A 57,671-nucleotide genomic window follows, 5' to 3' on the forward strand; every position below is an offset into this window, starting at 1 on the left:
ACCCCACGTTGCAGAAGGCTGCCAGGCGGTGGTGATGCAGCCATTCTCAGCCCACCCGTCGTAACGGCCATTGCCAGCCTCACCCTGCTCCAGCACATCAGGATAAAAATTTAATTTACCCAATGCCCTCTTTCCATATTTCGTATCATTCAGCAGCGCAGTCTTCGTGCTTTCCAAAATATGTTGGGTATAGCTTGCCGATGCCTCACCATCGCGTGGCGCCATGACCTTGATCGCAATGGTCAGGCTGAGTAATAGAACAACGGTAGAAACCAACATGATCAGCAAGCCGCTCCCCGCCTGTTGCTTGCGCCCAGGCACGGCAGGGTGAGTAGCGAAGGGGATGGATATCCCTTGGCTCAGATTAAGGTCGGACGGGTAACGTTGTAGCACGATGTACCTTGATCTCACTCCCCGCAGGCAAGATATCGCGAACTTGTCCAGTGGCGGGGTCGGCGGTTTGACCGGGGCGAAGTTGCCAACTCTTTTTACTGCGGCTATCAGGAACACTCACTGAGCCGGTTGTGTTGAGTGTGTTGGTGCGCCAGTAGCCTTGTTGATCCATACTTTTCTGATTCAACCACACTGTCGTTGCCGCTGCGCCGTTAGCGCTGTGGCGTTGCACATAGCCTGAGAACTGAATCGGCCCTGCAGCCGGTGGGCGCGGCAAGTCTGGTCGCTCATTGTCATTGCTTGCAGCCGGCTCAATCGGCAGCCCTGCGTCTAATGTTTGTCGCTCGGCGGGAGTAAAGAAAATCCGGCCAAGCCGTCCGGTTGCGGCGCCATCGCGACTGGGTGCGCCGGTGACGCTTGCGCGAACTGCGCTGGGCGTAGCCGAGGTTTGTGCCATGCTACTCGTCGGCCAGGTAGACGAGAGCGTGAGATAGAGTATCGAACCAAGCAGCCAGCGCATGTACATTCCTAGGGAGAATTAGGCGTCTGAGGAGAAGGGGTTAGCCAGTTAAACATAGCGGCAGTACAGCGCAAGTGCAACCCGTGTCTTAGTTCATTGCTCCGAAAACGCTGATGAGTCAATTCGCACGCCTCCCAGACCAGCCGCTCCGGTAAACGCTCATTCAGCGCGGCCACTAGACTGAGGAAGCTTTCTTCGTGCGCCAAGGTTCCTAACATTTCAATCGGATGGCGGGTGATATGACTGTTCTCCAACATCGCCACTTCGGGTCCCGCATAGAGTTGTCGTTGCAAAATGCGGTAGCTAAACGCGGCATATCGAATTTGGCTGATCACTGCCTCAATGTCATCAGCGACCGGCGCCCGTTTGAACGGAACAAAAGCGCCGCTCTGTTCGAGCGCTTGATAGCGTTGCCAGCTCTGATGGATTTGACGCTCTTCTTCTTGCACTTTCTCAAGCTGTTGGTCTGCCGCCTGACGGGCCTGGCGAGCTTGTTGTAACTGACGGTCGCTCTCTTGCAATATTTCACGGCTACCGAGCAAGACCCCCACAAACAAAAGCAGGGTGAGCGCGAGCATCGATACAGGCCAGCGCAAGCGACGCCAATCTGCAGGCATTAGCGGCCGCCATTGGCCAATTCGAAGGTAGGGGCTGAAGATCATTGCGCCGCCCCCGTTAACGTCGTGCTCGCGCCATTGGGGCGCAATGACCAGCGCAACGTCAATATAAATTCATTACTCGGCAAGGCTTCATTCGCAGACCCCACGCGGCCCGCCACAACACCAGCCGGATTTTCATCATAGACAAAGCGTTTGACAGCCAACTGGCAACGACAACCCTGTGCCAAACTATCGGCAAAGGCCTGTACCAAGCGATTGGTTGCCTGCTTGCTCAGTGCCTGCCCTTGCGTCAATACCGTGCCTTCAAGCTGCACGACCTGTTGCAACACTGCCGTAGCGGACTCAGCTTCGGGCGTCTCCGGATTCGGCATGGGCATGTCGCCTGTGCCCTCTCCCAAGAGCTGGCTATTAGCCTCTTGGGCGGTGACTGGCGGCAGCCAACTGATTTTTTTCAAATTAATTTGTTCGTGGCGATCTAGGGCTTGGCTCAGGGTTTGAAACAGCATCTCAATAGAAATGCCGCGTGCTTGGAGCTGATTGAAGAGATCCACTCGCTGCTGCATCGCCTCAGCCGGCAAAGGCAGACTCGGAAAAGCTGCTTTGATTTTTTCATAACGCTGCAGGGCAAGCTGCTGCTGTTGCTGATTGTCGGTAATTTGCGCTTGATTCGACAACCAGTGCGGTAATTGCCACGCCGCCCACAGCAGCGCCAATACCACGCCGCAGCCTGCGCCAATGTAGATCTGCCGGGCTAAGCGCTTAAGGTACCAACGTTGCGTTAATCTTGGCGGATAGTAGCGCTGGCTCGCCCGTTCCAGCCAGCGCCGCTGAAACAGTGTTGCTAAAGTGAGCAGACCGTGCTGCCCCGCACTGGGGGGGAAAGGTTGCGAACCAAAATCGGTGAGGGGTTGCCAGGTAGGTATCAGTGGGTTGCCATTTGGCCAACGTCCCGGCTCTGCTGCCGCAGATTGTGCAGGCCCTGCCATCAGGATTTTCACGCCAATATCGTTCGGGTTCAATTGATCACGCTCGACAAAGCGGCCAATTTGTAGATACTGCAACGTCTTTTGGATTTCCTCAATAACCCAAGGCAGAGCTGCCGCACGATCAATTTGCGCCAAAAACTCAGCCTCATTCTGCGCCGCCAGCTCGCCGGCCATTGATGATGCCCCCGACTCCTGCAGAGGATCAAAGGCCGCATTCGGCCAGACAGCCAAGCGTGCAAAACAAGGCACCCCTGCTTGCACATAGACAAGGCGTAACCCAGCGGGGTGAACCCCAACCAGCAACACCTTTTGTTCCTCAAACATCGACGCTAAGGCTGCATAGAGATGGGTAGTGGTGCGCACCCCCGTCACCACCGCCTGTCGCTCTTCGAAAGCTTTAAATAAGGTTAGCAGGGCACTCGGTAAAACCAACCCACTTAAGATCACCGCATTGGCTGGATAGCCCCGAAAGGCATAAATCCAGCGGGATGGCTCGGTCAACCACGCAGCGCGCAGAGGCGTATCGCGAAATCGTTGCACGAGCTTACGTTGCAAAAGTTGGTCAAGATCTCGCCCATGCAACGGGGGCATGGTCTCAACATGAAACTCTTCTTCTGGAAAATCAGCCAGAATTTGATAATGACTCGTCGCATGCTGCGTCAGGAAAGACTCTAGACCTTCAGGTAGTAAGCCCTCTACCAACCATGGCCACGCTGCTATAAATTCTGCAGGTTTGTGGGCACGACGCGGAATGCGATAAGCAATGACATAATCGGTGCTTACATAGAGCATGACATGCTTGATGCGCCCCATAGGAGCTTGGGTGTCGCTAGAGGGCAAAGAAGAAATCATTGTCATGGGATTATCGAATCTTACTCATTACGTCGTAGAGCGGGCCCAGCACCGCAAAAATCAACCACCCCATCAAGGCACCCAAAATAACGGTTAATACAGGTTCGATGAGGGTTTGTAATTTGCTGACCGCATCCTGAACTTCACGATTGTAATAGTAGGCCACATTGTCAAGCGCTTGATCTAATTCTCCAGACTGCTCGCCTACGCGCAGCATCCGCAATACCATGCTGGGAAAGACTTGAGTTAGGGTGAAAGATTCCGTGATATTTTTACCTTCTGCAATATGCTGGCGTGCCAACTCAATGCCGTCTTGAACAACACGATTACCAGCTGCACCCGCACAAATCTCCAGCGCACGTAATACCGTAATCCCCGAGGCATATAACATTGCAAATAGCCCCGCAAAACGCGCCAAGATGATTTTTTGCAAAACCGGCCCGACTAAGGGTAAACGCAGTTTCAAGCGATCGATACGGCGGCGCATTTCCCCTTGCATATTGAGCACGATGATCACCAACATCACTAAGCTTGCCAGTGCCGCCAAGAGCCACCCCCAATGATTCACCATGAGGCCGGAAATGGTCAGTAATAGCTCCGTTTGAGGCGGTAGCTTACCGGCCATATTCCGCAAGAAACCGGCTAACTGTGGCACCAAGTAAATCATCATGAAAGCGAATACCCCCATCACCACCAAACCGACAAAACTGGGATAAAGCACCGCACGCTTAATTTGTGCGGCTAACTCATCTTGCCAGCGTAAGGCTTCGAGCAAGCGCGCAAAAATTTCATCCAATTTACCGGATTGTTCCCCCGAGCGGATCAAGGCAATGAAGACGTCATCAAACACCAAGGGATGCTCAGCCAGCGCAGTCGATAGGGTCTGCCCGCCACGAATCGATTCAACGACGGTGGTGACCACTTCCCGCATATGTGTTTGCTCGGCACTGGCCGCTAAATCTTCCAGAGCATCCAGGACCGGGACGCCAGCACGGACGAGCTGACTCATGTGGAAACAAAAATCGATGAGCTCTCGCCGCTTGACACGCCGCTGCCAACGGCTGAATACCCCTCGCTGGCTGTGCGCCAGTTTGCCTTGAATGAGTTCAAGCCCCATCTGCTTGATACGCGATTCCAAATCGAGCAGATTCGCCGCTTCCATGCGTCCTTGAGTCACGCCACCCTCTGAATTGACTGCACGATAGGTCCAGGTCGCCATCGTCACTCACTCACTTATAGACTGGTTAAATCCACCACCCGAGCGGCTTCTTCGAGGGCGGTGGTACCATCCAGAACGCGTCGTATCGCATCTTCGGCCAGCATGTGCATCCCTTGTTGTCGGGCCATGCGCGTTAGTTCCCGCAAGGTGGCGTGGCGGGCAATCAATTCATCTAAGGCGTCATTCATACGAATGATTTCCATCAACGCCACCCGTCCTTGGTAACCCTGCCACTCGCAGTGTTCACAGCCTACCGCCTCGTAGAGTGTCGGCACAGGCTGGGTCGCATCAACCCCAAGTAATGCGAGCTGTGCGGAAGAAGGCTGGTAGGGTTGGCGGCAGTGTACGCATAACTTGCGCACCAAACGCTGTGCCAAGACACCGATAATATTGCCCGCCAAAATATCCGGTTTTAGCCCTAAATCAAGCAAGCGTGGAATCGCGCCCAGCGCGGAGTTGGTATGCAAGGTTGTATACACTTGATGCCCAGTCATGGCTGCGCGTAGAGCCATCTCAGCGGTTTCGCCATCGCGGATTTCGCCCACCAAAATAATGTCAGGGTCTTGCCGCATCATGGAGCGAATACCTGAGGCAAAGTCCATTTTGACTCCCTCGGCCAAGTTGGTTTGGCGAATCATATTCAAGGGGTATTCGACCGGGTCTTCTAAGGTCATGATGTTGACCTGTTCACTATTCAGCGCATTCAGTACCGAATAGAGCGTGGTCGTTTTCCCGCTACCGGTTGGTCCGGTGACTAAAATGATGCCCTCGGGCCGCGCCATCATCAACTGCAGCGTGTCGAGTTGCGCGGGGGGTAGCCCCAATTGATCTAGTGGCACCAGACCACGCTGACGATCCAAGATCCGTAATACGATGTTCTCGCCATGGGTTGTAGGCTGCGCTGCAACCCGAAAATCAATTTGTCGCCCTTGCAGAAAGATCGAAATCCGCCCATCTTGCGGCGCACGATTTTCTGCAATGTTCATGTCTGAGAGTACTTTGAGGCGCACCACCATGGCCGGCCAATACTTATGGTGTAACGCCCGAATCTGGCGCAAGACCCCATCAATGCGATAGCGGATACGGACAAATCCCGCCTCGGGCTCAAAATGAATGTCACTGGCGCGGCGCTGTACCGCGTCTGAGAGCAACGCATCAATCAAGCGGACGATTGGCTGACTATATTCATCCCCTGTGGCGACTAAGCTCTGGTAATCAATTTCGCCAGTTTCGATTTCATTCAGAATGCCATCAATCGACAACTCGTAGCCATAATATTGGTCGATTGCCCGCGCCACATCCCCTTCGGCGGCAATACGAATATCTAGCTTGGCCTCTCCGCGCAATAAGGCACTGAGCTGATCGAGCACCACCACATTATTCGGGTTGGCCATCGCGACGGTGAGGAGGCGCGTGTGGGCATCCCAGCTCACGGGATACAGGGTGTGACGCTTGGCAAACTCATGCGGAATCAGTTTTAAGGCATTGCGGTCGGCAACGATCTTGGTCAGCTCAATGGTTTCCTGACCCAAGTTCTCTGACAAAGCCTCACGCAAAATAGCATCTGACACAAACCCCAGCTCAACCAATACCTTGCCCAAGGGTTTGCCTTGTCGCTGTTGTTCCAACAGCGCAATACGCAGCTGATCATCGCTGATCAAACCGCGTTCACGCAAAATATCGCCTAAGCGGCGCGGTTTAGTGGTGGAGGAAGGCGCTGTTGTCATCACCGTTATTGACCGCTTTTTTCTACCGTCGGCGCGTTATCAAGCGGGCCACCCAGGCTTTGTAAACGTTGGGTTGCAACTGCGGTATCAAATTGAGCTGGGCGTGTTTTTGCTAACATCAGCGCCTTGCTGTAATACTGCCGTGCCAGTTGCCGCTGCCGAATCTGGTCCAAACTCACCGCGAGATTGAAACAATAGTCAGGGTGCGTGCCATCTTGCGTGTGCGCTTTGAAAAAAGCCTCTTGCGCATCATGCCAACGACCTTGACGCCCCAATTGCAAGCCCAAGGTAAAGTTAGCCGCAGCGCCGTCAGCCCCGCTGGTTGACGCCAGAAGCTTAAGCTGACTTTCATCATTGGCGCCCGCCGGGCGGAGCAAGCTGGTCAGGCTTTGCGCATAAGGATTACGGGGGTCGAGCTGCAACACACGCTGCACATACTGTGCCGCCAACTCAGGCTGTTTTTGCTGAATCGCCACTGCTGCCAAGCCATTCAAGGCATCGACATTGCGGCCATCAACTTGCAAAGCTTGCTGATAAGCACTTTCTGCCAGCGCCCACTGTCCGGCCTGCAAGGCCTGATAACCACGCTCTAGCGGGTTGTCTGCAGGTAGGGCACGCTGAATTTGCAGGCGCGATGCTGCAGCCGGTGGGGCGGCAGAGGCGGGGGCGACAAGGGGCGAAGCAGGGACAGGCGCCACGGGCGCTGACTCTGCTTGAGGCTTCACCACGGTTCTCTCGGCCGTGACGTTGGGCGCAGCCACGCTGGATTTAACTGCCCCTATCCGACTCGTTTTTGCTACTACGGCAGGTGGCGGCGTCTCTTGCGCCATCGGCGACGTTGCTGCTGGGGTAACAGAATTCAGGGTAGAGGATGGGGCAACAGGCTCAACCATCGCAGCAGACGGGGTTCCCAGCATCGCTACACCCGCGCCACCTGGCGCGGGGGGTTGTGTAAGCTGCCCAAATTGCCACCACAGCCCCGCAGCAACGGCCCCAGTGAGAACGAGTAGCGCGGCGTACCAACCGCCACGACGGCGACTATCAGCCTGTCGATTGGGATCCACGCGAGCAAAGCGCTGAGCAGCCTGACGCCGATCTGCCATTGGGTCAACCGCGGGCGTGCTGGCGCGTGGTGACTGAGATGGCGGCGTAAGGGACGGTCTAGGGGGCTGCGGTGTCGCGGCCACCGGCGTAGCCGTTAGCGGCGCGGCAACGCTTGAGGCATCCTTTTCTGCGCCGGCAATAGGTGCGGCGGCGCTTTTCGGTGCGAGCGGCTCTTCGGCCGTGCTGGCTGTCGCAACCTGAGTAGCGGCGGGCGTGAGCGGATCAAGCGGCCAATCCAAATCAGTTAAAGCTGGCGCGCTCGCGGGCTCTGTGGCCAGTGCGGCGCGGGAGTCTATGTCTGGCACGGTTGATACCGCTAAGGACGAACCTGCCTCAGCCTCAGGGCTTAATGCTGGAGTCAAGGTGTCTGGCGTTAGCGCTGGAAAATCTAAACTCCCAGCGGCTGGCGCTGTAACTGCCGGCGCTGACGGTACCTGCGCCACGGGCGGCTGCGCCGCTTTATGTTCGGCTTTTTTGAGGGCTTGCAGCAATAAACTCATCGCATTAATCCTGCGTTAGGGCCGCTGCTTAGCGGGGGTCAGTACTGCTACGCCGAGGGCGGGTGAAAAAGTCTGCCTCCGGTTGCAGTGACTGCAGGCTGGCGTAATCACCTTCTAAACTGGCCTGGCGAATGACGATTGGCCGCAGGAAAATCACCAATTCACTTTTTACCGCCGTGTTACTGCGGTATTTGAATAAATTACCCACATAGGGAATGCTGCCTAAGCCGGGGACGCTGTCATCCTGATCATTAATCGAATCCTGCATAAGGCCCCCCATCACCGCAATATCGCCATCAGAAACGCGAATCACAGACTCCATTTCCCGCGTCTCTATCTCAGGAATACGGCTGACCACACCAGCTTGTGCGAGGGGTGGGCTGGGGTCATTCACATACCCGGTAATCCTTGAAATGGTTGGACGGACATTAATGCTGACCTGCCCACTCGCTTCAATCTGTGGGGTAACGCTCATGAGAAACCCTACCGGCACAGTATTGGGCGTCGAGGTATAAACGACCAGTGGCGCTGTGGTTGCCGTACCGGGCGTGACGTTAACACTGGTGGTGAAATACACCTTGTTATTGACCACTTTGAGCATTGCCGTCTGATTATTGAGAACACTGATTTTCGGGCTGGAGAGCACGCGGACGTTCCCAAACGATTCGAGCAAAGAAATTGCCCCCGCGATGTTGCCAAAAAAGCGCGCATCGGTATTGGTGTAACGCAAGGCAAACAAGCCGGGGGTCGGCAAACCTGCGCCATAAATGCCCCCACTCACCCCGGCAGTGGTGCTGCCACCAAAAATTAACCCACCCGGACCCGAATTGGGTTGTAAGCCACTGGCGAAATTATTTGAGCCCTGCGGCTGCATGGTCAACGCCAGCCCCGTGCCATCAGTACGCAACCGTTGCCAGTTAATGCCTTGTTGATACTGATCAGATAGCTGCACCTCAACCACGGTTGCCTCGATCAACACTTGCCGTTTAGCCGCGAGCATGACCTGATCTAAAAACTCTTGAACCTTTTCATGCTGCCGACTGGTCGCCCGCACCGAAATGACCCCGGTTTCGGGGTGCGCGATAACGGCAGCGGCCTCACGAAAGGTCACGCGGCGGACGGTGGTCGTCTGGTTATCACTGCGTGCCGCCGGGTTGGGGCTGCCTGCCAAGTTGGTGGGGGGGGTGCGTGGGGCAACCCGCGCCGCGCCTGCTGCTGCCCCCGTACCCGTGGTGGCTTCTTGGCGTGCCGTTTCTGTGGTGGTTTCAGAAGACCCTTCCGGCAAAATTTTGTCCGTTTCTCGCAGTAACTCACGCACGTTGGTTACCAGGGTATCCCAGAAGTTATTGGTGGTACTGGTGGTGACTTGGGTGGTCGAATTATTACTACTCGCGCCGCCAGACACTGTCGTGCTGGCACCGGTTGAAGCGGGGGTCCCCCCGGATGAAGAAACTTGCGTGGCGATGGTTGAGGTTGAACGGGATTCGCGGGTGATATTGACGTAATCAATGCGGTAGTGCTTGAGATAAGGGGTATCGGGCAAGATGGTAAGTTGCTTACCTTCTATCTCATAGCGCATATCAATCTGTTTACTGATACGGTTTAATAATTGCGGCAGCGTTTGATCAATGGCGTTCAAGGTGACCGTGCCGGTGATTCCTGGGTGAATATCGATGTTCAGCTTCGCGTCTCGCGCCAGGGCAAATAACAAATCAGCCGCCTCAACGTTATTCACCACCACGCTGTAGGTCTCGACCTTGAGCGGGCTGCTCGGTTTTGGTGGCAAGGGGGCGCTATTGACCATCGCCGGAATCGCCGCGTTCGCTTCGCTCAATTTCGGGGCTTGAATCACATGCTGGTCAGTATTGACGGTCCGCAGCGGGCGCTTCTGCGGCGGGCTGCAACCCTGCAAGCCTGCAAGCAGCAGGCAGGCAGCACTTGAGCTTGCGAACATGGTCACAAGACGAGGTGCTAGTGCTATACAAGTCAACAACTTGGAGATATCCATCGCTGCCTTTATCGAAAAAGTGGCCTTTCTGCCACCTATTTCCCTCATTCTGATTGCCACGCAGGCAGTGTTGCTGGAGAGGCGCAGAGCAACCTGCTGCACCACTATTATCTGCGACCAACTGGGCACGACCTGACCCCGGCACGCAGACAATCCATCCCTTCACACCGCAAACCATTAATGACATTGGTTGAGCTTAATTCAGGCTGGCTGGCCTGCAAACAGGGATAAACCGCATTCACCCAGAACTGGCGGGTTTTGTTGCGGGTTTGCCATAGTTTATCGGCGGGAATCCGCGATTTCTTGATGAATCCCAGTCCGGGTGCGAATTTGGATCAGCGCAGGCCGAATTTCCGGGGGTAAGCGGCGGATTGCCTGCTGGGCCTCTTCGCGCGAACTAAACGGACCAAACAGTAAGCCCAAGCGCCCTGCTGTTGCTAAATCCAGAGCGGGAGATTGCCAATACGCCAAGACTCCCACGCCAGCATTGGCCCGTGCGAGTTGCTGCTGAATGCGCACAAGCTCTGCTTCCACCGCGTGTTGGCGGTCTGCGCGAAATAACCCAATTTGTACCGCATAGCCCGCCGGGTTGAGCGATGGGTCGCTGGCAGCTGAACCGGCCGTGGCAGCTCCAAGCCAAGTAGCCCCCGCCGCTAAGGCAGTCCGCAACACCGGTCCGAGTTGCGCAGTAACGGCAGTATCGAGATGGGCAGCAGCAGGCGCTGGCGCGACGGGGGGTGGCGTAATGCCCGTCTTGCTGGTGCCAACCTCTGGCATGTCAGTCTTGGTGGGGATAGCGGGTGCAGTGGGTACAGCTGGTGCCGCATTCACTGGCAGCTTGGCTGTGGGCACCGTTGGCGGGGTGAGCATCGCCGGCTGCTGCGTTCGTAGCCACCAGCCCAAACTCAGTCCCATCACCAATAGCAACGCTCCCGCACAGAAGAGTGGCCAATGGCGGAATGGCTGGCTGGCCCCAGTCATCTTGAGCCAGCCGCGCCGCTGGTAACCAGAATCTTTAACCGCCAGGCGCACCTGCTTGTCGGTAACTTGAAATTGGTTTTCGGCAAAAGCCGCCAACAACGCTTTATCCGCCAAAATATTGACCCGGCGAGTCAATCCCAATGAGTAACGGGCGAGATATTTTTCCGCAGCAGGTGTGAATAACCGCGGCCCGGTGTAGCCCGCAGACTGCAAGCGAAAGGCAATATATTCGCCTACCGTGTCACGCCGTAAGGGCTGTAAATGAAATTGCTGGGTAATACGCTCAAGCAATTGACGCATGCTCGGTAAACTGAGATTTTCATCGAGCTCTTGCTGACCAAACAAAATAATTTGTAGCAGACGGTGGCGATTAGATTCCAGATTGGATAGCAGACGGATCTCTTCCAACGTTTCTAGTGGCATCGCATGCGCTTCATCTACCAAGATAACCACCCGCCGGCCTTCGCTGTAACGCTCGATTAATACTGCCTGTAGCGTACGAAGCAGCGCAGCAGGCCGCTGCGCACCGACCTCCAGGCCTAGCTCTTGCGCAATGACGGCCAGAATCTCGTCACGCCCCAATGAGGGATTGGCTAAATAGACCACGGTCGTTTGGGTCGCCAGCCGCTCTAATAACATCCGACAGAGCATTGTTTTACCACTCCCCACTTCGCCGGTGACCTTGATGATGCCTTCTTCATGCAAGGCGGCATATTCCAGTGCCGCGAGAATGGCCCCGCGTTCCGCCCCACTGAAAAAGAAATCGGTGTGCGGGGTAATTCGAAAAGGGTGTTCACGTAAACCAAAGTGGTCTAAATACATCCGTCTCTCTCGCTAAATTGATGCCGCTGGGACTGTTGCTGGTGACGCCGCTTGTGTGGGTGGCGTTTCAATCATGCTTAAAAACAGTGGCTCAAGGGGCGCTGCTGGGTCTAATTGGGCCTGACTGCGTAAGGCGGCAAGCGAACCCGCATAACGTAACTGCCCACCATGCAGCACGATCAGCGAATCCGCCAATTGATCAAGTTCATGTAAATGATGGGTCGTAAAGAGCAAACTGGTGCCGGCGGCCCGTTGTGCTTGTAACACGGAACGTAACTCGGCCCGCGCCAATGGATCAAGACCACTCATCGGCTCATCCAAGAGCCAAATGGGGCGCTGCGCCAACCGCAAGGCCAATAACGCCAGCTTTTGTTGCATACCTTTTGAATAATGGCGTTGGGCTTGCCCTAAACAAGCAGGGGCCAACCCCATTTGCGCCGCTTGCGCATGACAGCGCGACTGCAACTGACGATCCCAGCTCACCCCATATAAACCGAGTTGGGTTTTCAAAAAATCGAGGCCGGTGAGATAGGTCGGGGTTAAATGGCGCTCGGGTAAAAAAGCCAATTGCTGGCGGGCCTTGGGTTGACGCGCCGAGATCCCGGCTAGTCGAATGTGGCCCTGATAGTGGGTCACAAAATTGAGAATACACCGCAGCAGGCTGGTTTTACCTGCGCCATTCAGCCCGACAATGGCGGTGCTGGTGCCCGGCATCACCGCTAAGTTAATGCCATTCAGGATCATGAAGGGCGATTGACCACGCCAGCGCGCCCAGGGGCTTAACGGCACAGTCAAGGACAGATTGTCGATCTCAAGCAAGGGCATCATGGCCACAGTCTACGTGATTTGCGCCGCAATGCCTAACCGCTAGCCACGAATACGCAGGATTAGTCGCGCTGGCGTTGCATCCTTACTGCAGCGCGCATGAGGCCCAGTTGCCGATCAAAGTTTCTGCAATTGCCACATAAACCAAGGTGGATGCGCAGGGCCAATCGTTCGCCTAATCCGAGCGCGCGATCTTGTTTTTCGCACAGTAGCCGTGCTGCCTGTCTGCAGGAATACCCTAATTTCATGCTGCAACCGCTCCAAACCAATTTAATTCCAAGCACTCTTTAAGACGCATCCGAGCGCGATAGAGCATTACCCAGCAGTTAGACGTAGAAATCGCCAATTCCTTACAAATTTCATCGGTTTCTAGTTCCAGCCATTCGCGCATCATAAAAATACGGGCTGTATTGGCGGGCAATTTATCGAGACATAGCTCCAGCACGCGAAAAAAATCTGTTCGCTCAAGTGTCGCCGCCGGTTCCCCCCAGTGGCTTTGCGGGCTCACCCAGTGCCCCTGTTGGTCAAACAAGGCCTCTAGCGCTTCATCTGCTGAACTGTCTTCGCTGGTTTCTACCTGAACTTCCCGCTGCTGTTTGCGCAGTTGGTCAATGATTTTGTGCTTCAAGATGCCAGTAACCCAGGTTTTCAATGACGAATTTCCGGCAAATGCCGATGGTTTTTCAAGCGCTGCCAGCAGCGTTTCGCTGACCACATCTTCCGCCCAGGTGGCATTTCGGAGTTGCGACAAGGCAAAGCGGTAAAGACTGGGGCGCAGAGCTGCTAAGGCCTCTTCGAAGTTAGGTGGGGCCGCTGTTGCGTTATCACTGAGCATATTTCCTCCGAGGATTTTGTCGCGCATTGCCGCAAAGGGAAAAGTTGGCGTTAAAATTTGTTGCATTCTACCTTTATTAAGAGAAACCACCATGACAAGCGCCCCTACCTCTCAGGCAATTAACCCAACCACCAAAGCGGAAGTGCTGGCACGTGCCCTGCCCTACATCAAACGCTTTCATGGCAAAACGATCGTGATCAAATATGGCGGCAATGCCATGACTGACCCCGCCTTGCAAGCCAGCTTCGCCAGCGACGTTGTACTCCTCAAGTTGGTTGGCATGAACCCCGTGGTTGTGCATGGCGGTGGCCCGCAGATTGATGAGGCGCTTAACAAGATTGGTAAAAAAGGAACCTTTATTCAAGGAATGCGCGTGACGGATGCCGAAACCATGGAGGTGGTGGAATGGGTACTGGGGGGCGAGGTCCAGCAAGATATCGTTGGGCTGATCAACTTTGCCGGTGGCAAAGCAGTGGGCTTGACCGGGCGTGACGGGGGGCTCATCCGCGCGCACAAGCTAAAAATGGCGGATCGTGACGATCCCAGTAAATGGCACGATGTGGGACAAGTGGGCGAAATCGAGTCGATCGACCCCGCTGTTGTCCGGGCGCTGCAGGATGATCAATTCATCCCAGTGATTTCACCGATTGGCTTTGGCGCTGACAATGAAAGTTACAACATCAACGCCGATCTGGTGGCAGGTAAGCTCGCCGAAGTATTAAAGGCTGAAAAACTGGTACTGCTCACGAACACCCCCGGCGTTCTGGACAAGCAGGGCCAACTGCTCTCTGGGCTCACCGCAAAACGCATCGATGAATTATTTGCAGACGGGACAATTTCCGGGGGGATGTTGCCGAAAATCTCCTCGGCCCTGGATGCGGCCAAAAATGGCGTGAATTCGGTCCATATTATTGATGGCCGCGTACCTCACTGCCTGCTGCTGGAAATCCTCACTGATGAAGGCGTTGGCACCATGATCAAATCGCACTAAGTCTGCGCGGCGTGGTCAATTCTCTTTCCAGCCAACACGGCTTACCGCCAAGCGTTGCGGTTTACTGCGTTGGTGGCGCAGTACGTGATCGCTTGCTCGGGTTACCGATTCAAGATCGCGATTGGGTTGTGGTGGGGGCTACACCAGCCATGATGTTAGCGGCGGGCTACTTGCCAGTCGGCCAGGATTTTCCTGTATTCCTACACCCCCGTACCAAACAAGAGTATGCCCTGGCTCGGACAGAACGTAAAACCGCGCAGGGCTATCATGGTTTTCAGTTTTATTGCGCGCCAGATGTCACGCTAGAGCAAGACCTGGCACGGCGTGATCTCACCATTAACGCCATGGCGGAAGATGCCTCAGGCGCGCTGATCGACCCCTACGGCGGGCAGGCAGATTTGGCCGCCAAATGCTTACGTCATGTGGGGCCAGCATTTACAGAAGATCCGGTGCGCTTATTGCGACTAGCCCGTTTCGCGGCGCGTTTGCCAGAGTTTTCTGTTGCCCCGACCACCGCCGACCTGCTCGCTGCTTTGGTGACCAGTGGCGAATTGGATGCGTTGATCCCAGAGCGGGTCTGGCAGGAATTGAGCCAGGGCCTGATGACTGCGGCCCCTGCCCGCATGCTGCAGGTCTTGCGGCAATGTGGCGCTCTGGCGCGCATCTTGCCAGAAGTGGATGCGCTTTATGGGGTTCCCCAGCGGGCTGATTACCATCCTGAAATTGATACAGGTCTGCATGTCGAGCTAGTACTCAATCTAGCCGCCCAGTTGGATAGCCCCTTGAGTGTGCGGTTTGCCGCCCTCACCCACGATTTAGGTAAAGCGGGGACACCCGCTCACGTATTGCCGCGCCACCTCGGGCACGAAAGCCGCAGTGTCGCCCTGATTGGGCCTCTATGTGAACGCTTGCGCGTACCGAATGACTGTCGTGAACTCGCGCTGTTGGTGGCCCAAGAGCACGGGCATATTCACGGTAGTCTGACGTTGAGTGCGCCTGCGATTGTCAGGCTACTGGAGCGCTGCGACGCTTGGCGGCGACCACAACGCTTTGCCGATTGTTTGTTGGCCTGTGAAGCGGATTACCGAGGCCGCGCGGGTTGGGGACAGAAAACCTATCCAGCTGCAGCACACCTTCAGGCAGCACTGGCCGCAACTCAAACGGTAAAGAGTGGGGAGATTGCTCAAACACTCAAAGCGACTGGGGCTGAACTGCCACAAGCGACCGCCAGCGCGGCTATGCCTACCCGTATCAAGCAAGCCATTTTTGCTGCACGGGTCGCCGCAATCGAGCCGCTATTATTAACGGCCCAGTCCTAGTTATTCTTCATCCAGAATCTGGACTGTTGGCGCAGTGCGCCATTCGCAAAAAGCCTGGTATAAAAAAGCCACGCACAATAGGGCGAGACTCAGCAGCCACCAGCGTAGCCCCCAGCCGTAAGCCGTAATATCAACCCACTGCGGTTTGAAACTGATTGGCACCTGACGTAGAAACAAAAAGCTGAGCCCGAGTAGCAAGGCAATCACCGCAGCGATTAAGCCCCGTCGAGTCTGTTTATTGAGTGCGCAAGTCAGCGCATAAAAATACACCGGGTTAGCAAGCCAAGCCACAATACCGTAACGCAACCCGAGCCAGCCAATGATAAGCAAACCTGGGCCGCGTGCATACAACTCAGGCAATTCATGTTGGATTAAAAAGCTTGTTTGAGTGAGCCCAAGAATCCAACATACTGCACTTAAAACGACAAGAAAAGTACCCATATGCGCTTTCTGCCAGTGACGCTTTTACCAATAATTATGTCCAGTGTATTTACCGGGAGTTCGATAATAGAGGGTAGCTGATTATTTGACTATATGTATAAGCCAATTCGTTATATGTATGCACCCATGCTATATCGGCATAACCAGTCTTGGCTAGTCCTCAAGTAGCGCTAGATCAAAAGTGCGGCTTTATTGCATCAATCTGCTTATAAAGTAATGATTTAGCAGGCTGCTTGCAAGCCCACCAGAACCCCCGATTCCATCCAAGCGAGTAGATACTGACCCAAGAGCGCGGGGTCTGCATCAGGGGTCGTCTGTTGCCATTGTTGACAAACTTCTGCGAAAGACAGGCAGGGCGTGGCGGCAAGCAGCGTGAGCAGTGCCGATTCCTGTGGGTCTAAAGAACGAAAATGAGGCTGCCAACCCTGACGCCAGATCACGACCGTTTGCGGGGCGGGTAGGCGCTCGGTAGTCGGCGTTGGGAGAGGCGGAATGGGCGCACTGGCGGTCACTAACGCCTCGTCATGCGGCGCTTCTAAATGCGCCTCTAAGGCCCGCCACAGAGAAAGAGTGTTGTATTCAAAGCGGCAAATACGCAAGCGTGGTGCGAGTTGCCACCCGGTTTTAGTCCAATCTATCGTGGGATCAGCCAAGATACCCGGCGCCAATATAGCGGTATCAGGCGCATCAAAAACATCACGTAAAGCCCAATCTAACTGCGCCAATTCAACGACTTCTGGCTCATGCCATGTGAACCCCGTCGTTTGCTGCTGCAACCAAGTGGGCAATGAAGCTCCATAGTCCCGCAAGGTCGGCGCCTGGGGCGGGCAAGCGGCAAGATAGGCCAGCGCCATGATATTGAAGTCTACCTCTCCTAGCCAGGCGTAGACGCGCGAATAAGTATCTGCCAAGGTTTCTTGCAAGCGGGCGCGGTAAGCGTGATGGTAAATCTGTAAACGCCGTTGACGATCAATCCCAGCCGCAGACGTTATCCCAATCCAGTCCAAGGCAGTCGTCATTGCTGGTTCAGCCAGAATCGCTGCCTGACATACCGAAAGGGCTTGCTGCCAATCGAGTGGGCTGATTGCAGCAGCGGCAGGGCGGGTGTTATCTGCTGCCATTATGCGGTCTGGGTTTGGGCTGAGCTTGTGATGTTAGCTGCATATGGCGGCTGTCTACTCGCGCTAACGACACCGGTGTCTGCCGCCGCGCCCGCCGTTTGGGTGATTGCGCGCGCCTGCGCTAACTCGTTGAGGAGATCTGGCAGCGGTGGAATCGCGTCATCCCGTTCCAACAAGGTCGGGATACTTTTTCCGGCTGCCTGCCAAGCGCTGACGCAGCGTGCGTATAACGCCCACACCGGTGCCGAAACAGGATGGTCGTGCGTGTCAATCAGATGATCGCCGTGGTCTGTGTAGCCAGCCAAATGGATTTGGCGAATCGCCTGCACCGGCACTTGCTGCAGGTAGTCCCATGCTGACCAACCATGGTTCACGCTACTCACATAGACATTATTGATATCGAGCAATAATTCACAGCCGGTTCGTTGCTGGAGCGTGCGAATAAAGTCGATTTCACTCAGGGTATTGCAGGCAAACTCAAAATAGGTAGAAGGGTTCTCTAAGACCAGTGGTCGTTTCAAACGGTCTTGGACTTGTTGCACTTTGCTGACGATATGTGTCAGCGAATCCTCGGTGTACGGTAAGGGCAACAGATCATGTAAATTGTGGCCGTGCGCCCCAGTCCAGCAGAGATGGTCCGACACCCACAGGGGTTCAACCCGTTCAATCAGGGTTTCCAATGCCGTCAGATAGGCGTCATCCAGCGGCGCGGGGGCGCCAATCGACAGTGAGACGCCATGCATCACGATGGGGTAATCGGCACGAATCTGATCCAGCATCGCCATTGGCTTACCCCCTGCCAATAGATAATTTTCAGAAATAATTTCGAAAAAATCGAGGTCAGGCTGGGATTCCAAAATCGCGTGATAATGATTCGGGCGTAAACCGAGTCCAAACTGAGGTTGTGTTGCGCGCACGAGCAGGTCTTTCTAGCTTACCAACAAACGATGGGCATGCAACGCCAGCCTAAGCCAGGCGCTGCAGTGCCAAGGATATGGCGATTAAATGTCGCCGATAGTACCGCCCTTTGCCAAGCATTCGCCTGCCGCTGCAGCCTTGAAGCCATGCCCTTTACAGCCATTTTGCCCTTTGCAGCTGTGTTCAGCTGTTTTGCAATCGCTATTACCTTTACAGTCATGAATGTTGTAGCAGTGAACTTTGTCATTTGCTGCAATCGCCTTACCACTGCTACCCTTAGGGGCAGGAGCAGCGTTAGCAGCGGCAGCCAATACAAACGCCGCTGCTGTCGCGGCGAAAAGTTGTGAGGTCATATTTTTTTGCATGGGATTTCTCCAAGAGTTGTAAAATGAGCGGGCGACCATAGAAACGTTCACCACCTCCTGTAGTCGCCGTCATGTCGTTATCCTTACACCCCACCTGAAAAAATATGAGTGATCTAAAACGCTTCCATGTTGGCCCGCGCCTCTCCGAAACCGCCATTTTCAACCGAGTGATTTATTTAGCGGGGCAAATCGCCGAAGACACCACGCAAGATATTGAAGGCCAAACGCGCGAAGTCTTGGGCCATATCGACCGCTTACTCGCTGAAGCGGGCAGTGACAAGACGCGCTTGCTGCAAGTGCAGTGCTACCTCAGCGATATGCAATATTTCGCTGGGTTTAACCGCGTGTGGGATGCCTGGGTCCCGGCGGGGAACACGCCACCCCGAGCGACGGTGGAAGCGAGGCTCGCCAATCCTCAGTGCCTGGTTGAAATCGTGGTGGTCGCGGCGCAACAATAAGACTTCTAGACCTTTAAGCTGAACGGCGTGAAGTTGGTATGGCGGTCGTAGTAGTCTTCCTGCTCAGCACGCTTGAGGAACGCGACCACCCGATAGGTCACTGGGGTCATCAGCACTTCCCAGCTGGTTTTCAAGACATATTGCGCCACCGCCACCGCAAATAATTGCTCATTGGGCCAGATGCCATAAAACGCAATCACATAAAACAAACTCGAATCAACCAACTCGCCCACCAACGTAGAGCCGATCGTCCGCATCCATAACTGTTTTCCTTGGGTTAATAATTTCATCTTGGCTAAGACAAAACTATTGGCAAAACTGCCGCAACAAAACGCAATGATTGAGCCTAATACTATGCGCGGGGTGTTGCCGAACACCCCTTCCAAATGGGCTTGATAGGTTTGCATAAAGGCATTGTTGGCGGGCGGTAACTGCAACACGATCCAAGACATGAGGCTGGCAAACAGCAGCGCACCAAAGCCCGCCCAAACAGCGCGACGATCGTATTTGTACCCATAAACCTCGGTCAGAATGTCGCCAAAGATATAGGAGATTGGGAAAAACAACACCCCAGCGCTAAAGGTCACCGCCCCCACAATCGGCAACGTGAGCTGCGCCGCTTTCGCGGCCCCAATCAAATTGGAGCAGAGCAGCACACACACAAACGCGGCCATGATGAAGTCGTAGTATTTATAAGCGCGAGACATGGCGACCATCCGTTAACAGAGAATCGCTATTGTAGCGATCTCTGTACCGCGTGCGCAGGGTGGGCTTAGATTTAAGCGTGACGTATGTCCGTGCATCATTCCAACGGCGGCCTTGAATGCGACCATCTGTTTATTCACATTGGTCTCACAGGCCAGCGAACTCAGCGCGGCAACGTGCTGCAACCCATCAGGAACTCATCCACAGCGCGGGCGCATTGCCGCCCTTCACGAATCGCCCAAACAACTAAGGATTGCCCGCGGCGCATGTCGCCGGCGGCAAAGACGTTAGGTACATTGGTAGCATAGGCAAGTTTGCCTTCGGGGCCGTTGTCGGTTGCAGCACGAGCATTGCCACGGGCATCGGTATCAACGCCAAAGGCGCCCAATACACTGCCGACCGGCGCCACAAAGCCCATCGCGAGCAACACTAAATCAGCCGGCCAATGCTGTTCAGAATCAGGGACTTCGCTCATGGTCATTTGCCCTGTTTGTGGGTCTTTTTGCCATTCCACCCGGGCGGTGACCACGGCAGTAACGCGGCCATTCTTGCCCTCGAACCGTTTGGTCGTAATTGCCCAATCCCGCTGACAGCCTTCTTCGTGCGAGGAAGAGGTGCGCAACTTCAAGGGCCAGTAGGGCCAGGTTAAGGCTTTATTCTCTTGCGCAGGGGGCTGTGGCATTAATTCAAATTGGGTCACCGACTGCGCCCCCTGTCGGTTGGATGTGCCGACACAATCAGAGCCAGTATCGCCTCCACCGATGACGATGACGTGCTTGCCAGTCGCCAGCAATTGTGCGGGCAAGCTATCGCCTGCATTGACTCGGTTTTGCTGCGGTAAAAACTCCATCGCAAAATGTATCCCCGACAACTCACGGCCTGGTGTGTTCAAATCACGAGGCTGCTCAGCCCCGCCCGCCAAGATGATCGCATCGAATTCAGCCTGCAATTCAGTAACCGATATCTGCTGCTTGGCTAAATTGGTCACGGTTGTTTGTGTAGGCCAATCGCCTACCAGGGTGCTGGTTTTGAAAACAACCCCTTCTTGCTCCAGTTGCTGCACACGACGGTCAATGTGATTTTTTTCCATCTTGAAATCGGGAATACCGTAGCGCAGCAAGCCACCGATTCGGTCATTTTTTTCAAATACAGTTACAGCATGGCCCGCCCGCGCAAGCTGTTGGGCAGCTGCTAACCCGGCAGGCCCAGACCCAATGATCGCAACTTTTTTACCGGTTTTTTGGGCAGCAGGTTGTGGTTGTACCCAACCGTTTTCCCAGGCCTTATCGATAATTGCATGTTCAATCGATTTAATGCCCACCGGGTCACGGTTGATCCCTAGCGTGCAGGCTGCCTCACAAGGCGCAGGACAAATGCGCCCCGTAAATTCAGGAAAATTATTGGTACTGTGCAACACCGCCAAGGCATTACGCCAATCTTGTTGATACACCAGATCATTAAAATCAGGAATGATGTTGTTGACCGGGCAACCATTGTTGCAAAAAGGAATACCGCAATCCATGCAGCGCGCCCCTTGTTGGCTCGCTTGCTTATCGCTCAGGCGCAATACAAATTCACGATAGTGTTTGAGCCGAGCTGGCGGGGCCTCATACGCTTCCGCTTGACGCTCAATCTCCATGAAACCAGTAATTTTTCCCATCTTGACTCCTTCTGTACTTGCGCTGCTCAGGCACACCCGTACTGATTATTCAAATTAGGCCATCATGCCATTGCGGGTTCTTGGCGCTCTTTGGCCATCGCGTTTAGTTCTTTCAAGGCGCGCCGGTATTCTGCGGGCATGACCTTGACGAAACGACTCCGAGCAACAACCCAGTTATCCAACACATGCCGTGCAATCGCACTGCCGGTGTAGCGGAAGTGATTTTCAACCAAGCGTTTTAGTAAGGCTTCATCGGCTTCACTGGGCCCGTTCACGTTAACCCGGTGCCAAGTAGCGCGATCAACCCGCGCCTGTTGCTCGCTCTGAGTTAACACGGGCTCCAACTCAACCATGGCTAAATTACAGAGACGGCTAAACTGCCCATCTGCATCGTAAACATAGGCGACCCCACCTGACATACCAGCAGCAAAGTTACGGCCAGTTTTACCCAGCACAATCACCGTGCCGCCCGTCATATATTCGCAACCATGGTCGCCAACCCCTTCAACAATCGCGACAGCGCCTGAGTTACGCACGCAGAAACGCTCGCCTGCTACGCCACTCAAATAGGCCTCACCACTGATCGCCCCATACATGACCGTATTGCCAACAATAATGTTTTCATCAGAGCGGCCACGGAAGTCAGCGGTAGGCCGCACAATCAAACGCCCGCCAGACAAGCCTTTACCAACGTAGTCATTGCCCTGACCAACTAAATCTAGGGTAATTCCATGGGCCAGGAAAGCCCCGAAACTCTGCCCTGCGGTGCCATTGAGTTGTATGTGAATGGTATCGTCGGGTAACCCAGCATGGCCATAAGTGCGCGCGACGGCGCCCGAAAGCATTGCACCAACACTTCGATTGACATTACTGATAGGGCTAATGAAGGAAACCCGCTCGGCTTTCTCCAGCGCGGCTCTCGCTTGCTCAATAAGGCGATGATCCAGGGCTTTCTCAAGCGCATGATCTTGCGTTTCGGCATGTGAGCGGGCAACCTCTGCGGGCATCGGGGGTTGATAAAAAATTCGCCCAAAATCGAGACCACTGGCTTTCCAGTGTGCGATGGCTTTTTTCTTATCGAGTAAATCGGTACGGCCAATCAATTCTTCAAAACGACGGACCCCCAACTGCGCCATGATCTCACGGACCTCTTCGGCAATAAAGAAGAAGAAGTTGACGACATGCTCGGGCTTCCCGCTGAATAATTTGCGTAGCTCGGGGTCTTGTGTTGCTACCCCAACTGGGCAAGTGTTGAGATGACATTTACGCATCATGATGCAGCCTTCTACCACCAGTGGTGCCGTTGCAAAACCAAATTCATCGGCGCCTAACAACGCGGCAATCACGACATCTCGTCCGGTTTTCATCTGGCCATCGGCTTGCACGCGAATCCGCCCACGTAGCCGATTTAATACCAGCGTTTGCTGGGTTTCTGCCAAACCGAGTTCCCAAGGTGTGCCTGCGTGCTTAATTGAAGACACTGGCGAGGCTCCTGTGCCACCATCATGGCCGGCAATCACCACATGGTCGGCCTTGCACTTGGCAACCCCGGCAGCAATCGTTCCAACCCCCACCTCTGACACCAATTTGACCGAAATACTGGCAGTTGGATTCACATTCTTGAGGTCATGAATGAGTTGAGCCAGGTCCTCAATCGAATAAATATCATGGTGGGGCGGCGGTGAAATCAGGCCAACGCCCGGAACTGAAAAACGCAATTTAGCGATATATTCACTGACCTTATGACCGGGTAATTGACCGCCCTCTCCCGGCTTCGCGCCTTGCGCCATTTTGATCTGAATCTGATCAGCGGAGATCAAATACTCGGCGGTCACGCCAAAGCGCCCTGACGCCACTTGTTTAATCCGCGAACGCAAGGAATCTCCCTCAGCCAGTGGCAAATCGATCTCTACGCGATTATCGCCAATGAGTGATTTGAGTGTTTCCCCCGCTTTGATCGGGATTCCTTTTAATTCATTCTGGTAGCGCTTTTCGTCTTCACCACCTTCGCCCGTATTTGACTTTCCGCCCAGACGATTCATTGCAATCGCTAGGGTTGCATGGGCTTCGGTTGAAATCGAACCAAGTGACATCGCCCCCGTTGCAAAGCGCTTAACAATCTCTTTCGCAGGCTCAACCTGATCAATATCGATCGCCTCAGTGGGGTTGAGTTTAAATTCAAACAAACCCCGTAATGTCATGTGACGCTTGCTTTGATCATTGATAATCTGGGCGTACTCTTTGTAGTTCTGAAAACTGTTCGCCCGCGTTGAGTGCTGCAGTTTGGCGATCGCATCCGGTGTCCACATATGCTCTTCACCGCGCACGCGCCAGGCATATTCGCCCCCCACATCCAGCATGGTTGCCAGCGTTGGATCACTGCCATAGGCGGCCTGATGGAGGCGGATCGCTTCCTCGGCAACCTCAAACAAGCCGATACCCTCTACTTTTGAGGCGGTTCCCGTAAAGTATTTATCGACTAATTCACGGTTTAGACCAATCACTTCAAAAATTTGGGCTCCACAATAAGACATGTAGGTCGAAATACCCATTTTTGACATGACCTTGTTCAAGCCTTTGCCAATGGCTTTGATGTAGTGTTTCAACGCAAGCTCTGTCGCTGTGGCAATATCGCTCGTTTCCTGTCGGCGCGCTTGCTCAACCAGTGTCTCCATGGCCAAATAAGGATGGACTGCTTCAGCTCCATACCCCGCCAGCAGCGCGAAGTGGTGTACTTCACGCGCGGAACCGGTTTCGACGACCAACCCAGTGCTGGTGCGCAACCCACGCTGAACCAGGTGTAGGTGAATTGCACTGGTGGCAAGCAAAGCAGGAATCGCCACCTGTGCCGCATTCGCAGCACGGTCAGAAATAATCAAAATATTGAAGCCGGATTTCACCGCGTCTTCCGCTTCTGCACAGAGCGAGGCCAGGCGCGCTTCTATCCCTTCTTTGCCCCATGCAATCGGGTAGCAGATTGTCAACTCATGGCTTTTGAATTTGTTTGCGGTGTACTCGCTGATATGCCGCAACTTCGCCATATCCTTAAAATCGAGAATCGGCTGCGCGACTTCCAAGCGCATGGGCGGATTAATATTGTTTAAGTCAAGTAAATTCGGTTTGGGGCCAATAAAGGACACCAATGACATCACCATTTGTTCGCGAATCGGGTCAATGGGGGGATTTGTGACCTGTGCAAATAATTGTTTGAAGTAATGGTAAAGCGGTTTGAGTTTATTCGACATCACCGCCAACGGCGAATCATTGCCCATTGAACCAATCGCCTCTTCCCCATGCTGCGCCATCGGGGTTAACAGTAGGCGTACCTCTTCCTGGGTATAGCCAAAGGCTTGCTGTCGATCTAGCAAATTCTCACTCGGGTTGGGTACGCTGCTATCAATGGCTGCCTCAACCTCGTCGAGCTTGATGCGGATGCGCTTAATCCACTCACGGTAGGGTTTTGCATTTGCTAGGGCATGTTTAAGTTCGGCATCGTCGATGATGCGCCCAGCTTCCATATCGATCAGGAACATTTTGCCGGGTTGCAGGCGCCATTTTTTGACGATTTTCGATTCGGGAATTGGTAATACGCCGGATTCCGACGCCATAATCACCAGATCATCATCGGTCACACAATAACGGGCGGGGCGAAGCCCATTCCGATCCAACGTCGCCCCAATTTGACGACCATCGGTAAAGGCCATGGCTGCCGGGCCATCCCAGGGTTCCATCATGGCCGCATGGTATTCATAAAAAGCACGGCGACTCTCATCCATCAATGTGTGCTGTTCCCATGCTTCTGGGATCATCATCATCATCGCCTGCGCGAGTGGATAACCAGAATGCACCAGCAATTCCAGGCAGTTGTCAAAGGTTGCGGTATCGGACTGCCCTTCATACACTATCGGGAATAGCTTTTGCAGATCTTCGCCTAATACGGCTGACTTCATGACCCCTTCACGGGCGCGCAACCAGTTGAAATTGCCACGTACGGTGTTTATTTCGCCGTTATGGGCCAGCAGACGATAGGGGTGCGCCAATGGCCACTCAGGGAAGGTATTGGTTGAAAAGCGCTGGTGTACCAGCGCCAGGGCCGAGATGGTTCGGGCATCTTGCAAATCTTTGTAGTACACCCCGACCTGATCCGCCAGCAAGAGCCCTTTGTAAACAATGGTACGCGCCGACATCGACGGCACAAAATATTCTTTACCGTGTTTCAACTTGAGTTGCTGAATCGCATGCGACGCTGTTTTTCTAATCACATAGAGCTTACGTTCAAGCGCTTCTGTCACCATGATATCGGGGCCACGCCCGATGAATATCTGCCGGATGACTGGCTCTGTTTTGCGCACGGTAGGCGACATGGGCATCTCACCATCGACAGGCACATCGCGCCAGCCCAATACCACCTGACCTTCAGCACGAACAGCACGCTCCAGCTCCTGCTGACAAGCCAGCTGCGACGCACGCTCTTTGGGTAAAAAGACCATGCCAACGCCATATTCACCAGCAGGGGGCAAGGCGACGCCCTGCTTCATCATTTCTTCTCGATAGAATTGATCAGGGATCTGTAGCAAGATGCCTGCCCCATCACCCATCAACTTATCTGCCCCAACGGCACCGCGATGATCGAGATTTTTTAGAATCTGCAGGCCTTGCTCTACGATTGCATGGCTTTTTTGGCCCTTTATATGAGCAACAAAACCGACACCACAAGCATCGTGCTCATGCTGCTCGTTATACATCCCCAGCGCACGCGCCTGCTGCCGCTGTTTTTCGATATTCATTTCCATGCCGCCCTCATTCAGAATTGAGTGCCCGCGCCCCGTGGCGCATTGCAACATGGTTGTTACTTTACTCCTACAAAAACACGCCGCCAAGCCTAAAAAAATAGGGTCAGAGTCATTTTATTTTAACCCACCAATTCAGCTAAATTAATTAGGGACAGTCTTATTGCGAGGAGGGCGCCCCCGCTTTGCAGGTACGAGTGCCCGGCCCAGTGCCTTACTGACGGCAGCGATGTAATCATTAGAACCGAGTATGCTATTTTTATACGTGGCGCTGCGAATCGCGGCCAGCTCCTCTGTGCTGTGCCCTTCAGTCACCCATTGCCGGTAGCTGGCTTCTCGTTCGAATGGGGTATTCCCAAGCGCCCAATAGTTCGGGTGGAAAGTAAGTAGCGGGTCTTTAGCCAGCCCTGCATTCGCGCGGTAACTTGACCATTTGTAGTGCCCAGGTTCTTGCACTATGGCCGCGCGCACTGGATTCAGCTCGATATAGCGGTAACAATTAAAAAGATAGCGCTCACTCTCTATATAAGCTGCTCTATATCTACCTTCCCATAGAGTACCTGTGCGGCCATAGCGCTGGTTAACATAGGGCACATAGCGTCGCCCTACAGATTGTAATAGTCGCGCTAGACCTCTTTCATTGCTGGTACTCACCAGCAGATGAAAATGGTTGGGCATCAAGACATAGGCATGAATGCGGACTTCCTGCTCTATCGCCGCGTAACGCAGCCACTCTAAAAAAAGCTCGTAATCCCGCGCCTCTCTGAAAATGATCTGACGATCGTTGCCACGTTGAATAACATGCTGCGGGCAATCCGGTATAAACAATCTGGGCTGTCTGGCCATTATATGAAACCTGCATTAAATGACTCTGACCCTAATTATAGGACTAATTATAGGACAAAGCCGTCGGGAATAATGTCCTGCCGTGTGGAACTGCCGAAGGGAGCAAAAATTCGCTGATACTCTCGTGTTGCGTAGCGGTCGGTCATCCCCGCAATATAGTCGGCAATGGTTCGCGCTAAGCCGTGTTTTTCTAGGCGTGCTTGGTATTGCGTCGGCAATAAGCGCGGCTCTGCTATAAATGCTTCAAACAGATGTTGGATGATGCGTTGAGCATGTTGCATCACGCGCATTACCTGATAGTGTCGGTAGAGGTTCTGAAAGAGAAAATGCTTTAGCGCGCGTGTTTCTTGTTGGATGGTTGGACTAAAGCTAATCAACGGTGGCACTGTCGCTACCGCTTCTCTGGTGGCGATGCCTGCTGCTGTAATCAGCTCACTACTATGAGTCACTAAATCCATGACCCAGGTGTTAATCATCCGCCGCGTTGTCTCATAAACCAACCGCCGTGCGTTCAAACCAGGGTAACTTTGTTGCACTGTCTTGGCGTGGCGCGCAAACAGGGGCTGTGTCATCAATTGCTCGAACTCAATCAAGCCGGCGCGTAGTCCATCATCAATATCGTGTGTGTTATAAGCGATTTCATCAGCGAGATTCGCGAGTTGAGCTTCTAAGCTTGGCTGCTGGCGTTGGATAAAGCGCTCACCGAGCGCGCCCAGTTGTAAGGCATGCTCACGCGAACAATGTTTCAGAATACCTTCGCGGGTTTCATAGCAGAGGTTTAGGCCATCAAACTCTGCGTAGCGCTCTTCGAGCTCATCCACCACTCGCAATGACTGTAAATTGTGTTCAAACCCACCATGGGCTTGCATCGCCTGATGTAGCGCGTCTTGGCCAGCATGCCCAAATGGGGTATGACCAAGATCATGAGCCAAGCAGATTGCTTCTGTCAGGTCTTCATGAAGGCCCAGGTGTCGGGCTACTGTGCGTGCGATTTGTGCGACTTCTAGTGTGTGAGTGAGACGTGTGCGAAAGAGGTCGCCCTCATGATTAATAAATACTTGAGTTTTGTACTCTAGACGGCGAAAGGCGGCAGAATGGATAATGCGATCACGATCACGATGAAACTCGTTTCTCGCCCCAGCAGGGGGCTCTACATACCGACGCCCTTTGGTGTAGGCGGGGTCAGCGGCGTAGGGTTTAAGGAGCACGACTGTTCACTTCCTTACTGGGTGCGCAGATTTACTGCTTGTTAGTGGTAGCCAGGGTATCAAGCAGCGGCTGTCCATCAACGGCCTGTATTTTGGCACGGCCTATGCCATCTAATAAAATAAATTGAATGCCATGATCACCCGCCTTTTTGTCAACCGCCATGTGATCCAAATAGGCTTGCACACCTAAGCTAGGGGCTTGGGTCGGCAGCCCTGCTGCCGCAATGGTGTTGATAATCTGGTTTAGATTTTCTTCGCTCAGATAATTTAGGCGATGAGATAACACCGCCGCCAATACCATACCTGCACCCACAGCTTCGCCATGCAGCCAGGTTCCATAGCCCATGCCGGCTTCTATAGCATGTCCAAAAGTATGGCCAAAGTTTAGGATTGCACGCAGGCCCGATTCCCGCTCATCGGCCGCAACCACAGCCGCTTTGATTTCAACCGAGCGTCGAATGACCGTTGCTAACGCATCTGAATCCAAGGCACGCAGCTGCGGCATTGTGTTAGTAACCCAATTAAAATATTCAGGATCAGCAATTAGACCATGCTTGATGATTTCTGCGAGGCCGGCGCTCAGCTCACGTGCGGGCAGCGTCTTTAAGGTCGCAGTATCAATCAATACAACTTGAGGTTGGTAAAACGCCCCGATCATGTTTTTACCCAGCGGGTGATTAATACCCGTTTTCCCCCCCACCGATGAATCGACTTGTGAGAGGAGGGTTGTGGGTATTTGCACAAAAGGAACGCCGCGCATGTAGCAGGCTGCAGCAAAACCCGTCATATCGCCAATAACTCCACCACCCAAGGCGATGAGCGTTACCTGCCGACTGCAATGATTCTCTAATAATCCGTCAAAGATCCGCTGCAGGTGTCCCCAATCTTTGTAGGACTCGCCATCAGGCAAAATAATTGGTACGACAGTCTTACCTACAGCCTCTAAATAGCTAACAAGTGGAGAGAGATAAAGTGGGGCGACCGTGGTATTGGTAACGATAGCCACTTTTTTGCCGGCGCAACTGGGTAAGAGGGCCTGCTGCAGGGCGTTATGATTTTGCAAAAGACCGCTGCCAATATGGATTGTGTAGCTGCGTTCGCCAAGGTTGACCATCACCGTTTGCAAAGAAGAATTCATGCCGATCCCACTAAGAAAGAGTTGTGATTGTAAATCGGTTCTTTCTAGCTATTGATTGAGGTCGCCAATAGATTTAGCAGGCTGCAGCAATTGCATGATTTTATTGATGACGTGGTGGGCGCTATGCCCATTCGACTCCACCGTAAAATGAGCTGTTTGCTCATACAGGGGCATCCGCTGCTCCAGCAGTTGCGCCAACTTTTGCCGAGGATTTTCCGACTGCAGAAGAGGGCGGTTGCGATCGTGCTGTACCCGATGCCATAACTCATTTAAGCTTGCACGTAGATAAATCACTGTCGTTCTGGAACGAAGATGGTCACGATTCTCAGCCTGCAAAATCGCGCCGCCCCCAGTTGCCAACACCATGTTATCGCGCTGTGTTAACTCATCGACAATCTGCGCTTCACGACGCCGAAAACCCGCCTCGCCTTCCAGATCAAAGATGACTGGAATTTTCACGCCTGTACGGGCCTCGATCTCATGGTCGCTATCTACAAAAGAAAGGCCCAACTCACGTGCCAGCAAGCGACCAACTGTCGACTTGCCAGCACCCATTGGGCCGATTAGTGCTACATTCATTGTATGCGTTAACCATCATTCGTATTGCATGAGAGGTCAGTGCCGTAAGGGCTTCGAACTGATGCGGGAGGCGTTGTTGCACTAGAAAAATCATCAGCAGACCCAAGAAGCAAATATGTATAGCTTGATAGTCCATTCGCCCCGCTTGCTGCTACGATAGCTGCGGCACGAATAGAATAATTTGCCCAAGGTGCGTAGCTCTGCGGGTAAATCAAATTAAAGTTTACCTGCCCCAGCGCATTTGTTGTGTTACCTGATACGTACTGTACAGCGGGAACAATACCAGGCCTCAAAATACCTGAGCCAGTTTCACCAGGATCTCTCACACCATCATTATCAAGGTCTTCATTAGGGCAAGTTATCGATGTCTGGTATGTCCAGACGGTGCCATTGTAAAAGAGAGTCCCCTCAATGAAACTAACTGGTACTAGCTGAATAGTGATCGCGCTATTTTGCACTGGCTGGCCAGCGACATCTCGGACAACGACAGTGAAAGGCTTGCTGTATGTAACACTGTCTAGCTCAATGATGGTATTGCCCGTACCGATCGTAACAAATAGGGAACTTCCACCGACCGTTAATGATGCGGTAGATGGCCCCAATGCTGGAGTAGCAGGCGCCGCAGGGGTGGCGACTGTCCTGGCAGCAATGCGAACGCCATTACTTGATGTCGCCACACTGCCTGCGATGAAATCTATCGTAGCGTTACCTGCTGCATCTGTAATCGCAGTTTGGGAGGACAACAGTCCGCCAGAACCATCCACAACAAAACTAAACTCAACCGTTACGCCGCGTACCGGACTATTCGTTAAGGTAGTCACACTGGCAATCAAGGTACTTTTATTTGTGGCCGTTAGATTAACAGTTTGATTCGTTCCGACCAGCGTTGGTGTAGCCTGAAGTGCTAATTGACTAGCACTGCTGACGGGATTCTGAAAGTAAATAACCTTATCAACGACTACGGTTGTTTGAGCGCTTGGGCTTCCTATCGCACAACTTCCTACTGGATAAACCACGCTCGTACGAACGGTTGCAAAGCCAGATTGCGATGATACGATAGTAGCTGTCCTTGAACCAGTGGTCGCCACGACTCCCAATGTAGAGGTCGTTGTGAAGGTAATTGCTGGATTGGTACTCGTTGTAGCGCCGCACTTAGCGTCTACGGTTAAATTTGCTGCTGTGCCCACCAACTCTGCCGGTGTTGAATCTGGGAGTGGAGACTGCGATCCAGTAAGAGTTACAGCTGCATTAGCAGTTGTACTAACATCAATAGTCAGCGCAGCAGCTAATCTTACTGTTGGTGAACTTTTCACTCTTGCGTCAATCACCACATTAGTGGCACCAGCTGCTGGAGTAAAACTGTAAGTGTAAGCACCCGTTGAACTTGTGGTGTAAGTTCCAGTCTGCACCACACCGTCTTTGAAGATTTCTAAGTCTTGCGATGCAATCGCATTACCATTGGGATCTGTAAGTGTGAAAGTGATGTTTTCAGACACCCCTGCCTGCGCCAGACCAGCGTTTTGCCTTGTGGCTTTCAGCTCCGCGCCGCTGACCACAATTGCGGTATTCGCAGAGACAGAGCCAGATGATGCCGTTATTGTAATAGTACGGCCTGAAATATTTGTGCCAGGTAAGATGGTAGCAGTTACTTTACCATCGGTATCAGTTTTGCTGCTAGATGCAGTTAAATCTGCACACAAACCACCACTAACATTGCACGAAAGGGAAATGGTCATAGTCGCGCCAGCTACTGGAACCCCTCCCGCAGTTTTCGCCTGAACGGTTAAGGTCGCTCCTGACAAAGTATTTGCTTTAAGGTTGCCTGTTGTGCTGCTAATACTGATTGTGCCAACACTCGCAACAGTGCCTGTAGATCCAGATGAACTACTCCCACCACTTGCCCCAGCTCCGCCCCCGCAACCCTGTATAAAAGTAGCGATAGCAATTATCGCCAACGAATAGAGTCTTTTCATTGTCATGTGCATTTGTTACCTCGATACTTAGCGGCTTGCTGACTGAACGCGTTCAGCCACAATCTTGGGGGTAATAAAAATTAATAATTCGGTCTTGTCTTGAATTCTTGATTGGTTTCTAAAGAGCCAACCAAGAACCGGGATGTCTCCAAAGAAGGGGATGCGGTTTTCAAATTGACTCTCGGTTTGTTCAAAAATTCCACCCAAAATAACCGTACCCCCATTCTCCACCAACACTTTGGTTTGAACCGAGCGGGTATCTTTAGCAGGAATGTTACTCCCGGTTCGGGTTTGCACTAACGCACCCCGGCTATCTTTGGTCACTTCAACCTCAAGAAATACATTGCCATCGGGCGTAATCTGCGGCGTGACATCTAACTTGAGCACAAACTCTTTAAACTCGATTGAGGTTGCCCCGCTGGCGGTGGCGCGCTCGAAAGGAATTTCTTCACCCTGCTTGATGGTGGCTTTCACTTGATCGGCTGTGACGACGCGTGGACTTGAAATCACTTTGGCTTTACTGTCTGCTTCGAGGGCAGATAATTCCAAATTCAGAAACTGCGTTAACTTAGAGGTAAATAAGCTTATCGCAAATGAACCTGGTGAAGCACCGCTGATCCCGGTTGCCGGCAAATTAACAAAATTTGTGTCGGTCAGAGAGCCCGCCGCTTGACCCAAGCCCAGTGCAGCTGGTGTTAGATCACCAGCGCCATTTTGAGAAGACAAGTTACCCACGCCATTTAAGTTCCCAGAAATCGTGCTGTAAGTGCCGCCAATAAAGCGATTTCCAGCTCCTTGCGATGGAGCATATAACGTACCGATAGTGCCATCTGCTTTGGTGTAGGGCACTTCAGTATAGGCAGTAGCTCGCTTATCATTCCAACCCAAGCGTGCGCCGATATTTCGAGTGAATTTATCTGACGCCTGCACAACCCGCGCCTCAATCAAGACCTGACGAGTTGCCACATCTACCTTCTGGATAAATTTACGGATATCGTCTAGGCGAGAATTGGTATCTAAAACAAACAGTTGATTGGTCCGCTGATCCGCAATAACGCTACCGCGCTTGGAAACAATCCGGTTATTGGTATCAGATAAAATCTTCTGCAGATCGATCGCTTTCGTGAAGTTGAGCTGGAACACCTCACTGCGTACAGGCTCTAAATCTGTAATTTGAGACTTAGACTCTAAATCAAGTTTTTCTTTGGTTAATAACTCGTCTTTGGGGGCAACCCACAGCACGTTATTATTCTTGCGCATATCCAAGCCTTTGGCTTGCATAATGATATCGAGGGCTTGATCCCAAGGGACATCCTTCAGACGCAAGGTGATATTGCCTTGCACAGAGTCGCTTGTGATGATGTTTAGGTTGGTAAAGTCGGCGATGACCTGCAATAGTGCACGAATATCAACATTTTGAAAATTCAGCGAGAGCTTCTCACCTTTGTAGCCAGCACGCGTTCCTTGCACCAGTTTATTGGGGTCTTCTTTGATAGGTTTGACTTCAACAACAAACTGCGTATCACTCTGGTAAGCGTTATGTTCCCACAAGCCTTTGGGCTCAATCACCATTTTCACGGTGTCGCCTTGAGTCAACGTATTGATGCTGGTCACCGGCGTCCCGAAATCGGCCACATCAAGGCGACGGCGCAATTTTTCAGGCAATGAGGATTTAAGAAAATCAATCACCACTGTTTGCCCTTGCTGACGGATATCAATCGCTGCTTGCGGGTTAGATAAATCCACCACGACCCGCCCTTCACCTTCACGACCGCGACGAAAATCGATATCTTTAATAAGATTTTTTGCGCTCGCCGCGTCTTGACCAAAGCGGAATTTGTCATTGGCCGCTTCAGCTTTTGCCGCAGTTTGTGCGGCAGCCGACTCAAGCGTGACCAGCAACGACTTACCTTCTACTTTGCTCGTGTAAGCGACGCTCTGCTTCAAATTTAAGACAACACGGGTCCGCTCATTCGTCCCCACTACGTTGACTGTACGCAACTCACCAGTGTTAATCTCGTGCTGCGTCTTGCCAGAGGCGTTGTCGGTTGCGGGAAAATCAAAAGCAATCCGGGCCGGGCTGTTCACTGAGAAAGAGGCCGGCAACTCTTTAAGAGGGGCCTTGAGATCAATTTTCAAAACGACTCGAGAGCCGCTCTGAGTCGCCTGTATCGACTCAATGGCGTTATCCTGGCTTTGCGCTGCCGTGCGAACACCCAGCAGCATCAGGGGCATCATCAACAGTAATGTTATTAACCCCTGAAAAGGCTTAGAACCCCGCGTACTCCAACCCTGTTTAGCTCTCTTTTGCATCATTTTTTCGCCTCTTGAGTGGCTTCTTGTAAAACAAGCGAATTTTCGCGCTCAATCCATTCACCTGCTTGGTCTTGAATGGTTTCCTTAATTTTCATTTCTGTTTCTGTGATCGCCACGACCATCCCGTAGTTCTGGCCCAAATAATTGCCCACTTTGAGCTGATACAAGCTTTTATCGGCTTCAACCAAGGCGTAGGTTAGTTTGCCATTGCGGATTGTGCCAACCATTCGTAGCTGGTCCAACGGAAAGGCTTCTAAGGGCTCACGGCGGCGATCTTGGTTGGGTGCATTGCGCTTACCCGCCTTCGCATCAAGTACACGTGATAACTTGACCGCATTAAAAGGATCAATTTGATCCTGCAACTGGTAGGTAAAGGGATCAAATTTTTTAGACTTCGGAATAACCTCAATCGCTGGCTTGACGTTTGCCTTGGTTTGCTCCATCCAGGTTCGGGTATCTGTGTGCGGATCATCACTACAGCCTAATAAGCTGAGTGCCAGTAAACCAGTCCAAGTGAATCTGTTCATCATGGCTTCTCCGCTACTTCATCGGTGGCTTGGGCTGATTACGCTTCGCCGCCACTTCATCAGGATCTAAATAACGGAAGGTTTTTGCTACCGCGTCCAAGGTTAACGTCGCCCCCTCTTTTTCCTTACCAGCAATCAAATTAATACTATTGAGTGTCACGATTCGGGGCATGTTCGACAAATCACTCGCGAAAGAAGCCACATCATGGTAGGTGCCTGTCACACGGATATCGATCGGCAACTCAGCATAGTATTCCTTGACAGCGACTTGCCCTGGCTTGAATAGTTCGAACTGCAACCCACGACCGATACCAGCCTGATTTATATCGGAAAGCAACGCATCCATCTCGGCCTTGCTCGGCAACTGGCGCTCCAGCGTCACCACATCTTGGTTAACCTCTTCTTTTTGCTTTTTCAACGCATCCAGGTTAACCGCTTTGCTGTATTTGTCCTGAAACTCTTGACGTAGAGTTTGCTCTTGCCCAACCAAGTTTTCCAACTCACTGTTTTTATCGAGGATAAACAAATAGTGGCCCAATCCCAGCGTCGCCGCGACAACCCCAATTAGCAGGGTGATGCGTGGGATTAATGGCCAAGCGCCCGGATCATTCGGATTCAAACCACGGAACTCTTCCGCAATTTGATTAAAATCGATATTGAGATTGATATCTTTTAGTGCCATCTCAAACCTCATGTTTTAGCCGGCTGTACCGTGACAGCCCCTGCCGGTGGTGGCGTGGTTGCTGCGGGTTCAGCTGGCGTGGCAGGGGTAACCGGCTTGTCTTTAATACCGATCGTCATGGCAAATTCAAAAATCTTACGGCCATCTTTTGCCCCACCCAATGGCACAGATTTAATCTCGATAAGATCAGGATTTTCCAGCCAAGTCGCCTGATTCATAATATTGCGCAAAATTTCAGAAACCCGTTCTTGTGATTGTGCCAAACCAACCACCGTAAAGCGTTTACCATCTTGCTTAATCGCCTTGAGGTAAGCCCCTTCGGGAATCTGCCGAACCAGCTCATCAAAGACACGAACAGGCTGATTACGGTCGACTTGCAAGCTTTCCACTGCGTTTTGGCGGGCCCGTAAGGCTTCAATTTCTTCACGTAATTTAGAAATTTCCACAATTTGGGCATCGAGCTTTTCATTTTCAGCTTTAATCATGGCATTAACGCCGAGCTGATTTTGAATTTGCCCATTCTTCCAAAATACCTGAGCAAACACCAACACAGCGCCCAAGGCAAATAACAGGCCCATGAGAACAAAGAACTGCTCGCGCCGCTCTTTGCGTTTGCGCTCACGGTGCGGTAGTAAGTTAACGCGAATTGTCATTCGTCAAACCTCCGCATCGCCAGGCCACATGCGACTAATAGCGCAGGCGCATCATGTCGCAACTGCCGCTCACGAACCGAGGTGGCAATCTCCATACCCGCAAAAGGATCGACAACTTTCGTATTTACCTGGGTCCGCTCCTGCACCGTTTTATCTAAATCAGGAATCAAGGCACAGCCCCCCGCTAAAACCAATAAGTCAACGCGAGAATAGGGGGTAGAGGTAAAGAAGAATTGCAGCGCACGGGTAATTTCAAGCGACAAATTCTCAACGAATGGCAGCAGTAAATCCGTGGTGTAGTTATCGGGGAGATCGCCGGTGCGCTTCTTCGTTTCGGCTTCTTCATGCGTGATGCCATAGGTTCGTGCAATATCCGAAGTCAGCTGCGCCCCGCCAAAAGCTTGCTCACGCTCATAAACCACCTGACCATTCAACAGAACTGAAACCGCTGTGGTATTCGCCCCAATCTGAAAAACCGCAATAATCTGCCCCTCACCTTTGTTAGGCAACAACTGGGTATAACGCTCAAGCGCCGAACGTGCTGCATACGCTTCGATATCCATGACATAAGCAGCAAGTCCCGCCATTTCGACGACAGCAACCCGATCTTCAACCTTCTCTTTACGCGAAGCGGCAATCAAGACCTCAACATCACCCGGCGAAGTTTGGCTGGGGCCAATAACCTGGAAATCTAAGTTCACCTCATCCAAGGCAAACGGGATGTACTGATTCGCTTCGCTCTCAACCTGGACTTCTAGCTCCTCTTCACGCAAGCCTTCTGCCAGCATGATTTTTTTGGTAATCACGGCAGAGGTTGGTAGAGCCATCGCCACATTCTTGACGCGTGAACCGGCTTTTTTTGCCGCTCGCTTGACAGCCTCACCAACCGCTTCAATGTTTTCCAGGTTGCCGTCTACAACAACCCCACGTGCCAGGGGCTCAATCGCGTAGCGTTCCAAGCGCAACTTCCCCTTAGCCTGACTGAGCTCGACTAACTTAACGCTGGAAGTGCTGATATCCACCCCGATCAAGGGCGGAGAGCGCTTCTTCAGCAACTGTGAGAAATCGATAGCCAATTTAACCCCAACCCTGAAAAAATTCTTTTACAAGAGACACTTAGGCGATTTTCTAATAATTTACATTAGATGCTAGCAACAAGAAATTAGAGTAGCAAAGCATTTTCAACAGCAATCCATAGAAAAAGGCCGTAATTCGGGGCTATTGCAACATCTGCACCACAACAAAACCGGCATTTCGGGACAAAAAGGCCTAGTCAGGCCAGCAGAGTCGCCGCGGCCTACTCAGAAAGGCGTCTATCCGCTTTGCATCGGGCGGGTCAAGCGCTTATGTCGATTTGACTTCCGCGCTTGCCTTAACCACTCCTTACATTTCGCCTTGACGGGGAGCGCTATAATTGGTCGCACTTTAGTTTCATCATTCAACCTTCAGCCCTGCACTGACCGCCCAATCATGACTGATCGCCTAAAATTTATTCGAAAAATCACCCAAAACCGGTGGAGCAAGGTGGGGCTATGGTCGCTGTTTAGCCTAACAGCGGTTGCGCTGATTGCAGGGCTGATTCTCTTGCTATGCATTTTATTTATCTATCCCAAACTACCTTCGCTAGAGGTGCTGACTGACTACCACCCTAAAATCCCGCTGCGCGTTTACACCGCAGACGGTGCCTTGATTGGTGAGTTTGGAGAGGAACGCCGGAATTTGGTGAGCATTCAAGAAGTCCCAGAAATTATGAAAGAAGCCGTGTTGGCGATTGAAGATGATCGGTTTTATCAACACAGCGGGGTTGATCTAATTGGCGTTGCCCGCGCAGCACTTAGCAATTTGATGGGCGGGGCCAAGCAGGGGGCCAGTACTATTACGATGCAAGTTGCGCGGAACTTTTTCCTTTCTAGCGAACGCACCCTAACCCGCAAAATTTACGAAATCATGCTCGCCTTCAAAATCGAGGCGACCCTGCCTAAAGACAAGATTTTAGAACTTTACCTAAATCAAATTTACTTGGGTCAGCGTGCTTATGGCTTTGCTTCTGCCAGTCAAATCTATTTTGGCAAACCCCTAAAAAGCATTACCTTGGCCGAGGCAGCTATGTTGGCCGGCTTGCCCAAGGCTCCATCTAAATACAACCCCGTCGTCAATCCGACGCGCGCAACAATCCGCCAACGCTACATTTTGCAGCGTATGCTGGAACTGGGATACATCACCGAGAGCGATTACCAGCGCGCATTGAGCCAAAAACTACAAGTGCGCTCTTTGGGCAATGAGTTTGATGTGCGGGCTGAATATGTCGCCGAGATGGCCCGCCAGCTCGTTTACGAGCAATACAAAGAAGATACCTATACCAAGGGGCTGCGCGTTTACACCACCCTCCTACGAGATCATCAGGAAGCCGCCTATCAGGGCGTACGACGGACCCTCATGGATTACATCAAGCGACGCGGTTATGGTGGGCCAGAAGGTTACCTAGACCTTGGCCAAAAAGGGTTTACAGATGCGGTTGAAGATGCGCTGGTTGAGTTTGCAGATAGTGACAATCTCTATGCTGCCGTTGTTCTGAATGCCACGCCTAAACAAGTTTTTGTTGCGCGCCATGCTGCCGAAGAAATCGAAATCAGCGGGGAAGGGCTGAAATTTGCCGCGCCCAGTTTGAGCAATAAGGCGGCGCCAAACAAACAAATCCGGCGCGGGGCCGTCGTCCGCATTATGCAAAATGACAAAGGGCAGTGGGAAATTGTGCAAATGCCCGACGTTGAAGCCGGCTTTATCGCCGCCAACTACGACGATGGCGCGATCCGGGCCTTGGTTGGGGGGTTTGATTTCAACCGCAACAAATTCAACCATACAACCCAAGCTTGGCGGCAACCCGGCTCCAGCTTCAAACCCTTTATCTATTCTGCTGCGCTAGAAAAAGGCTTTAACCCCGCCACCATTGTCAATGATGCCCCGCTGTCATTCAGCGCCGCGCAAACCGGCAGCCAAGCCTGGGAGCCTAAAAACTACGATGGCAAGTTTGAAGGGCCGATGCGCCTGCGCAATGCCTTGGCTAAATCAAAAAATATGGTGTCTATCCGTGTCATGCAAGCGGTGGGCGCTCAATATGCCCAAGACTATATCGGTAATTTTGGCTTCGACAGCGACAAGCACCCGCCCTACTTAACCACCGCGCTCGGGGCCGGCTCCGTCACGCTATGGCAAATGGTCGGGGCTTACTCGATCTTCGCCAATGGTGGCTACCGGATCAACCCCTATTTCATTGCAAAAATCACTGACCATAACGGCAAAGTGTTGGCCCAAGCCAAGCCCGTATTGGCAGGCGATGAAGCTAATCGGGCGATTGATTCACGTAACGCCTTTCTCATGCACAGTATGATGCAGGATGTCGTGCGTTATGGCACCGCAGCCCGCGCCAATAGTTTGAAACGGACCGACCTCGCTGGCAAAACGGGTACAACGAATGACTCGCACGACGCCTGGTTTGCTGGCTATGGGGGTCCTTATGTTGGTGTTGCCTGGATTGGTTACGATCAACCTAAGAAACTGGGCGATCGTGAAACTGGCGGCGGGCTGGCTTTACCAGTATGGATTAACTACATGAGCCGTGCCTTGCAGCAGGTCCCGATGGTCGAGCGCAAGCCGCCTGAAGGGTTGGTCGCTATAGATGGAGAATATTTCTATGCTGAGTTTACTGGCGTCAACAGTGTGCGTTCACTGGGCCTCACTGAGGTCGACAAAGAAGACAGCAGCAGCCTAACGGATAATGATTTAATGCAAAAAAATGCGCCTGTCGTTGCGCCTGGCGTTAACCTAAACAGTAGTGACGCCAGAAACTAGCATCACATACAGTGCAGCGGCTGTCGGGCAAAGGGCTGAAACTAGCCCTCAAACCACTTGGATAAACGACCAAAGAGTGACTCACCTCCGCGTGTGTCCAGCCAATTACTGGTATGGGGGTCATAGCGGTAATGGTAAGCGCCCTCTTTCGTCGCCAGCCAGATCTCTTGCATCGGTGCTTGGATATTGATAACCCATTTATCGCCCTGCTCGTCCTCTAGCGTCAAGACATTGCCGCTGCGCTGGGGGTCGATATCCGCCGCGGCATGATCCGCTTTATCTTCAATGTCGCGCAAGGTTCGCTCTGCCAGCGCCAAAAACTCAGACTCTGATATCGGCCCGTTAGCCTTAGCGCGATCTGCAGGGGACTCAGTAAAGTTCTTGGTGCTCATGCTAGACTTACTTTCCTTCTGTAAATAAGACAAATCTCTGGGGTATGTTGATTGTAGCGTGCTTTTCCTGGCTGACCTCATGCAACGCCAATCTAGGCCCTGCGCGGCGCATGGCGGCGAGTCGAGCAGCCTTACTACGCCTCCTCAGCTTAGTGCTATGCCTTGTGCTACAAAGCGCCTGCGGCCAACGCGGGGGGCTTTATTTACCGCCCAAACCTGGGCAATCGAATAATCCCCCTCTTGCCAAACCGGTGGTTCCCGCGCCAGCCAGTGGTGAAGACTTCGATTTAACCCTGGGCGCCGCCATTCCCAATATCCCGTTAAAATCAGAAGCAACCCCTGCTACCCCGAGTTTGCCGCCAGCGGCAACAAGCCTGCCCGCCACGCCCTCTCGCTAACCACTGTTCCCTATTTAGCCTGAATCAATGACGCCTGATCAATACTTTCCTCTACTGACCACCCCAGCCGGAACCATACGCCATGCAGAAGCGGTCCCCCTGACCCAACTTGCAGCTCAATTTGGCACGCCCACCTACGTCTATTCCAAAGCCGCGCTGGTCGCCGCTTACCAAGCTTATGCGAGTGCACTTGCAGGGAAACGTGCGACGATTCACTACGCCATGAAAACCAACTCCAATCTCAGCCTCTTGCGCCTGTTTGGCGAGCTGGGCGCGGGGTTTGATATTGTTTCCGGCGGCGAATTACAGCGCGTCATCGCGGCCGGCTGCAAAACCGATAAGGTGGTGTTTTCTGGCGTCGGCAAAACCGCCGATGAAATGCGCTTAGCGCTTCAGCACGGCATTAAATGCTTTAACCTCGAATCCGTATCCGAGCTAGACCGGCTGAATGCCGTGGCCGCTAGCATGGGCAAAATCGCGCCGATTTCCGTGCGCGTGAACCCTGATGTGGATGCCAAAACCCATCCCTACATTTCCACCGGGCTTAAAGAAAATAAATTCGGCGTCGCGTTTGAAGATGCCCTGCCCCTCTATCGCAAAGCCGCCGCACTGCCCAATATTCAAGTGATTGGGATTGATTGCCACATTGGCTCGCAACTCACCGAGATCAGCCCGTATTTAGATGCGCTGGATAAAGTGCTTGATCTCGTTGCTGCGCTACGCGCCGAGAACATTGTGCTGCATCACCTTGATTTAGGCGGCGGCCTTGGCATTCGTTATCAAGACGAAACGCCACCGGCAGCGAGTGAATTAATTAGTGCGATTTTGCAGCGGTTGGAGGTGCGTGGCTTTGGCGATCTAGAGTTGGCGTTTGAGCCAGGCCGCTCGTTAGTCGGCAATGCGGGGATTCTGCTGACTAAAGTCGAATACCTCAAGCATAACAGCGCCAAAAACTTTGCCGTCGTCGATGCCGCCATGAATGACCTCATGCGCCCCGCCATGTACGAAGCCTTTCACGACATGGTGGCCGTACAACCGCGCAATGGTGGCAGTAGTGGTAGCGCAGGCAACCCGCAAAGCTACGACATTGTTGGACCGGTGTGCGAAAGTGGCGACTGGCTGGGCCGCAACCGTGAGTTTGACTTAGCCGAAGGCGATCTCATCGCCATCCTCTCCGCCGGCGCGTACGGCATGACCATGGCCTCCAACTACAACACTCGTGGCCGCGCCGCTGAAGTGTTAGTGGATGGTGAGCAAGTCACCCTCATTCGGCGACGGGAGACGGTAGAGGATTTGTTGCGGGCAGAGCAAGAGATATAAATAACTTATACACCAAGGGCCTTACGAAGGTGGTTTCAGTTTGAATATGAAACTCATCGGGCGATAGGGAGTAGTGTCGAGGAAAACGCCGTGATTTTAAGAAAGCTTAGAACTTAGCACTTTCATTGATACCACTTCCTTCCCCTATTCATATGCACTAACGACTGCTTCACTTAATCGCAATTTAACGAGTTCATCTAGCGCGCGACCTGAAATCACTAAGCGCAAATTTGGCGCGAGACCAAAATCATCCTGTCCTGCTGTGCCTTCCACTTTCATCCAGAAAAACTCTGGCAGTTCTTTCTCTGGAAAGAACTCATTAAATGTTTCTGACTTTAAGATATCCACTCCAGCAAAGGATATGCCAGAAGCATGGAATCTCTCTAAGATTTCTCTGGCTTTAGATGTGACAATGTAGGCGGGAAAGCTTGTTAAAAGTACATCGCCAGACCATCCATCAAATACATATTCTAGCGATTGAATCTTTGGTGGATGAATACTACTATCCATAACCGTTTTCTCTCCAAGTCCACCTGCAACTTCAGGTTCTACTAGAAAAAATCGCATTTCTTGCCTCAATAATATTGATTTGGATTGTTCCTGATTTCAACGTCTGATAGGAGGTCTGTTTTGCCTCCACAATACAGATAAAGTTGAATGAGGGGGTGATTATCGGTTTTAAACTCTTTATCAGACTATTTTAAAACAACTCTTTTGACTTTAACCGCTGCCACACCCGCCAGCCCAACAAACCCGCCACAATCACGCCGTATTTAATCGGCTCTATAAAATCATTCTTGCCTGCTTTGTGCCAGACAAAATGCAGCACGCCCAATATCGCAATCGCATACACCAGCTTGTGTAATTGCTGCCAACGTTTACCGCCAAGCCAGCGAATCGCCGCATTAAACGACGTGAGTGCCAGAGGCCAGAGCAAAATAAAGCCCAACATGCCGACGGTAATAAAAGGCCGTTTAATCACATCAGCGACAATATCAGCCCACACAAAGCCGGAATCCAGCGCATAAATCGCGAAGTGCAATAGGACATAAAAAAACACATATAGCCCCAGCATACGCCGCACGCGGGCGAGGATATGCCAGCCTGTTATTTTTCGTAGCGGCGTCACGCTTAACACCAAGCACAGAAAAATTAAGGCCCACTCGCCGGTCTTGCGCTGCAAGGCTTCGACGGGGTTAGCGCCCAGCACATCTAAACCCTGCTGGGTTTGCCAAATGGCGTAGCCCAGCCACAGCGCAGGCAGCAGGCTGAGAATAAAAATAGTAGGCTTTAAAAATCGGTTAAACATCATCAGAAAGTGGTTTTTATACTGTCACGCATCTCAAAGAAAAGGGGTGCACATATAAACGCATAGACATCCGACGAAACTGTCGCGAGCGATCCAAGGTTGCGCCGAGAAGCGCAGGCGTACCGAGTTGTACGTTGAGCATCGCAGGCACAAGATTGGAGCGCGCAGTAAGTTTCGGCGATATCTAGAAAAACTGTTTTAAGTCCATGCCGGTGTAAAGGCTCGCCACCTGATCGGCATAACCATTAAACATGAGTGTTTTGCGTTTGGCCTGAAACAGGCCGTCTTCGCCCAAGCGGCGCTCGGTGGCTTGGCTCCAGCGTGGATGATCGACTTGCGGATTCACATTGGAATAAAAACCATATTCGCGTGGCGCAGCTTTATTCCAACTGGTAGCCGGTTGCTTTTCCACGAGGCGAATGCGCACAATCGACTTGGCTGATTTAAAGCCGTATTTCCATGGCACAGTCAGGCGCACAGGTGCGCCATTTTGCGGTGGCAGGGTTTCGCCATACATACCCAGTGTAAGCAAAGTCAGCGGGTGCATGGCTTCGTCCATGCGCAGCCCTTCGACATAGGGCCAATCCAACACACCTGAACTCAGCCCCGGCATTTGTTTGGGATCAGCCAAGGAGATAAATTCCACATACTTGGCATTGCCAGTAGGTTCAACTTGTTTGAGCAACGCCGAGAGAGAATAACCCACCCAGGGCACAACCATGGACCAACCTTCGACACAGCGCAAGCGATACACGCGCTCTTCCAGCGGGGCGAGTTTCAGCAAGCTCTCTAAATCAAATACTTTTGATTTTTTGACCTCGCCTTCAATCGTAATCGTCCACGGTTGGGTAACGAAGCCCCGCGCCAAGACGGCAGGCGCTTCTTTACGGGTGCTGAATTCGTAGAAATTGTTGTAAGTGGTGGCCAGCTCTTGCGGCGTGGTTTTTTCCATCACCACGTATTTACCGGGCTTGGCATCGAGTTTTTTACTGGGGCTGGACGTATTCGCGGCAGCCAAACCCGGGAAAGCAAGTGGGAAACTGGCTGCGCCGGTCGCGAGCGCCGCTTTAAGTAGTTGGCGGCGCTGCTCGTAGACGGCTTTGGGTGTAATTTCACTGGGTTGTATCGTTGGGTCAGCCACGGTTTACCTCGCAGAGTGAGTGAAGCTTGGGGTTTGCTAAGTGCCAACTGTTGGTTACCGCTAATGGATAGCGGATAGCGCATGGCAGATTGAGCTTAGTCGTCCATTAGTGCCTTACCTTACAGCGTCTTACCTTACAGGGTTTCCAGCAAAGGATCAATCATCCCGGCTTTCGGTATAGTCAAAGGCGTAATGGCGGCGTTTGGCAAGCGTTCAAGGTGCTGTAATAAGATGTGATACGTATCCAAATCAAACTGCGGTTTTTGCCGCTGTGACAGCAACTCGGCGAGATGCGCCTCACTCTCCGCCGCGCCGTAGTAACACCAGTTATCAATTACATGCTGTACGCGTCGTTCGCCACTGCCTTCCGCCACGGCAATCGGGCCAGCATAGGGCCAGGTTTTTTGCCGTAGTTGCGCCAACGCCAACAGTAAACGAGCATGGTGTTGCCGTGGGCTTTCGCCATTTGCGGTGTTGTCATGGGTATGTTCACAAGCTCCTTTGCAGCGCTTGAGTTGGCGCGCAAAACAGGGTTGTCCAGGGGCGTTTTTTTCTAGTCCCAGTGTCACGCGGCAAAGCTGATGGTCGCGCACAATTTTTTCTAGCATAGCCAGTGCGGCACGCTGGCTGCGAAAGAAGCCATAGTATTGGCCCGTGCTTTGACTAGTCGCCGGGGGGGACGCTTCATCCGCCCAATCCAACGTAAGTTGGTTATAACGTGGCGACGCTTCATCCTGCAAAGGATCAGCCAGAAACCACCGACACAAGGCCTTTTGCCGCCGCAGTTTCTGGTTATGAATGGGCATGCGAGTTTTAACGAGCTGGGCTTCGAGTAATAGCGCCCCAAGTTCGCCAGCGGTTTCTATCCATTCAATCGCTTGCGTTTGTTGAACCAGACTCATTTCGCGGCCACGCTGATGATCGCTGGTGAAATGATCCAACACCCGCTTCCGTAAAGTTTTGCTTTTGCCCACATACAGCAAGGCCCGCTGGGCGGCCGAGGCGACTGGTGAGCCCGCTGCAGCGGTTGCGGACTCAAGCGGTGCGCCATAAAACAAATACACGCCGGGCGTGTTGGGGATTTGATCAATAATCTCAGGGTCAATTTGTGGCGGCAGTTGGGGGCGAGTCGCAATGCGCTGAACCGCCTGCGCGATAGTTTCTGCGCCGTATTGCGCCGTCCATGCCTGCCAGAGTTGCCAGAGGATCTCCGCATCAGCTAAGGCGCGATGGCGCGCCCGGGGCTGGAGCTGGTAACGTTCAATCAGGCTGTCCAGATTGTGTCGCTTATGCACCGGGGCCAAGGCGCGGGAGAGCTTGACGGTGCAGAGCGTCGTCGCACGAAAATCCATGCCGCAGCGCTTAAAGGCTTGCTTGAGAAAGCCATAGTCAAAGCGGGCATTGTGGGCGATGAGGGTTTTACCCTGCAACTGCGCGTAAAGCTGTGGCGCGATCTCATCAAAGGTCGGCGCGTCAGCCACCATGTCATTGGTAATGCCGGTGAGTGCTTGAATAAATTCAGGAATCGCATGGCGAGGCTGGCACAACTGACTCCACTCGGCATAGCTTGGCTCACCCTCGCCGAATGTTACCGTGACAATCCCCACCTCGGTAATGTCATCGCGCTCAATGCTCCCGCCTGAAGTTTCCAGATCAATGAAGATCAGGGGTTGCGGTAGCGAGATAGGCGACATCAACGCAATGGCTTAGAGATTCCCATAGGAATGCAAGCCGGATAGGAACATATTCACGCCCAGGAATGCAAATCCAGTGACCAACAAACCCACCAGCGCCCAGTAGGCGGCAAGCGTGCCACGCAGGCCTTTCATCAGACGTAAGTGTAGCCAGGCCGCGTAGTTCAACCAAACAATCAAGGCCCAGGTTTCTTTCGGGTCCCACTGCCAGTAAGTGCCCCAAGCATCGGCCGCCCACAGCGCCCCGAGAATGGTGGCCACGGTGAAGAAGGCAAAGCCAACCGCAATGGCTTTGTACATCCAGTCATCAAGCACGGCAAACTCGGGCAGTAATGGGCCTATGCGTCTGCGCGCGAGTAAAATCGCACCGACTAATATCGCTGAAATCGCGAAGTAGGCTGCCCAGTAACTTGGCAAGCCAGATTTACGGAAAATCAAGGGCTCTGCGCCCAGCAACGCCCCCAAAATGAACAGGGGCAGTAACTTCACCCAGGAAGTGGTTTGACTGTGTTGTTTGACCAAGTAGGCAAACCCGACCATTGCCGCCAAGGAGAAGGTGCCATAACCAATAAAGTTAGCGGGGACATGCAGCTTCATCCACCAGGACTGCAACGCTGGAACCAAAGGCTGGATTTCATGAGCGCCGCGATCAAAGGTATACCAAAGCAGAAAAGTGACGGCGGAACAGATAATCAACAGAACAAAACCGCCTAAGCTGCGGGTCGCATAGCGCTCTTCGTAATACAGATAGAACAGCGCGGTAATGAGCGAAAAGAGGACAAATACTTCATACAAATTGCTGACGGGGATATGCCCCACATCGGGGCTGATCAGATAACTTTCATACCAACGCACCAATAACCCGATCCAGCCCATGCCTACCGCCAGCCAGCTCAGCAGGGTTCCTAACCAGCTTGCGGTTGGCCCGTGGGTAAGCAAGCCCAACCAGTAGGAGACCAAGGCCCCGTAAAACAGCGCGCACATCCATAAGATTGCCGATTGACTAGACAAAAAATATTTCAGGCCAAAGACCTGCTCTGCTTGGCTAAGGCTATGGCCATATAAGGTCACCGCCAATATCGCCGCCCCAGCGACAGTAAGAAATAGCCCCTGTAAGCGCCGCCAGGCGTAACCTAGCCAAGCGAAGGCAGGCACACAGGCAAACAAAATAATTTGCTCATAGCTGTCCATATAGCTGTGATAGCGCTGCTCGGCAAAGGCTGCGCCACATAATAAAACCAGGGCAAAGAGCCAGTCACGCCCTTGCCAGCGTCGATACCAGGGGAGATTAATGGTCAGATCCATGGGTTTCCTTAACAGCGAGGAGTTGGGCAAAGTCTTGTCGAATTTGCACGAATTCGTCTTCAAAATCGAGGCCGCGACGCGCTGCAGAAAAGGCCAGTAGGGCCTCACTCGCAGTTTCAGCGGACGACATGACAGGTTTGACTAAAATCCATAGGCGGCGTTCCCGCACATAGAACATGGCAAAGACACCCAGCACCAGCAGCAAACACCCCAGGTAAACCCACGGCTTACCGGGAGAGCGGGTCATTTGGAAACCGCTTGCCTGCACGTGATCGAAGTCAGTCAGTTGAAAATAGACGGGGGCCGCATACAGCAAACTGTCAGACACGGCATTGAGCGCACGGCGCAGAAATAAGCCATTGGTTTCATCCGCACTGACTGCCGGTAAACGATCTGCCTGGCGCGCCACTTGCCACAGTTCCCACATGCTACCTTCCAGCATCTTTAATAGGACTTCAACCATGCGCGGTTGTTCGGCAGCAGGAATCGTACGCTCTACCAGCTCGGCCACCGCCTGGAGGCCACTTTGTGGTTCGGTACTGGCTTGCCTCAAGGCAGTATTAGCCCCGGCAAAGGTCGTTAACAAATTGAGTGCGCTTTGCGTTAACTGCGTAGTTGCTTCTCCCGCTGAGGCTCGTTCTGCCGGGAAAAAGCGGCTCGCATTTTGTGCAAACTGCCGCGCGGCTAGCTCGCGTAGCGCCGGGTTGGCGACCGCGGCACGCAAGCGCATGAACTCATCTAAGCCGCCTTGCGGATCAGCCGGAATGCGTAGGTAACGGAAAGCGTCATTCGGGTTTTGTCGTAAGCCCGCCAGATAGACGACCGCACCCTCCATCTGCACCGGCAGCATGTAATTATGAAACTCGATTGCTTGCCCCGCTGCATCGCGTAACTTGTATTGAATACTCGGCCCGATATTGCGCAAATGCTTGTCATTCGCCGTTTTCGCTGCGCTGCCGAGCTGGGCACGTAACCCACGGCTTTGGCCAGTCACAGCGCTATCCTCGGGATTCACTTCTGGGTCAATCTTTTCAACATTGATCGGACGAAAACCGGTTAACTCAAGCTGATAGGGCTTGCCCTGCTGCTGACTGAGTGGGATCACTTGGCCCACGGTGCCACTGAGCGTCAAAGTCTGTTGACCCGCGCCTTGCATGGGGTAAGCACGTAAGGTCAGGCGGGAACCGCCATCATCAAAATTAGCCTGATAAATCGCAATGCCACGATGGATTAAAGGCTTATTCACTTCAATCGTGCGCTGAATGCGCTCACCGCTGAGTTTGTCTAACAGCTCAACATCACTGGCAAACAGTTTGGGCATGCCTGTGCTGTAGTAATCGATGCGGAATTTTTTCAGGGTTAAAGTAAACGGCAGTTCTTGTACCAACAGCCCTTCGCGCAAGCTCACAATGGTGACATCTGTGCTGCCATTTTCAGGGACGAGTGAGTTACCGCGAAAAGAGGGGTTGCGGGCGCTTAAACGACCACTCTCTGGTACCTCACTAATGCGTTCGGCCCCCTGAATCGGTTGTTTATTGAACAACCAGGCTTGCACTTTGACGGGAATGTCGGTATCGAATAAATAACCGACTCCCATCAAGACGATGGCACTGTGGGCAAAGATATACCCAAAGCGGTTCGTTGCGCCCCGTTTCGCCGCGAGCAGAATGGCGGCGGGCGGCGCAGGCTCGGTGCCCGCCGCGTCAGCGACGGGGCTAGGACGCTCACTGATTTTGACGCGGTAACCCTTGGCTTGCAGCCATTGACCTAGGGTCTGGGCTAACTGCGCAGGCGGCTGGCTGCTATTGCCTTCCGTATGATGCCCAAAAGCACGCAAACTGCCTTCGCGCAGGGTATCGCGCCAAGCTAAGGCATCTTTCACCATCTTCGGTGCGTTGCGCAGAATACAGAGCGATGTTGAGAGAATCAGCAAAAACAGTACCGCAATAAACCAGGTGCTGGTATATACGGTGTAAAGCGATAAGGCGTCAAAAATCGCGTACCAAAACTCCCCGAATTGATTAATGTAGTTGGGGGTTGGCTCGTTTTGTTTCATAACGGTGCCAACGATGCTGGCAATCGCAATCAGCGTCAATGAGGCAATCGCGAAACGCATCGAGCTTAACAACTCCACCAAATCAGCAAACCAACCGCGCTGATTCCCGAGTTGCACCCCTTGTGTCGAAATATCACTGCTCACGCCACGCCGCTCCTACTTGACCCAACTCATCCATGCCACTTTAGGCGGTTGCCCGCTCACGATTGCCCTAGACTCACCTGCGATGAAAAAGGGGTGGCTGCGCCACCCCTTGCTATGCTGACTGACTGTGGCGAGACCCCCGCTTAGCACCACTGACTTAATAGCACTTACCAGCCGCCAACAACTCAGCGTGAAAGTGATACAAGAATTAACGTAAGCCAGCAATGTAGTCTGCCACAGCGTCAATTTCTTGTTTCGACAGTTTCTTGGCAATCGCGCTCATCTGCGCACTGTTTTTACGCAACCCATCCCGGAAAGCCGTCAGCTGGGCTGCGGTGTATTCGCTGTTTTGCCCGGCTAAACGTGGGTATTGGGCAGGAATCCCAGCGCCATTCGGGCTGTGGCAGCCAGCGCAAGCCGCGATCCCTTTATCACGAATGCCAGCACGATAAATTTTCTGCCCCAGTTCAACACTGGTTTTGTCGCCTTTAGCGGCAGCCAACTTGGGTTTTTGCTCTGCGTAGTAAGCCGCCACATTGCGAATATCGTCTGCAGACAACGTCGCAGCAAAACCAGCCATCACCGCATTAGCACGCTCCGCTTCTTTTGCATTAGGCTGGACTTTGAAGTTATGCAATTGCTTTTCTAAATACGCAGCATGTTGCCCCGCCAGTTTTGGGTAGGCGGGCGTGCCGGTATTGCCATCCGCACCATGACAAGCCGCGCAAACCTGGGCAGCAATTTGCTGGCCTTTTACAGTGTCAGCCTTGGCGGGAGCCTTGCTTTCTGAGGCCTGGGCAGACAAGGTTAGCGCCGCCACACCGGCGAACAGGGAACAAGAGCGTAGAATGGCAAGAATTTTCATAAGTACCTTCATAGACACAGGATTGTGCAAATTTGTGTTGTATGGTTCAGGGCGGAACCCAAATCAGACGGTCTGGAGCCCAAGCCCTGCGCCAAATGCAATGCCACAAGAGAAAATAGTGGCAGCGCACGAGTCAGCCTGCGATTGTACAATACCCCCGACGACCTTTCCAGCCGCGCGAACCCCGAGACTGGCTACCATCGAGCTAATAATGAGTACTCTGCACCAAGCCAAGTTTTTTACCACTGTTAACGACCTGCATAGCTTGCCCGCCTACGGCATGCCAGAAGTCGCCTTTGTCGGGCGCTCGAATGCGGGCAAATCGACCGCCATCAATATCCTGTGTAACCAAAAACGGCTGGCGTTTGCGAGTAAAACGCCGGGTCGCACGCAACATATCAACTTTTTTTCTCTCACGAGCAAAGAAACGCTCCACGGTTATTTGGTTGATTTGCCTGGGTATGGTTACGCCGAAGTGGCGCAAACCAGCAAGCATCATTGGCAACAATTGCTGGCTGATTATTTGGTCAATCGCCCCACCCTGAAAGGGGTCATTCTATTGTGCGACGCCCGCCGGCCTTTTACCGAACTGGATCAGCAATTGATGGATTGGCTGGCGCCGACGGGGATTCCCATTCACACCCTACTGACTAAGGCTGATAAATTAACCCGGAGCGAAGCCGCACAGGTACTTCAAGCGGGGCGGGCTTTCCTAAAGGGACGCCAAGAGAGTGCTGCGCCAGAGGGGGCGGCACCCTATACTATCCAACTTTTTTCGAGTTTAAAGCGCGTCGGGCTGGAAGAAGCGGAAGCCCAAATTTTGACATGGCTGAATTTGCCGATCCCTGTTGGCGCCACCATAAAAAAATCCCCGACCTAGTGTTAGGTCGGGGTGAAGTATGCCATTTTGCAATGGCACCCGCTCAGGGAGGAAAACTACAATGTTTACTATGAGTGTTCTTAATTAAAAAAGTTCGCCCATGTTTAAAAAATCTTTTTGTCGGATTGATTGCTTATGACCCACCCTTCACCTCAACAATCCATACTCAGCCATTTCCCGGCGCGCCGCATGCGCCGCAACCGCCGCCATGACTTCTCTCGTCGCTTGGTGCGCGAGCATCACCTCAGTGTGAATGATCTGATTTATCCCGTCTTCGTATTGGATGGCGTAGGCAAGACTGAGGCGGTGGGTTCCATGCCCGGCGTGTTTCGCTACAGCTTGGATACCCTGTTGCCCGTTGCTGAGGATTGCGTGAAATTGGGCATTCCGGTCATGGCGATTTTTCCCGTGATCGACAGTGCGCTCAAAACCCCCGATGGACAAGAGGCGCTCAACCCAAATGGGCTGGTGCCGCGTGTGGTGCAGGCGCTTAAGCAACGCTTTCCTGAACTGGGCATTCTCACCGATGTCGCGCTCGACCCCTTTACCAGCCATGGGCAAGATGGAGTGATTGATGCCGATGGCTATGTACTGAACGACGAAACCACCCGCATTCTGGTGCAGCAAGCGCAAGTCCAAGCCGCCGCAGGTAGCAATATTGTGGCCCCGAGCGATATGATGGATGGCCGCATCGCCGCAATTCGCGCCGGCTTAGAAGCACACGGACACATTCACACCCAAATCATGGCGTACTCCGCCAAATATGCATCTAAATTCTACGGCCCCTTCCGCGATGCGGTCGGCTCCGCGGGCAATCTGGGCAAAGCCAACAAAGCTACATATCAAATGGATCCCGCCAATAGCGACGAAGCCTTATGGGAAGTGGGGCTAGATTTGCAAGAAGGGGCCGACATGGTGATGGTAAAACCGGGTATGCCGTACTTAGATATTGTCCGCCGCGTGAAAGACACGTACCGTGCCCCCACTTTTGTGTATCAAGTCAGTGGTGAATATGCCATGCTGAAAGCAGCTGGGCAACAGGGCTGGATTGATGAGCGCGCCTGTGTGTTGGAAGCGCTCTTAGGCTGCAAGCGCGCCGGGGCCGATGGCATACTCACTTATTACGCCCGCGAAGTGGCGCAGTGGTTATCAGAATAACTTATAAAGCTTACTTATAAAATTTAAGTGAGGGGGCACACCCATGCAATTGAGCCAGCTCGATCATCTCGTCTTGACGGTAACAGATATGGCAAGGACGCGTGACTTTTATGTGCGCGTGTTGGGTATGGAGGCGATTACCTTTGGCGCTGCTGACACCCCGCGCCATGCCCTCGCCTTTGGTACACAAAAAATCAATTTGCATCAGGCCGGAAAAGAATTTGAACCCAAAGCGGCACACCCGCTGCCTGGTTCGGCAGACTTATGCTTTTTAACCACCACGCCGCTAACAGAAGTCATCGCGCACCTCACACAAGTGGGTCAGCCCATTCTGGAAGGCCCCGTGCAACGGACGGGCGCACAAGGGTCAATTCTCTCGGTGTATATCCGTGACCCCGACGGTAATTTGCTGGAAATCGCTAACCAACTTGCCACCAACTAATTTTCTGCCATGACCATGGACATCTTTCACCTCAATGAACATGGCTGCCAAGCCTGGAAAAGCAACGGTTCGCCCCAAGATGGCATGGTCTGGATTGATCTCCCTTATCAGCACAGTATTGAAGAAATCAATCCCGTTTGGCGCGTTGAGGCAGAACGACTGCTACACATTCAAATTGAGGATCTGCATCTGCAAGATGCACGCAACCCGCAGCACCCCTCTTACTTTGATTCGACGCATGCGTATCAAATGCTGATTTTTCGTGGGGTGCAGCAACGCACGCCCCATCGCGATGAGCAGCTCAGCCAAAAGACTATTCGCCTGCGCACCCGCCCAACGGTATTTTTTATCAGTGCACGTGGCTTGGTTTCTTTGCGCCCGGCGGATAGCCGCAGCTTTGCCGCAGTCCGTGCCCGCATTCAGGATGCGTCTATACGCTGCCCGAACAGCCCACAAGACTTGGCGCTACGGCTGATGAACAGTATGGTGGATCGTTACCTTGAGCTACGCCAGCCCTTAACCGACCAGCTTGAACAATGGCAGCGCGAGTTACTTGATCCGCGGCAAAAGTTCACCAACTGGTTTAGTTTGCTGGAATCGCGCATGGAAATTCGCAAACTTGAAAACCTCTGTGAAGAACAATACGAAGCGATTCAAGAGTGGCGCGATGAACACCTTGAGGTCACAGATGAACACGGCTCTGTGCATCGCCTACCCTCCGATCACTTGCTGGTGCGGGTGAATGATTTAATGGAGCATATTCAGCGTGTGCTTAACCATGCGCGCCGCTTAGAAGCCTCAGTGGAAAGCGCCGTGCAACTGCATTTTTCCGCCACGGCGTATCGCACCAATGAAATCATGCGTACGCTCACCGTGATCACGGCCATCTTCATGCCGCTGACGTTGATCACGGGGATTTTTGGCATGAACTTCGATGTTATCCCCGGTCTGCACACGGCATGGGGATTTTGGCTAACGATAGGTGGCATGGCGTTGATCGCCGTCGTCATGCTATTCGTATTCCGCATGAAGCGATTTTTTGATGACCGCCCTGAGCGCTAATCACGCTAAGAGACTCGATCGCTCACGCGGGCACAATTACCTGAATGATGACATCGCCACCAACGCCCACGCACTGGCCTGCCCGAATCTTGGCGGTCTTGCGTAATTCCAGTTGTCCATCCACCGTGACCATACCGTCAGCAACCAGGGCTTTACCGGCGCCGCCGCTATCCACTACACCCTTTAGTTTCAATAGATTGTTCAGTTCGATGTAATCGCGGTCTAATTCAAATTGCAGGTGTTGCACAGGTTTACTCTTTCTCGTTAGGCGTTTTTAGAGTGTGCAGATTTAGCGCCACGGTGGTTTCTTGGTTCGATAGCCAAATCTGTCCCTCTTGCACTGTACATTGCAAGCTCATGTTGCGTGCAGCCAGCGCGGCCAAGGCTTGGCTATGTTCGGGCGCGAGTTGCCAGACCGTTAAGTGCGCGAAACGCGCCACTTTATCTGCCATGCCTTTCCACCAAATATCGGCGCTGTGACTATAAGCCAGTACGACTACTTGGGATGCCCGGGCGCAAGCTTTACGAATGCGGCTTTCGTCGGGCTGACCCACATCAATCCAACAATCAATCGTGCCCGTGAGGTCCTTTTGCCAAAGGTCCGGTTCGTCCACATCGGATAGCCCTTTGGTAAAACTCAAATACTCATGGGCATAGCAGGCAAAAGCAAGCACGCGCACCATCAAACGCTCTTCCGTTTCGGAAGGATGGCGGGCCAGCGTAATGGCATGGTCGGCGTAGTAGCCGCGATCCATATCAGCAATGCTGAGGGTGGCTTTGTATATAGTTGCTTTGAGGGCCATGTTTTTATGTGCACTTCTATAAATTTATTTTTCGGGCGAATTGCTTTGTCGCATGCTCGCTCATGCTTCGCTGTACTTCTATGTACTATCTCAGCTTTCGCTGTGCGCCTCCTCGCACCGCATGTGAATACTGAGCCCGAAATTCTATATTTCTAGAAGGCCCATTTATGATTTGGATGCAGATAATTAGCGCTTAATTTGACGCTGTACAGCCGCCAGATGCTGACGAAACTTTGCCGCGTTTTGAAAACCGATCACGCGGGCACCGGGTATTTCTTTACCCTGTGCATCAAAGAACACAATACCTGGTGGGCCAAAGAGATTAAAGCGCTTGAGTAGGGCCTGATCTTCAGCATTATTTGCGGTCACATCGACTTGAATCCAGAGCGTATCGGCAAGGGCTGCTTGCACAGCGGGGTCGCTGAAAGTAAAGCGTTCCATCTCTTTGCATGACACGCACCAATCGGCATAAAAATCCAGAAGCGCTGCACGCTTACCCAGCTTGCCACTGGCTAGGTCTGCTAATAGCGCCTCTAGGGCTTGTTCGTTTTTCACCCGCACAAACGGCAGGCTCACATGCGCAGGTGCTGCGGCGCTGCCACGCAACACGGAAAGGGGCTGCAACACATCGCGCCCACCGGCGGCCACGCCCACTAATTCGATCGCGCCCACTAAGCCTAGGACAATACCTAACCATTGAAAAAACTGCGCTTTGCCGCCAGCATGCGGCGGCAATTTCTGCCAGGCACGCAATACCACGGCCATACCCAACAGCAGTAAACCCACCCCTGCCGGCCACACCCAATCGGGGAGCAAGGGCTGCACCATCCACAGCGCCACGCCCAACAACAGCAGACCAAATACGTGCTTAATTTGGTTCATCCACGCACCCGCTTTCGGTAGCCAGTGCCCCGCAGAAGCACCGAGAATCAGCAAGGGTACGCTCATCCCTGAAGCTATGGAGAAGAGCGCAAGGCCGCCACGTACTGGATCGCCAGACTGACTGATGTACAGCAACACACCCGCCAGTGGTGGCGCTACACAAGGGCCAACCATGAGGCCCGAGAGCACGCCCATGACAAACACACCCAGTGCTTGCCCTCCAGACTGACTTTCTAAGTGGCCATGTAAACGGTGACGGAGAAAGGCTGGCAGCTGTAGCTCATACCAGCCAAATTTAGAGAGTGCTAAGGCCGTCAACACCAGCGCAAAGCTAATCAAGGCCGCTGGAGTTTGGAGTAGTTGTGCTAACCCTTGCCCAGCCAGGCCAGCAGCCACGCCGAGCATGGTATAGACCAAGATCATGCCCAGGCTATACCAGAGGGCAAGCTGAAACGCCCGCCAGGGATGGGGATGCGCTTTGTTACCCACTACATCGCGGCCACTGATTATCGAGGACAAAATCGGTAGCATCGGTAGCACACAGGGGGTAAAGGCGAGCAGTAAGCCGAGGCCAAAGAAGATTGGCAAGGCCAGCCAGAGGGAGCGACTGGCCAGGATGGATTGTAGTTGCCCGCTTTCGTCGAGTACGACCTCTGTCTTACCCGTTTGGCCGAATGACGATTGGTCAGTGTTTGCTGGCGCGCGTTGCCCTCGCGGGGGATAGGCAATCTGGGTGGTTTGAGGGGGGTAACACAATCCAGCATCAGCACAGCCCTGTGAAATCAGGCGCAACGCCTGTAGCGGCAGGGCTTGCGTCGATTCGGGCTGGGTGACCACTAGCGTAAACCGCAAGTCATCACGGTAAATTTCCAGCGTTTTATTAAAGGTTTCATCAAAGTGTGGCTTACCCACGGGCAAGGCCGCCGTAATCTTGCTGCCGGCAGGATCGCTCTGCCAGTCAAAGCGCTCACGATACAAATAGTAGCCGGGGGCAATTCGATAATGAACTTGCAGGGTTTGTTCATCGAGCCATTCTGTTTGAAGTTTGAAGGCGTCCTGTGGCGCTAGAAATTCCGTCGCCGTTCCTTTACCAAACCAGGCCTCCGCCAGGGTTGGAACAACCAACAGGGTTAAGGTGAGCCAGATTAGGGCAAAGCGGCACAGAGATGAAGAATGAATAGTACGCATGGTTAAACAATGACGGGGCTGGGTGGGATGGTCATGCGGGCGACCCAGTCAAGATATTCGGGCAGTCCTTGGGTGACGGGCACCGCGACTATTTCTGGCAGTTTGTAAGGATGACTTGCCCGCAGCAAGGTTTCAACTTGCGGATAAGCTCGTGCTGTTGTCTTTAACATGAGCGGGATTTCCGTCGCACGCTCGACCTTGCCTTCCCATTCGTACCATGACTGCACCGGGGCCAGTAGGTTCACGCAGGCAGCGGCCCTCGCAGCAATGAGCGTTTGTGCAGCGAGCTCGGCACTTTGCTGATCGGGAAAATTTGACCATACAATCAACATTTGCTCACTGGCAGTGCCCATCTCATTTTCCTCCTAGTCAACGCTTGTCAGTGGAAATAATGTATCTCGCACAGGCTCATGGCGCCCTGGCAAATAAAAAGGCCAGCGATTTGCTGGCCTTCTATTGTACGCGCTCAACTCAAGTTATGCTGCGGACTCAGTTGGGGCAGCAGCATCGGTTTCTGGCCGATCGAGTAGTTCAACATAGGCCATCGGCGCTTTATCGCCAACGCGAAAACCCATTTTCAGGATACGCAGGTAACCACCGGGGCGGTTTGCAAAACGCGGGCCGAGTTCATTAAACAGCTTCAACACCACGTCGCGATCACGCAGGCGGTTAAAGGCCAGACGTTTGTTAGCCACGGTGTC

The 57,671-nt window shown here is 52.9% G+C and carries 52 protein-coding genes (2 of these 52 cut by a window edge); 10 read left to right on the plus strand and 42 right to left on the minus strand.

Annotated features, from left to right (window positions below):
- From DU000_RS11405 to DU000_RS11465, 12 genes are all read right to left on the minus strand, one after another.
- Positions 1-393, minus strand: partial view of a hypothetical protein gene (locus tag DU000_RS11405; protein WP_147267015.1) — the 5' end (the start) only. 1,146 nt of this gene lie to the left of the window's left edge; 393 of the gene's 1,539 nt are visible here — the first part of the coding sequence; it begins with the start codon at positions 391-393; its stop codon lies beyond the left edge, outside the window.
- Positions 365-913, minus strand: a complete 549-nt coding sequence (locus tag DU000_RS11410) for a hypothetical protein (protein ID WP_147267016.1) — start codon at positions 911-913, stop codon at positions 365-367. Before DU000_RS11410 ends, DU000_RS11405 begins: the two co-directional genes overlap by 29 nt.
- 8 nt (positions 914-921) lie before the next feature.
- Positions 922-1,530 carry a hypothetical protein gene (locus DU000_RS11415; RefSeq protein WP_147267017.1) on the minus strand — a complete coding sequence of 203 codons (609 nt, stop codon included), beginning with the start codon at positions 1,528-1,530 and terminating at the stop codon, positions 922-924.
- A 41-nt stretch (positions 1,531-1,571) separates the two neighbouring features.
- The gene (locus tag DU000_RS11420) at positions 1,572-3,377 is read right to left on the minus strand and encodes a hypothetical protein (protein WP_147267018.1); all 1,806 of its coding nucleotides are present in this window, start codon (positions 3,375-3,377) and stop codon (positions 1,572-1,574) included.
- Positions 3,378-3,381: 4 nt separating this feature from the next.
- On the minus strand, positions 3,382-4,590 hold the full coding sequence (locus DU000_RS11425) for a type II secretion system F family protein (RefSeq protein WP_114403543.1): 1,209 nt from the start codon (positions 4,588-4,590) through the stop codon (positions 3,382-3,384).
- A 14-nt stretch (positions 4,591-4,604) separates the two neighbouring features.
- Positions 4,605-6,317 carry a GspE/PulE family protein gene (locus DU000_RS11430; protein WP_114403544.1) on the minus strand — a complete coding sequence of 571 codons (1,713 nt, stop codon included), beginning with the start codon at positions 6,315-6,317 and terminating at the stop codon, positions 4,605-4,607.
- A 5-nt stretch (positions 6,318-6,322) separates the two neighbouring features.
- Positions 6,323-7,921, minus strand: coding sequence for a tetratricopeptide repeat protein (locus DU000_RS11435; protein ID WP_114403545.1), 1,599 nt, complete (start codon positions 7,919-7,921; stop codon positions 6,323-6,325).
- Between the two features lie 28 nt (positions 7,922-7,949).
- Positions 7,950-9,875, minus strand: coding sequence for a pilus (MSHA type) biogenesis protein MshL (gene mshL / locus DU000_RS11440; RefSeq protein ID WP_114403546.1), 1,926 nt, complete (start codon positions 9,873-9,875; stop codon positions 7,950-7,952).
- Between the two features lie 333 nt (positions 9,876-10,208).
- Positions 10,209-11,732, minus strand: a complete 1,524-nt coding sequence (locus tag DU000_RS11450; RefSeq protein ID WP_114403548.1) for an AAA family ATPase — start codon at positions 11,730-11,732, stop codon at positions 10,209-10,211.
- Between the two features lie 12 nt (positions 11,733-11,744).
- Positions 11,745-12,560 (minus strand): ABC transporter ATP-binding protein, encoded by an 816-nt coding sequence (locus DU000_RS11455; protein ID WP_114403549.1) that lies wholly within the window; start codon positions 12,558-12,560, stop codon positions 11,745-11,747.
- Between the two features lie 59 nt (positions 12,561-12,619).
- The gene (locus tag DU000_RS13195; protein WP_114403550.1) at positions 12,620-12,805 is read right to left on the minus strand and encodes an anti-sigma factor family protein; all 186 of its coding nucleotides are present in this window, start codon (positions 12,803-12,805) and stop codon (positions 12,620-12,622) included.
- Positions 12,802-13,458 carry a sigma-70 family RNA polymerase sigma factor gene (locus tag DU000_RS11465; protein WP_420812149.1) on the minus strand — a complete coding sequence of 219 codons (657 nt, stop codon included), beginning with the start codon at positions 13,456-13,458 and terminating at the stop codon, positions 12,802-12,804. Before DU000_RS11465 ends, DU000_RS13195 begins: the two co-directional genes overlap by 4 nt.
- A gap of 25 nt (positions 13,459-13,483) precedes the next feature.
- Here DU000_RS11465 and argB point away from each other — a divergent pair, with 25 nt between their 5' ends.
- Both argB and DU000_RS11475 read left to right on the plus strand, forming a co-directional pair.
- Complete coding sequence (gene argB, locus DU000_RS11470; RefSeq protein ID WP_114403551.1) at positions 13,484-14,383, plus strand: acetylglutamate kinase; 900 nt, start codon at positions 13,484-13,486, stop codon at positions 14,381-14,383.
- A gap of 11 nt (positions 14,384-14,394) precedes the next feature.
- Entirely contained in the window at positions 14,395-15,702 is a 1,308-nt protein-coding gene (locus tag DU000_RS11475) for a multifunctional CCA addition/repair protein (RefSeq protein ID WP_114403552.1), read from the plus strand.
- Here the strand turns inward: DU000_RS11475 and DU000_RS11480 are convergent, their stop codons facing one another.
- From DU000_RS11480 to bufA2, 4 genes are all read right to left on the minus strand, one after another.
- A complete protein-coding gene (locus DU000_RS11480; RefSeq protein WP_114403553.1) occupies positions 15,703-16,143 on the minus strand; it encodes a hypothetical protein in 441 nt (146 codons plus the stop codon).
- Positions 16,144-16,364: 221 nt separating this feature from the next.
- Positions 16,365-17,264 carry an HvfC/BufC N-terminal domain-containing protein gene (locus tag DU000_RS11485; RefSeq protein WP_114403554.1) on the minus strand — a complete coding sequence of 300 codons (900 nt, stop codon included), beginning with the start codon at positions 17,262-17,264 and terminating at the stop codon, positions 16,365-16,367.
- On the minus strand, positions 17,264-18,181 hold the full coding sequence (gene bufB, locus DU000_RS11490) for an MNIO family bufferin maturase (RefSeq protein WP_240001886.1): 918 nt from the start codon (positions 18,179-18,181) through the stop codon (positions 17,264-17,266). Before bufB ends, DU000_RS11485 begins: the two co-directional genes overlap by 1 nt.
- An 84-nt stretch (positions 18,182-18,265) precedes the next feature.
- Complete coding sequence (gene bufA2, locus DU000_RS11495; protein WP_114403556.1) at positions 18,266-18,547, minus strand: BufA2 family periplasmic bufferin-type metallophore; 282 nt, start codon at positions 18,545-18,547, stop codon at positions 18,266-18,268.
- Positions 18,548-18,651: 104 nt separating this feature from the next.
- Between bufA2 and DU000_RS11500 the strand changes: the two genes are divergently transcribed.
- The gene (locus DU000_RS11500) at positions 18,652-19,005 is read left to right on the plus strand and encodes a RidA family protein (protein WP_114403557.1); all 354 of its coding nucleotides are present in this window, start codon (positions 18,652-18,654) and stop codon (positions 19,003-19,005) included.
- A 5-nt stretch (positions 19,006-19,010) separates the two neighbouring features.
- Here the strand turns inward: DU000_RS11500 and DU000_RS11505 are convergent, their stop codons facing one another.
- From DU000_RS11505 to DU000_RS11565, 13 genes are all read right to left on the minus strand, one after another.
- Positions 19,011-19,712, minus strand: a complete 702-nt coding sequence (locus tag DU000_RS11505; protein ID WP_240001887.1) for a queuosine precursor transporter — start codon at positions 19,710-19,712, stop codon at positions 19,011-19,013.
- 161 nt (positions 19,713-19,873) lie between these two features.
- On the minus strand, positions 19,874-21,370 hold the full coding sequence (locus DU000_RS11510) for a glutamate synthase subunit beta (protein WP_114403559.1): 1,497 nt from the start codon (positions 21,368-21,370) through the stop codon (positions 19,874-19,876).
- 62 nt (positions 21,371-21,432) lie between these two features.
- Positions 21,433-26,163: a glutamate synthase-related protein gene (locus tag DU000_RS11515; protein ID WP_192878488.1), complete on the minus strand. Its 4,731-nt coding sequence runs from the start codon at positions 26,161-26,163 to the stop codon at positions 21,433-21,435.
- Positions 26,164-26,304: 141 nt separating this feature from the next.
- Complete coding sequence (locus DU000_RS11520) at positions 26,305-27,006, minus strand: transposase (RefSeq protein ID WP_114403560.1); 702 nt, start codon at positions 27,004-27,006, stop codon at positions 26,305-26,307.
- 47 nt (positions 27,007-27,053) lie between these two features.
- Entirely contained in the window at positions 27,054-28,214 is a 1,161-nt protein-coding gene (locus DU000_RS11525) for a deoxyguanosinetriphosphate triphosphohydrolase (RefSeq protein WP_114403561.1), read from the minus strand.
- A 31-nt stretch (positions 28,215-28,245) separates the two neighbouring features.
- Positions 28,246-29,340 (minus strand): 3-dehydroquinate synthase, encoded by a 1,095-nt coding sequence (aroB, locus tag DU000_RS12870; RefSeq protein ID WP_114403657.1) that lies wholly within the window; start codon positions 29,338-29,340, stop codon positions 28,246-28,248.
- Between the two features lie 60 nt (positions 29,341-29,400).
- On the minus strand, positions 29,401-29,931 hold the full coding sequence (gene aroK / locus DU000_RS13025) for a shikimate kinase AroK (protein WP_114403562.1): 531 nt from the start codon (positions 29,929-29,931) through the stop codon (positions 29,401-29,403).
- 8 nt (positions 29,932-29,939) lie between these two features.
- Positions 29,940-31,910, minus strand: a complete 1,971-nt coding sequence (locus tag DU000_RS12695; RefSeq protein ID WP_147267019.1) for an Ig-like domain-containing protein — start codon at positions 31,908-31,910, stop codon at positions 29,940-29,942.
- A 21-nt stretch (positions 31,911-31,931) separates the two neighbouring features.
- Complete coding sequence (locus DU000_RS11545) at positions 31,932-34,142, minus strand: type IV pilus secretin PilQ (protein WP_114403658.1); 2,211 nt, start codon at positions 34,140-34,142, stop codon at positions 31,932-31,934.
- Between the two features lie 74 nt (positions 34,143-34,216).
- Positions 34,217-34,750 (minus strand): pilus assembly protein PilP, encoded by a 534-nt coding sequence (locus DU000_RS11550; protein ID WP_114403564.1) that lies wholly within the window; start codon positions 34,748-34,750, stop codon positions 34,217-34,219.
- 10 nt (positions 34,751-34,760) lie between these two features.
- A complete protein-coding gene (locus tag DU000_RS11555) occupies positions 34,761-35,429 on the minus strand; it encodes a type IV pilus inner membrane component PilO (RefSeq protein WP_114403659.1) in 669 nt (222 codons plus the stop codon).
- Between the two features lie 8 nt (positions 35,430-35,437).
- Entirely contained in the window at positions 35,438-36,082 is a 645-nt protein-coding gene (locus DU000_RS11560; protein WP_114403565.1) for a PilN domain-containing protein, read from the minus strand.
- The gene (locus tag DU000_RS11565) at positions 36,079-37,158 is read right to left on the minus strand and encodes a pilus assembly protein PilM (RefSeq protein WP_114403566.1); all 1,080 of its coding nucleotides are present in this window, start codon (positions 37,156-37,158) and stop codon (positions 36,079-36,081) included. The genes DU000_RS11560 and DU000_RS11565 overlap by 4 nt, the downstream gene beginning before the upstream one ends.
- 394 nt (positions 37,159-37,552) lie before the next feature.
- On the opposite strand from DU000_RS11565, the gene DU000_RS11570 reads away from it, so the two are divergent.
- Positions 37,553-39,931: a penicillin-binding protein 1A gene (locus DU000_RS11570; protein ID WP_114403567.1), complete on the plus strand. Its 2,379-nt coding sequence runs from the start codon at positions 37,553-37,555 to the stop codon at positions 39,929-39,931.
- A 41-nt stretch (positions 39,932-39,972) separates the two neighbouring features.
- Here the strand turns inward: DU000_RS11570 and cyaY are convergent, their stop codons facing one another.
- Positions 39,973-40,323 carry an iron donor protein CyaY gene (gene cyaY, locus DU000_RS11575; RefSeq protein ID WP_114403568.1) on the minus strand — a complete coding sequence of 117 codons (351 nt, stop codon included), beginning with the start codon at positions 40,321-40,323 and terminating at the stop codon, positions 39,973-39,975.
- A gap of 110 nt (positions 40,324-40,433) precedes the next feature.
- Between cyaY and DU000_RS11580 the strand changes: the two genes are divergently transcribed.
- Both DU000_RS11580 and lysA read left to right on the plus strand, forming a co-directional pair.
- Complete coding sequence (locus DU000_RS11580; RefSeq protein WP_114403569.1) at positions 40,434-40,721, plus strand: hypothetical protein; 288 nt, start codon at positions 40,434-40,436, stop codon at positions 40,719-40,721.
- Positions 40,722-40,748: 27 nt separating this feature from the next.
- The gene (gene lysA, locus DU000_RS11585) at positions 40,749-42,041 is read left to right on the plus strand and encodes a diaminopimelate decarboxylase (RefSeq protein WP_114403570.1); all 1,293 of its coding nucleotides are present in this window, start codon (positions 40,749-40,751) and stop codon (positions 42,039-42,041) included.
- Positions 42,042-42,185: 144 nt separating this feature from the next.
- Here lysA and DU000_RS11590 read toward each other — a convergent pair whose 3' ends face one another.
- The 7 genes from DU000_RS11590 to DU000_RS11620 form a co-directional block, all read right to left on the minus strand.
- Positions 42,186-42,608, minus strand: coding sequence for a hypothetical protein (locus DU000_RS11590; protein ID WP_114403571.1), 423 nt, complete (start codon positions 42,606-42,608; stop codon positions 42,186-42,188).
- Between the two features lie 133 nt (positions 42,609-42,741).
- Positions 42,742-43,353 carry a protein-methionine-sulfoxide reductase heme-binding subunit MsrQ gene (locus DU000_RS11595; RefSeq protein ID WP_114403572.1) on the minus strand — a complete coding sequence of 204 codons (612 nt, stop codon included), beginning with the start codon at positions 43,351-43,353 and terminating at the stop codon, positions 42,742-42,744.
- 181 nt (positions 43,354-43,534) lie between these two features.
- Positions 43,535-44,491 (minus strand): protein-methionine-sulfoxide reductase catalytic subunit MsrP, encoded by a 957-nt coding sequence (msrP, locus tag DU000_RS11600; protein WP_114403573.1) that lies wholly within the window; start codon positions 44,489-44,491, stop codon positions 43,535-43,537.
- Between the two features lie 134 nt (positions 44,492-44,625).
- A complete protein-coding gene (locus DU000_RS11605; RefSeq protein ID WP_114403574.1) occupies positions 44,626-46,185 on the minus strand; it encodes a 3'-5' exonuclease family protein in 1,560 nt (519 codons plus the stop codon).
- A 12-nt stretch (positions 46,186-46,197) separates the two neighbouring features.
- Positions 46,198-47,490, minus strand: a complete 1,293-nt coding sequence (ccsB, locus tag DU000_RS11610) for a c-type cytochrome biogenesis protein CcsB (RefSeq protein ID WP_114403575.1) — start codon at positions 47,488-47,490, stop codon at positions 46,198-46,200.
- Complete coding sequence (locus tag DU000_RS11615) at positions 47,474-49,690, minus strand: cytochrome c biogenesis protein ResB (RefSeq protein WP_240001892.1); 2,217 nt, start codon at positions 49,688-49,690, stop codon at positions 47,474-47,476. Before DU000_RS11615 ends, ccsB begins: the two co-directional genes overlap by 17 nt.
- 208 nt (positions 49,691-49,898) lie before the next feature.
- Positions 49,899-50,567, minus strand: a complete 669-nt coding sequence (locus DU000_RS11620; protein WP_114403576.1) for a c-type cytochrome — start codon at positions 50,565-50,567, stop codon at positions 49,899-49,901.
- Between the two features lie 199 nt (positions 50,568-50,766).
- Here DU000_RS11620 and yihA point away from each other — a divergent pair, with 199 nt between their 5' ends.
- From yihA to DU000_RS11640, 4 genes are all read left to right on the plus strand, one after another.
- Positions 50,767-51,435 carry a ribosome biogenesis GTP-binding protein YihA/YsxC gene (yihA, locus tag DU000_RS11625; RefSeq protein ID WP_114403577.1) on the plus strand — a complete coding sequence of 223 codons (669 nt, stop codon included), beginning with the start codon at positions 50,767-50,769 and terminating at the stop codon, positions 51,433-51,435.
- Between the two features lie 135 nt (positions 51,436-51,570).
- Complete coding sequence (gene hemB / locus DU000_RS11630) at positions 51,571-52,593, plus strand: porphobilinogen synthase (RefSeq protein ID WP_114403578.1); 1,023 nt, start codon at positions 51,571-51,573, stop codon at positions 52,591-52,593.
- A gap of 43 nt (positions 52,594-52,636) precedes the next feature.
- Positions 52,637-53,035, plus strand: a complete 399-nt coding sequence (locus tag DU000_RS11635) for a VOC family protein (RefSeq protein ID WP_114403579.1) — start codon at positions 52,637-52,639, stop codon at positions 53,033-53,035.
- 15 nt (positions 53,036-53,050) lie between these two features.
- Entirely contained in the window at positions 53,051-54,097 is a 1,047-nt protein-coding gene (locus tag DU000_RS11640; protein ID WP_114403661.1) for a magnesium transporter CorA family protein, read from the plus strand.
- Between the two features lie 22 nt (positions 54,098-54,119).
- On the opposite strand, the gene DU000_RS11645 is transcribed toward DU000_RS11640, so the two are convergent.
- From DU000_RS11645 to rplQ, 5 genes are all read right to left on the minus strand, one after another.
- Positions 54,120-54,344 carry an RNA-binding S4 domain-containing protein gene (locus DU000_RS11645; RefSeq protein WP_114403580.1) on the minus strand — a complete coding sequence of 75 codons (225 nt, stop codon included), beginning with the start codon at positions 54,342-54,344 and terminating at the stop codon, positions 54,120-54,122.
- A 4-nt stretch (positions 54,345-54,348) separates the two neighbouring features.
- Positions 54,349-54,900, minus strand: coding sequence for a YaeQ family protein (locus DU000_RS11650; protein WP_114403581.1), 552 nt, complete (start codon positions 54,898-54,900; stop codon positions 54,349-54,351).
- A gap of 186 nt (positions 54,901-55,086) precedes the next feature.
- Positions 55,087-56,970 (minus strand): protein-disulfide reductase DsbD, encoded by a 1,884-nt coding sequence (dsbD, locus tag DU000_RS11655; RefSeq protein WP_114403582.1) that lies wholly within the window; start codon positions 56,968-56,970, stop codon positions 55,087-55,089.
- A 2-nt stretch (positions 56,971-56,972) separates the two neighbouring features.
- Complete coding sequence (gene cutA / locus DU000_RS11660; protein WP_114403583.1) at positions 56,973-57,323, minus strand: divalent-cation tolerance protein CutA; 351 nt, start codon at positions 57,321-57,323, stop codon at positions 56,973-56,975.
- 123 nt (positions 57,324-57,446) lie between these two features.
- A protein-coding gene (rplQ, locus tag DU000_RS11665) for a 50S ribosomal protein L17 (protein ID WP_114403584.1) crosses the window boundary here: on the minus strand, positions 57,447-57,671 show its 3' portion. 171 nt of this gene lie beyond the right edge of the window; 225 of the gene's 396 nt are visible here — the last part of the coding sequence; the start codon falls outside the window, past its right edge; it ends in the stop codon at positions 57,447-57,449.

Origin of the sequence: Parvibium lacunae (assembly GCF_003335215.1) — a bacterium.
Classification (GTDB): Bacteria; Pseudomonadota; Gammaproteobacteria; order Burkholderiales; family Burkholderiaceae_D; genus Parvibium; species Parvibium lacunae.

Coding starts and splice junctions, on each gene's coding strand:
- DU000_RS11410 (WP_147267016.1), bottom strand. CDS start 913: ATGCGCTGGCTGCTTGGTTCGATACTCTATCTCACGCTCTCGTCTACC.
- DU000_RS11415 (WP_147267017.1), bottom strand. CDS start 1,530: ATGCCTGCAGATTGGCGTCGCTTGCGCTGGCCTGTATCGATGCTCGCG.
- DU000_RS11420 (WP_147267018.1), bottom strand. CDS start 3,377: ATGACAATGATTTCTTCTTTGCCCTCTAGCGACACCCAAGCTCCTATG.
- DU000_RS11425 (WP_114403543.1), bottom strand. CDS start 4,590: ATGGCGACCTGGACCTATCGTGCAGTCAATTCAGAGGGTGGCGTGACT.
- DU000_RS11430 (WP_114403544.1), bottom strand. CDS start 6,317: ATGACAACAGCGCCTTCCTCCACCACTAAACCGCGCCGCTTAGGCGAT.
- DU000_RS11435 (WP_114403545.1), bottom strand. CDS start 7,921: ATGAGTTTATTGCTGCAAGCCCTCAAAAAAGCCGAACATAAAGCGGCG.
- mshL (WP_114403546.1), bottom strand. CDS start 9,875: ATGTTCGCAAGCTCAAGTGCTGCCTGCCTGCTGCTTGCAGGCTTGCAG.
- DU000_RS11450 (WP_114403548.1), bottom strand. CDS start 11,732: ATGTATTTAGACCACTTTGGTTTACGTGAACACCCTTTTCGAATTACC.
- DU000_RS11455 (WP_114403549.1), bottom strand. CDS start 12,560: ATGATGCCCTTGCTTGAGATCGACAATCTGTCCTTGACTGTGCCGTTA.
- DU000_RS13195 (WP_114403550.1), bottom strand. CDS start 12,805: ATGAAATTAGGGTATTCCTGCAGACAGGCAGCACGGCTACTGTGCGAA.
- DU000_RS11465 (WP_420812149.1), bottom strand. CDS start 13,458: ATGCAACAAATTTTAACGCCAACTTTTCCCTTTGCGGCAATGCGCGAC.
- argB (WP_114403551.1), top strand. CDS start 13,484: ATGACAAGCGCCCCTACCTCTCAGGCAATTAACCCAACCACCAAAGCG.
- DU000_RS11480 (WP_114403553.1), bottom strand. CDS start 16,143: ATGGGTACTTTTCTTGTCGTTTTAAGTGCAGTATGTTGGATTCTTGGG.
- DU000_RS11485 (WP_114403554.1), bottom strand. CDS start 17,264: ATGGCAGCAGATAACACCCGCCCTGCCGCTGCTGCAATCAGCCCACTC.
- bufA2 (WP_114403556.1), bottom strand. CDS start 18,547: ATGCAAAAAAATATGACCTCACAACTTTTCGCCGCGACAGCAGCGGCG.
- DU000_RS11500 (WP_114403557.1), top strand. CDS start 18,652: ATGAGTGATCTAAAACGCTTCCATGTTGGCCCGCGCCTCTCCGAAACC.
- DU000_RS11505 (WP_240001887.1), bottom strand. CDS start 19,712: ATGTCTCGCGCTTATAAATACTACGACTTCATCATGGCCGCGTTTGTG.
- DU000_RS11510 (WP_114403559.1), bottom strand. CDS start 21,370: ATGGGAAAAATTACTGGTTTCATGGAGATTGAGCGTCAAGCGGAAGCG.
- DU000_RS11515 (WP_192878488.1), bottom strand. CDS start 26,163: ATGGAAATGAATATCGAAAAACAGCGGCAGCAGGCGCGTGCGCTGGGG.
- DU000_RS11520 (WP_114403560.1), bottom strand. CDS start 27,006: ATGGCCAGACAGCCCAGATTGTTTATACCGGATTGCCCGCAGCATGTT.
- aroK (WP_114403562.1), bottom strand. CDS start 29,931: ATGAATGTAGCACTAATCGGCCCAATGGGTGCTGGCAAGTCGACAGTT.
- DU000_RS12695 (WP_147267019.1), bottom strand. CDS start 31,910: ATGACAATGAAAAGACTCTATTCGTTGGCGATAATTGCTATCGCTACT.
- DU000_RS11545 (WP_114403658.1), bottom strand. CDS start 34,142: ATGATGCCCCTGATGCTGCTGGGTGTTCGCACGGCAGCGCAAAGCCAG.
- DU000_RS11550 (WP_114403564.1), bottom strand. CDS start 34,750: ATGATGAACAGATTCACTTGGACTGGTTTACTGGCACTCAGCTTATTA.
- DU000_RS11555 (WP_114403659.1), bottom strand. CDS start 35,429: ATGGCACTAAAAGATATCAATCTCAATATCGATTTTAATCAAATTGCG.
- DU000_RS11560 (WP_114403565.1), bottom strand. CDS start 36,082: ATGACAATTCGCGTTAACTTACTACCGCACCGTGAGCGCAAACGCAAA.
- DU000_RS11570 (WP_114403567.1), top strand. CDS start 37,553: ATGACTGATCGCCTAAAATTTATTCGAAAAATCACCCAAAACCGGTGG.
- cyaY (WP_114403568.1), bottom strand. CDS start 40,323: ATGAGCACCAAGAACTTTACTGAGTCCCCTGCAGATCGCGCTAAGGCT.
- DU000_RS11580 (WP_114403569.1), top strand. CDS start 40,434: ATGGCGGCGAGTCGAGCAGCCTTACTACGCCTCCTCAGCTTAGTGCTA.
- lysA (WP_114403570.1), top strand. CDS start 40,749: ATGACGCCTGATCAATACTTTCCTCTACTGACCACCCCAGCCGGAACC.
- DU000_RS11590 (WP_114403571.1), bottom strand. CDS start 42,608: ATGCGATTTTTTCTAGTAGAACCTGAAGTTGCAGGTGGACTTGGAGAG.
- DU000_RS11595 (WP_114403572.1), bottom strand. CDS start 43,353: ATGATGTTTAACCGATTTTTAAAGCCTACTATTTTTATTCTCAGCCTG.
- DU000_RS11605 (WP_114403574.1), bottom strand. CDS start 46,185: ATGTCGCCTATCTCGCTACCGCAACCCCTGATCTTCATTGATCTGGAA.
- ccsB (WP_114403575.1), bottom strand. CDS start 47,490: ATGGATCTGACCATTAATCTCCCCTGGTATCGACGCTGGCAAGGGCGT.
- DU000_RS11620 (WP_114403576.1), bottom strand. CDS start 50,567: ATGAAGGTACTTATGAAAATTCTTGCCATTCTACGCTCTTGTTCCCTG.
- yihA (WP_114403577.1), top strand. CDS start 50,767: ATGAGTACTCTGCACCAAGCCAAGTTTTTTACCACTGTTAACGACCTG.
- hemB (WP_114403578.1), top strand. CDS start 51,571: ATGACCCACCCTTCACCTCAACAATCCATACTCAGCCATTTCCCGGCG.
- DU000_RS11635 (WP_114403579.1), top strand. CDS start 52,637: ATGCAATTGAGCCAGCTCGATCATCTCGTCTTGACGGTAACAGATATG.
- DU000_RS11640 (WP_114403661.1), top strand. CDS start 53,051: ATGGACATCTTTCACCTCAATGAACATGGCTGCCAAGCCTGGAAAAGC.
- DU000_RS11650 (WP_114403581.1), bottom strand. CDS start 54,900: ATGGCCCTCAAAGCAACTATATACAAAGCCACCCTCAGCATTGCTGAT.
- dsbD (WP_114403582.1), bottom strand. CDS start 56,970: ATGCGTACTATTCATTCTTCATCTCTGTGCCGCTTTGCCCTAATCTGG.
- cutA (WP_114403583.1), bottom strand. CDS start 57,323: ATGGGCACTGCCAGTGAGCAAATGTTGATTGTATGGTCAAATTTTCCC.